This window comes from Erwinia oleae (assembly GCF_000770305.1).
GTDB classification, from domain to species: domain Bacteria; phylum Pseudomonadota; class Gammaproteobacteria; order Enterobacterales; family Enterobacteriaceae; genus Erwinia; species Erwinia oleae.
The window spans coordinates 1-56,985 of record NZ_JNVB01000002.1; the positions used below are offsets into that span (position 1 = coordinate 1).

Genomic DNA, 56,985 nt, shown 5'->3' on the forward strand with positions numbered 1-56,985 from the left:
AGGGACGTTGAAGACGACGACGTTGATAGGCCGGATGTGTAAGCGCAGCGATGCGTTGAGCTGACCGGTACTAATGACCCGAGAGGCTTAACCTTACAACGCCAGAAGCGTTCTGGTGGTAATGAGAGACGAAAAAGAATTTTCAGCGGAGTTCCGGATAACAGAATTTGCCTGGCGGCTTTAGCGCGGTGGTCCCACCTGACCCCATGCCGAACTCAGAAGTGAAACGCCGTAGCGCCGATGGTAGTGTGGGGTCTCCCCATGCGAGAGTAGGGAACTGCCAGGCATCATACAGACGGAAAAGCCTCATGCGAAAGCATGGGGCTTTTTTCGTTTACGGTACGCAGAACGGCTGCACGAAACAAATCATTCAACGGTAACGTTTTCATTTCAGGCGGTAACGGCTGAAAGCGGACGGTTTATACTTCATGATAAAAGATCTTCGGGTAGGTTGATGTTAGCGAATGCCTCAGCGCAACGATCAAAGGACACCGGATGGCCGCCCGCTTGCCTCAGAAACACCATCACTCTGCGCTCTCCGCATGCCAGATAATTAGCGAGATCATCGGCAAGGCTGACATGCATCAGCGCGATGGCTGGGTGATCGCGACCTTCCGCACAGGCCCAAACCGCGCGTGAGTTTCTTTTTTCTTCCCATAATCGGGAAACAACATTAGCAGGTAAAGCGGGCGTATCGCAGGGAGAAAAAAACAGCCATTCAGCGTTGATGCTTTGCATGGCTGTCAGCATACCCGCCAGTGGACCCGGGAAATCCGGTAGCTTATCCATTAAAACAGGTAGACCACTTTGCTGATAACGCGTCAGATTGCGATTAGCGCTGATATAAATACGCGCCACCTGAGGCGTAAGACGCGTGACGACATGTTGATAAAGCGGCTTCCCCTGATAAAGTATCAGGCCCTTATCTTTTCCTCCCATACGGCTTCCTCTACCGCCTGCCAGAACGACGCCGTAAACTGAAGCAATAGTTTGCTGTAAACGCATTGCACAAACACTCTCTTTTAATGTGGTTTTAACCCTGCTACCGTAACAGAATCGTATATAACAGGAGTTATCGTATGAAATGCCATCGTTTAAATGAACTGATTTCACTTTTACAACCGGCCTGGCAGCAGGAGCCCGATCTCAACCTTGTGCAATTCTTACAGAAACTTGCCACGGAAGCGGGTTTTAAAGAGCCGATTGATGCATTAACGGACGACGTCTTGATCTATCATCTCAAAATGCGCGGGTCGGATAAAAATGAAGAAATTCCCGGACTAAAAAAAGACTATGAGGAAGATTTTAAAACCGCTCTTCTACGCGCGCGAGGCGTGATTAAAGATTAAATCTGTCTGGTTCAGACCTTAATGGTATCCTTCATCGCTCTCTTTCCGATTATCTGTGAGTATATCAGATGCATGATCCCGCCTTTAACTTTCAGAATCTTAATCCCGACACCATCCTTGATGCGCTTTGGGATACAGGGATCCGCGTTGAATCAGGCTTAACGGCGCTGAACAGCTATGAAAATCGGGTATATCAGTTTTCTGATGAGAACAGAAAGCGGTACGTGGTGAAATTTTACCGTCCACAGCGGTGGTCGGATGGTCAAATCATCGAAGAACACGATTTCACGCGTGAACTTATGGATGACGAGGTGCCGGTTGCCGCGCCGTTATTGCTACAGGGAAAGACGCTTCATCATTATGAAGGTTATCGTTATGCCATTTTCCCAAGCCTGGGAGGCAGACAGTACGAAACCGATAATTACGATCATCTGGAGTGGGTGGGCCGCTTCCTTGGGCGCATCCATCAAACCGGACGGAAGAAGACGTTTCACCAGCGGCCGGATATTGGATTAAGCGAATATATTGATTTGCCGCTCCAGGTGCTTGAAGCGTGCACCCTGATACCGCGCAGGCTGAAAGAAAATTTAACAGACAGCGTGCGGCTTATCGGCACAACTTTACAAAAATACTGGCATACTCAGTGGCAGCCGCTACGTCTGCATGGCGACTGCCATCCGGGCAACATTTTATGGCGTGACGGCCCGCTATTCGTCGACCTGGATGATGCGCGTAACGGGCCTGCCGTACAGGACTTATGGATGCTGGTTAACGGAGATGCGCAGGAACAGCGCATCCAGTGGGATATTCTGCTGGAAGCCTACGGCGAATTTAGTGAATTCGATACGCGTGAACTTGCGCTAATTGAGCCTCTCCGCGCCATGCGGATGGTCTATTATCTGGCGTGGGTCGTTCGTCGCTGGGACGATCCGGCTTTTCCGGCCAGCTTTACGTGGATGACGGATGAAGATTTCTGGCGCAGGCAGATAACGATTTTTAACGAGCAGGCAAGGTTATTGCAGGATCCGCCTCTGCAACTGATGTCTGCATTTCAGGGCTGATCGCTTTTTCCGATCTGCCTCTTTCGCTGTTAGGAGAAAATTCGGTAATGAAAAAGATTTGGTTTGCGTTGGTTGGTATGGTTCTGGCTTTCAGCGCGTCGGCCGCCCAGTTCACAGAGGGCAAAGAGTTCGTTACGATACCGAAAGCTGCCACCGGCGAGCCGCAGGTGATGGAGTTCTTCTCCTTCTATTGCCCTCACTGTTATGAATTTGAACGTGTGTGGCATGTCAGCGACACCGTGAAAAAAAACCTGCCGGCTGATACTAAAGTCACCAAATATCACGTTGAGTTTCTCGGTGGCGACATGGGTAAAACCGTAACGCAGGCATGGGCCGTAGCGATGGCGCTGGGCGTGGAAGAAAAAGTGACCGCGCCAATCTTTGAAGGTATTCAGAAAACCCAGACGATTACCGATCCGGCCAGCCTGAAAGCGGCTTTTATCAAAGCGGCAGAAATCAAACCGGAAGAATACGATGCGGCCTGGAACAGCTTCGTGGTGAAATCTCTTGTGGCGCAGCAGGAGAAAGCGGCTGCCGATGTCGATCTACGCGGTGTGCCAGCGATGTTTGTTAACGGCAAATATATGGTCAACAACGGTGGTCTCGACACCAGTTCCATGGAAAATTACGTCCAGCAGTATGCGAATGTCGTAAAATTTCTTTTGACTAAAAAATAAACGACTATGCTTATTAACGCCAGCCCGCCGCTGGCGTTATAGCATTGATAAAGCCGCTACGCTTTTAGCGGCATAATTGTTCACGGTTTAGCAAAATTTTTAGGACGAAATTCTGTGAAAGCTTGCTTCATAATAATAAATATCCACATAATACCAATCAAATTCACCGCAGATAAAAACCGATGATTTTTTTATAAAAGATTGTAATTTATAGAATTTTGTTCCCGCGGCGATATCATATCCTGTTTGTAAAATTATCTTAGCAAATTTACGCACAAACTTATCCACAGGTTTTGTTGCGCGCCTCTACGCAAATTTCGCTTGTAAGATAAGTAAATCCCGAGAGTTATTTCATCTTTTATAGCCAGCTGTGGCATCCTTACGCTATTGAAAAAAACACTGAAGAATGTGAAGACCTATGGCTCAAATCGCAGAAAATCCGTTGATCCTTGTAGACGGTTCCTCCTATTTGTATCGCGCTTATCATGCTTTCCCGCCTCTGACCAACAGCGCAGGGGAACCCACTGGCGCGATGTACGGCGTGCTGAATATGCTTCGCAGCCTGCTTTTACAATACAAGCCGACTCACGTGGCGGTGGTTTTCGATGCCAAGGGCAAAACGTTCCGTGATGCGCTTTTTGAACACTACAAATCTCATCGCCCCCCAATGCCGGACGATCTGCGCCAGCAAATTGAGCCGCTGCACAAGATGGTTCAGGCAATGGGCCTGCCCTTGCTGGCAGTATCAGGCGTAGAAGCCGACGACGTTATCGGTACGCTTGCGCAGGAAGCTGAGAAGAGCGGCAGGTCTGTGCTGATCAGTACCGGCGATAAAGACATGGCGCAGTTGGTTACGCCAGATATTACGCTGATCAACACCATGAACAACACTATTCTGGGGCCGGAAGAAGTAGAGGTGAAATACGGCATTCCGCCGTCGCTTATTATTGATTTTTTGGCGCTGATGGGCGATTCATCCGATAACATTCCGGGCGTGCCTGGCGTTGGCGAAAAAACCGCACAGGCGCTGCTTCAGGGGATGGGCGGTCTGAAAGAGATCTATCAGAACCTGGAAAAAGTGGCCGATCTGTCATTCCGCGGCGCAAAAACGATGGCCGCGAAGCTTGAACAAAACAAAGACGTTGCCTTCCTTTCATATCAACTGGCGACGATCAAAACAGACGTTGAGCTTGAGCTCACCTGCGAACAGCTAACGGTCAACGAGCCTGATGTGGAATCTCTGCTTACTCTGTTCCGCCATTATGAATTTAAGCGCTGGCTGTCCGATCTTGAAGAAGGAAAATGGCTTCAGGGGAAAAAGAACAATCCCGCCGCTCAGCAGGCACTGGCGAAAAGCACTGAGACGGAGCCGGCAAGTGAAGCAACCAGCATTCTTTCTTCAGATGGATACGTGACGATCCTTGATGAGAAGACATTTGAAGACTGGCTGGCGAAACTGAAAAAAAGTCCGCTCTTTGCTTTTGATCTTGAAACGGATTCGCTGGATACGCTTAGCGCCAATATTGTTGGAATTTCGTTTGCCATAAAACCCGGCGAAGCGGCCTATCTGCCGGTGGCGCATGATTACCTCGATGCACCTGAGCAGCTCGATCGCGCCAGCGTGCTGTCACGCCTTAAACCGCTGCTGGAAGACGCCGGCCTGTATAAAGTGGGGCAGAATCTCAAATACGATCGCGGCGTGCTGAAAAACTACGATATTGAGCTGGAAGGCATCAAGTACGACACCATGCTTGAATCTTACGCCCTGAATACCGTGGTCGGGCGGCACGATATGGACACGCTCGCCTCACGCTGGCTGAATCACAAAACGGTGTCATTTGAGGAGATTGCCGGCAAAGGTAAAAAACAGCTTACCTTTAATCAAATCGCGATGGAGCAGGCCGCGCATTACGCGGCAGAAGATGCCGACGTTACGCTCCAGCTGCATGAGAAAATGTGGCCGACCCTGGAGAAAGAGCAGGGGCCAAAGCAGGTTTTCGAAAACATTGAAATGCCGCTGGTAAAGGTGATTTCGCGAATTGAACGTAATGGCGTATTGATCGATCAGGGGATTCTGGCAACTCACTCAAAAGAGTTAACATCACGTCTGGCGGAATTAGAACTGAAAGCGCATGAGCTTGCGGGTGAGCCGTTTAATCTCTCGTCCACCAAACAGCTGCAAAATATTCTGTTTGAGAAGCAGGGAATAAAGCCCACCAAAAAAACGCCGGGCGGCGCGCCTTCCACCAGTGAGGAGGTTCTTGCCGAGCTGGCGCTGGATTATCCGTTGCCGAAGGTCATTTTAGAACATCGCGGCTTGTCGAAGTTGAAATCCACCTACACCGACAAGCTGCCGTTGATGATAAATCCAATAACCGGGCGCGTGCATACTTCTTATCATCAGGCCGTTACCGCAACCGGACGCCTTTCTTCAACCGATCCGAACCTGCAAAACATTCCGGTACGTAACGACGAAGGCCGACGTATCCGCCAGGCTTTTGTCGCTTCAAAAGCGTGCAAAATTGTTGCGGCGGACTACTCGCAGATTGAACTGCGCATTATGGCGCATCTGTCACAGGACAAGGGCTTACTGAACGCCTTTGCTGAAGGGCAGGACATCCACCGGGCGACAGCCGCAGAGGTGTTTGGCATGTCGCTTGAGAAAGTGACCGGCGAACAACGCCGCAGTGCTAAGGCGATAAACTTTGGCCTGATATACGGCATGAGCGCATTCGGGCTTTCTCGCCAGCTCAATATCGGCGCTGGCGAAGCAAGAAAATATATGGATCTCTATTTTGAGCGTTATCCGGGCGTATTGCAGTACATGGAAAATACGCGTCAGCAGGCGGCGGAAAAGGGTTATGTCTCTACGCTGGATGGGCGTCGTCTCTATCTGCCCGACATCAACGCCAGCAACGCAATACGTCGAAAAGCCGCCGAGCGCGCCGCAATCAATGCACCGATGCAGGGTACTGCCGCGGACATCATTAAAAAAGCGATGATCGCCGTAGATGGCTGGCTGGAAGGCGAAATGGCATCTGAAGTCAAAATGATTATGCAGGTGCACGATGAACTTGTATTTGAAGTTAAATCATCGGCTGTGGAAGCGGCTTCGGCGAAAATCCGTGAGCTGATGGAATCCAGTATGCAACTGGATGTACCGCTTCATGTCGACGTCGGCGTGGGTAACAACTGGGATGAAGCGCACTGATTGTTGAAAATACGCTATGGAGGCTGGTAACCAGCCTCAAAACGCATTCATAAGTAAATCGTAGGGTTAACCGATTCAGCAGTCTGATGTTATAGCATTTTTCCTAACCGGTTCACCGCAAAGCATTTTTTTTTGTAATTATGCTACAGATAAAGCCGTTTTATGTGACATGCGTGGGATAAAAAGCCTGATTTTGTGAAAACTAACTACAAAAAACCCTTTTGAGCGCCCGTAAAATCATGTAGAGTTTGTCTCGTAGGGTACAGAGGTAAGATGTTCTATCTTTCAGACCGTTTACTTGATGTAATCGGAACTGGCTAAATATTAGCCGCCCCAGTCGTTATGACTGGGGCGTTTTTTATTGGGCTTCATAAAGAACGGAAGGGCTCAGGAGAGGACGTCGGCTTCACTTTCAGCCGGAGGGATTTCGCTAAACCAACTGTCCAGTTTTTGGCTCAATTTCTCAACGCCAATTTTTTTCAGTGAGGAAAACATCTCCACCTGAATATCGCCCGCAAAGGTTTTTGCCATTTCCCGCACCTTATTCAACTGCGTTTTACGCGCGCCGGAGGCAAGCTTGTCCGCCTTGGTCAACAGTACCAGCACCGGGATCGCACTCTGTACGGCCCACTGAATCATCTGCTGATCCAAATCTTTCATGGGATGACGGATATCCATTAATACGACCAGGCCTTTCAGGCACTGTCGCATCTGAAGGTATTCTCCCAATGCGCGCTGCCATTTAAGCTTTATCTCTTCCGGTACTTCCGCATAGCCATAGCCGGGTAAATCGACCACGCGATAGCCTTCGGCAATCTGAAAAAGGTTAATGAGCTGGGTACGGCCAGGGGTTTTACTGGTACGCGCCAGCGATTTCTGGTTAGTCAGCGTATTAAGCGCGCTGGATTTGCCAGCGTTTGAACGTCCGGCAAACGCCACTTCAATTCCGGTATCAGAAGGAAGATGACGGATATCAGGTGCGCTGGTAACAAAATGAGTAACGTGGTAATTCCAGCCAGACAAAATAAAAACTCCAGATAAAAGGGCAACTATGACGAGTATACCCTGTCTGGAATAAAAGCGCGCCACCGACTCTTAAGGCGCCTCTTCCTTGTGAGACATTGACCATTTACAGTGCCAGTAATTTCTGTATTTTATGCTTCATTTTTAAATAAAAATAAATATAAAACAATACCTTAATAAATAGCGCTATTTATAGAATGAAATATTTTTCTCACTTGCCTTGTGAGATTCATTATTTCATCTACATTAGTTGTCAGAACATGGAATGTTTGCTTCAGGATGAAGCGCTCAAGGGCATCAGGACGATGCGGAGCAGGGACGGAGCGGCGTTACGGATAACCCCACCTAAATGGAAGGGATAGCGTTCAGGCATGAACGAAACGGCAAAGGAAAACCGGGATGTTGTGTGCTAAAAGGGATGCTTATTAAGACAGACCCTTCTGTCGAAGGGATGAAAAAAGGCGCCAGGGCAACCTGGCGTCTTTTTTCTTTGTCTGCTTTCTGCTAGATTCCGCCGCAATTCTATACTGAATATACATTCCCTGAGATCAATATCATGAAGCAGCCCGCACGTAAGCCCCTGGATAAAAAACCGGCGGCAAAAGCCAAACGTAAACCATCGCGTGAAGAGATAAATGTCGCCGCGCGTGAGCAGAAACGCGACAAAAAACACCGTGGTCATCCTTCTGGCAGCAGAGCGAACCCGAAAGCGGCGACGCAGAAGGGCGGTAGCGAGGCGAAAGTTGCCGATCCGCGCATTGGCAGCAAAAAACCTGTCGCGCTGGGCCCGATCAGTGCGGAAAGCAAGCCATTAAAGCCTAAGAAAGAGGCAAAACCGGCAAAACCTGTCCTGTCGGCCGAGGAAGAACTGGCGATGCTTGAAAATGACGAGCGGTTGGACACGCTCCTCGATCGCCTTGAAAATGGCGATACGTTGTCGGCAGACGATCAGGCCTGGCTTGATCAATCACTCGATCGCATTGATGTACTGATGGAGCAACTCGGTATTGCGCTTGATGACGACATGGAAGACGAAGAAGCGGAAGAAGATATGTACCGCTTACTGAAAGGCGGCTCTGCCGGGAAGTAAAAGATGCGGCAGCGCAAACGCCGCTTTTTCCCGGGAAAAGGTTTCTCTGCTAATGAATTGGTCTGGATCAATTTTTGCGCGAATTCTGATCCGGAGCCCCGGCGGGCTATTCGTTACACTACGTCGTCTGACGCGACCCTGCCGCGCAGAATGACCGTTCATCCACCAGACGGTCGGTAACCAGACGAGGAGCGACTACCGTGACGCAGACGATTGAATGGGATTTGAGCCTGATCCAGAAATATAATATTTCTGGTCCGCGCTATACCTCTTATCCCACCGCTCTGGAATTCCATCAGGATTACAGCGAACCGGACTTTTTACAGGCGGCACAGCGCTATCCTGACCGTCCGCTCTCGCTCTATATTCACATCCCTTTCTGTCATCGTCTGTGCTACTTCTGCGGATGTAACAAGGTGGTGACCCGACAGCACCACAAAGCGGATGCGTATCTGGACGCCCTGGAAAATGAAATCAAAGCCCGTGCGCCGCTGTTTCGCCATCGCAGCGTCAGCCAGATGCACTGGGGCGGCGGCACGCCAACCTACCTTAGCAAGACGCAAATCGCCCGTTTGATTACGCTGCTGCGGACACAGTTCGATTTTAGCGATCGCGCTGAACTGTCGATTGAGGTTGATCCGCGTGAAATAGAGCTGGACGTGCTCGACCATTTACGTGCGGCGGGTTTTAATCGCCTGAGTATGGGCGTGCAGGATTTCAACAAGGCGGTGCAGGAAAAAGTGAATCGCGTGCAGGACGAGGAGACGATATTTGCCCTTGTACATCGTGCCCGTGCGCTGGGATTTACTTCTACCAATCTGGATTTGATTTACGGCTTGCCGCTGCAAACGCCTGAAAGCTTCGCCTTCACGCTTGAAAAAGTCATTGGGCTCAGGCCGGACCGGCTCAGCGTATTTAACTATGCACACATGCCTGCGCTGTTTGCCGCACAGAGGAAAATCAAAGAAGCTGACCTGCCGAATGCGCAGCAAAAGCTTGATATTCTTCAGCAATCCATTGCCACGCTGACGCACGGCGGCTATCAGTTCATCGGCATGGATCACTTTGCTCATCCGAACGACGAGCTGGCCATCGCCCAGCGCGAAGGCAAACTTCATCGCAACTTCCAGGGCTATACCACGCAGGGCGACAGCGATCTGCTCGGCATGGGTGTATCGGCCATCAGCATGCTGGGCGACAGCTATGCGCAGAATCAGAAAGAGCTGAAGGCCTACTATGCGGATATCGCCGACCATCGCACGGCGCTGTGGCGAGGCGTAAAACTCTCTGAAGACGACTGCCTGCGTCGCGATGTGATAAAGACGCTAATCTGCAATTTTTCGCTCAATTTTGCCGATTTTAGCGTGCCTGAAGGCGGTTTTACTGACTATTTCGCCGACGATCTGGCGCTGCTTGCTCCCCTGATTAGTGACGGGCTGGTGAAACGTGATGACAAAGGGCTTCAGGTTACCCCTAAAGGCCGCCTCCTTATCAGGAATATCTGTATGTGTTTTGACGTCTACCTGCGGCAAAAGGCGCGTCTGCAAAAGTTCTCGCGCGTCATATAAAAAGGCCGGCTTGCGCCGGCCTTAACGATCACTCCATTCCTAACTCTTTCAGCTTGCGGGTCAGCGTGTTGCGCCCCCAGCCAAGCAGGCGCGCGGCCTCCTGCTTGTGCCCCTGCGTGTGCCGAAGCGCCGTAGTTAACAGCGTACGCTCCATTTCCGGCTGCGCTTCCGATAACAGGTTTTGATGACCGGAACGCAGCGCGCGATCGGCCCACTGCGCCAGCAGCGTTGCCCAACTATCCGGTAGCGACTGCACCGGGCTGTCGGGCGTCGCCGTTTCAAACAGCTCTGGCGGCAGATCCTGAATCAGCACCTCCTGCCCGGCGGCCATTACCGTCAGCCAGCGGCAGGTATTTTCCAGCTGGCGAACGTTACCTGACCAGTGCAGACGCGTGAGCGCCTTTTCGGTTTCGGGATGCAGGATTTTTGCTTCCACGCCCAGTTCGCGTGCGGCAACCTGAAGAAAATAGCGCGCCAGGCGCGGGATATCTTCACGGCGTTCGCGCAGCGGAGGCAGGTGAACGCGTATCACGTTCAGACGGTGAAAGAGATCCTCGCGGAATTTACCTTCCTGCACACGCAGTTCCAGATTCTGGTGCGTCGCAGCAATAATACGCACATCCACTTTAACCGGCGCATAGCCGCCAACGCGGTAGAACTGACCGTCAGCCAGCACGCGCAGCAGTCGTGTTTGCACATCGAGCGGCATATCGCCAATTTCATCAAGAAACAGCGTGCCGCCATCGGCCTGCTCAAAGCGACCCTGACGAATTTGATTCGCACCGGTGAACGCGCCTTTTTCATGGCCGAACAGCTCAGATTCAATTAAATCTTTCGGGATCGCGGCCATATTCAGCGCGATAAAGGGCGCCTTACCGCGCGGACTGTGACGATGCAGCGCATGCGCCACCAGCTCCTTACCGGTGCCTGATTCGCCGTTAATCAGCACGCTGATGGAGGAGCGGGAAAGGCGGCCGATGATACGAAATACGTCCTGCATCGCCGGCGCTTCGCCAATAATGTCGGCGGTCGGGCCGCTGACCGGCTGATTACGCGGCTGTTGCTGCTCCTGATAATGGCTGATCGCGCGTTCGACCAGCGCCACCGCTTCGTCAATATCAAAGGGTTTAGGCAGATAATCAAATGCCCCTTGTTGATAGGCGCTGACTGCCGCATCAAGATCGGAGTGCGCGGTCATAATGATGACCGGGAGCATTGGATGCCGCTGCTTGATCTGTTTGAGTAGCGCCAGTCCGTCCATGCCGGGCATACGAATATCTGAAAGTAAAACGTCTGGGGTTTTGGTGGTGAGGGCTTCCAGCACCTCGTTACCGCTGTCAAACGTGACACAGCTTAAACCGGCTCCTGTGAGCGCACGCTCGAGCACCCAGCGAATGGAGCTATCGTCATCGACGATCCAAACTATCCCTCGTTGCATAGAAACCTCTATTTACGAATAGGCAGATAAACCGAAAATTCGGTATGGCCAGGCCAACTGTTAAATTCTATTTTTCCCGAGTGCTGATCGATCAGGCTACGCGCGATCGACAGGCCCAGGCCGGTTCCGCCTTCGCGTCCGCTTACCATTGGATAAAACAACGTATCCTGAAGCTGCGAAGGAATACCCGGCCCGTTGTCTTCAATATCGATGCGGGCAACCAGTCGATAACGCGTGCCGTGCAGCGTGAGCTGAAAAGCGGTGCGGGTGCGCAACGTAATGGTTCCTCCCATTTCCCCGAGCGCCTGAAGCGCATTACGCACCATATTCAGCAGCACCTGCTCAATCTGATCGGGATCGTGCGGCAGTTCGGGAAGGCTGGGATCGTAATCACGAATTAACGTGACGTTATCGGGCAGCTCCATCGAAACCAGATTGACCACGCGCTCGGCGGCCTGATGAATGCTTTGGGTAATATGCATGCCCGGCTGCTGCGGTCCTAACAGGCGATCGACCAGGTTACGCAAGCGGTCGGCCTGTTCAATGATCACTTTGGTGTATTCCGTCAGCGAAGGATCGGGCAGCGCTTTCGCCAGAAGCTGCGCTGCGCCGCGTAAGCCGCCCAGTGGATTTTTAATTTCATGCGCCAGGCCGCGAACCAGATCGCGCGCGGCGACCTGCTGCGCATGCTGAAGCTGCTCCTGACTGAGTCGACGCTGATTATCCATCGGCGCCATCTCCAGCAGAATAAAGCCGTCAGCAACGCGTTGAGCGGTAAGTGACATAATGTGCGCCCGGCTGTCGACCACCAGCGTCACTTCGCTGTCGGTAAAGCCCTGCCCGGCGTTGAGACTTTCGCGCATGACCTCAATGTTCAGCGAAAAGTAGCCCACCAGCTCCGGCAGCGGCGTACCAAACAGCTTGCGTGAGCTTTGTGACAGTAACTGCTGCGCCGCAGGATTGGCAAAGTGAACCACCAGTTCGCTGTCAACCAGCAGCACGCTATTAATCAGAGAGTTGAGGATCTGCCCAGCATCGGGCAGCTTGCCTGTTGCCATACAGCGTTCCCCTGCACTTTTTTAGTGCATTATAGTCCCAAAGTCGTTCCGGGACGGCGGATGCGTGGAGAAAAAAGCCCATCCGAAGATGGGCTGCAATTTCCACGGCAACAATTCCCGGCACGTTGATATCAGAAAGCCGGGTGAGAGCGGTTAAACGCTGTAGTAGAGTTCGAATTCAACCGGATGTGGCGTCATACGCACGCGATCCATCTCAGCCTTACGCAGATCGATATAGGCGTCGATAGCGTCATCGGTGAATACGCCGCCGCGCGTCAGGAATTCACGGTCTTCGTTCAGCGCATTCAATGCTTCTTCCAGCGAACCCGCTACTTTTGGAATTTCTGCTTCTTCTTCCGGCGGCAGGTCATACAGGTTTTTGTCCATCGCATCGCCAGGGTGGATCTTATTGATGATGCCGTCCAGGCCAGCCATCAGCAGGGCAGAGAACGCCAGGTATGGGTTAGCCGCCGGGTCAGGGAAACGCGCTTCAATACGGCGTGCTTTCGGGCTGGCAACCACAGGAATACGGATTGACGCAGAACGGTTACGGGCGGAGTAAGCCAGCATGACCGGGGCTTCGTATCCAGGCACCAGACGCTTGTAGGAGTTAGTGGTTGGGTTAGCCAGCGCGTTGATGGCTTTCGCATGTTTGATCACGCCGCCGATGTAGAACAGCGCCGTTTCTGACAGGCCGCCGTATTTATCGCCTGCGAACAGGTTGTTGCCATCTTTAGAAAGCGACATATGGCAGTGCATGCCGGAGCCGTTATCACCAAAAATAGGTTTTGGCATAAAGGTGGCCGTTTTGCCCCAGGCGTGCGCAACGTTGTGAACAACGTATTTGTAGATCTGAATTTCGTCCGCTTTTTTGGTCATAGTGTTGAAGCGGGTAGCCACTTCGTTCTGACCTGCCGTTGCCACTTCGTGGTGATGCGCTTCAACCACCAGGCCCATCTGTTCCATGATCAGACACATGGCTGAACGGATATCCTGTGAAGAGTCGACCGGTGGTACCGGGAAGTAGCCGCCTTTCAGGCCAGGACGGTGACCTTTGTTGCCGCCTTCATACGTTTTACCGGTGTTCCAGGCTGCTTCGATATCGTCGATAGCCACGTGCGAACCCGACGTCGTTGCGCCGAAGCGGACGTCGTCAAACAGGAAGAATTCAGGCTCTGGTCCAAAAAGAACGGTATCTGCAATGCCTGATGAGCGCAGGAAATCTTCTGCACGCTTGGCGATTGAGCGCGGATCGCGGTCATAACCCTGCATGGTGCCAGGCTCAAGGATGTCGCAGCGAATGATAAGCGTAGCGTCTTCGAAGAACGGATCGATAACCGCAGTGGACGCATCAGGCATCAGAACCATGTCTGATTCGTTAATGCCTTTCCAGCCGCCAATTGAGGAGCCGTCAAACATTTTGCCTTCTTCGAAGAAGTCAGCGTTAACCTGGTGTGCAGGAATGGTCACATGCTGCTCTTTACCTTTAGTGTCGGTAAAACGCAGGTCAACAAACTTGACTTCATGCTCGTTCATCATCGACAGAACGTGTTCAGCGGACATACTTAACTCTCCTGGATTTTGTCAGTGTCGTGTTGCTCAGAGAGCCTCATGGCGGAGATCTCTGCTACGTCATCAACCGTTGTAGAAACTTGCATTTCTGGCTTAAGAATATAAAAGCGAAATCTATGCCAACTTTCTCATTTGCCCGGAAAAGCGCTATGATGCCCGCTCTTGTTAAAGAAGAGCTGCACCACGATGGATGGCGCGCACCATTATGGTGCTTTGCGGTAGGGTGTTGGCACCATGATGGTGCAAATTATCATTAAGGTGCATTTTTTGCACCGTTATTGGCATAAAAAGCAACCCTGAGAGTTATCTTTAATTGAAATCTGTGATCCTGTTCAGTCCTTCGATTAATCCGTGTACAATAGCGCGCTATTTCTAATGCCTGAGGCAAAGCTGTGATCGAAAATTTGCGTAACATCGCCATTATTGCCCACGTTGACCATGGTAAAACCACCCTGGTTGATAAGTTGCTGCAACAGTCCGGCACGTTTGATGCCCGCGCTGAAGCAACCGAACGCGTAATGGACTCCAACGATTTGGAGAAAGAGCGTGGGATTACCATCCTCGCAAAAAACACCGCCATTAATTGGAAAGACTACCGCATCAATATCGTGGATACCCCCGGACACGCCGACTTCGGCGGCGAGGTGGAGCGCGTGATGTCGATGGTTGACTCGGTGCTGCTGGTTGTGGATGCAATGGATGGCCCTATGCCGCAAACCCGTTTCGTGACCAAAAAAGCGTTCGCTAATGGTCTGAAGCCGATCGTGGTAATTAACAAAGTCGACCGTCCTGGCGCACGTCCGGACTGGGTTGTCGATCAGGTATTCGACCTGTTTGTAAACCTTGATGCGACCGACGAGCAGCTCGACTTTCCGGTAATCTATGCCTCTGCCCTGAACGGTATCGCGGGTCTGGATCATAATGATATGGCCGATGATATGACCCCGCTGTATGAGGCGATCATTGAGCACGTTTCACCGCCGCAGGTTGAAATGGATGCGCCATTCCAGATGCAGATTTCCCAGCTTGATTACAACAACTACGTTGGCGTAATCGGCATTGGTCGCATCAAGCGCGGCAAAGTTAAGCCTAATCAGCAGGTTACTGTTGTAGACAGCGAAGGCAAAACCCGTAATGGTAAAGTCGGTAAAGTGCTGACTCACCTTGGCCTGGAGCGCATTGACGCCACCGAAGCCGAAGCGGGCGATATCATCGCTATCACCGGTCTGGGCGAACTGAACATCTCCGATACGATCTGTGATCCACAGAACGTTGAGGCGCTGCCAGCGCTGAGCGTTGATGAGCCTACCGTCACCATGTTCTTTAACGTCAACACCTCACCTTTCTGTGGTAAAGAAGGCAAGTACGTGACGTCGCGTCAGATCCTTGACCGTCTGAACAAAGAGCTGGTGCATAACGTGGCGCTGCGCGTGGAAGAAACGTCAGATGCTGACGCGTTCCGCGTATCAGGTCGTGGCGAGCTGCACCTGTCGGTGCTGATCGAAAACATGCGCCGTGAAGGTTTCGAACTGGCCGTATCGCGTCCGAAAGTTATCTTCCGTGAATTCGAAGGCCGCAAGCAGGAACCGTTCGAAAACGTTACGCTGGATATCGAAGAGCAGCATCAGGGTTCCGTGATGCAGGCGATGGGCGAGCGTAAAGCCGACATGAAAAACATGGATCCGGATGGTAAAGGTCGCGTACGTCTCGACTACGTTATCCCGAGCCGTGGTCTGATTGGCTTCCGTAACGAGTTCATGACCATGACCTCCGGTACGGGCCTGCTGTACTCTACCTTCAGCCATTATGACGACGTTCGTCAGGGCGAAGTGGGCCAGCGTCAGAACGGCGTGTTGATCTCCAACGGCCAGGGTAAAGCAGTCGCCTTCGCCCTGTACAGCCTTCAGGATCGCGGCAAACTGTTCCTGGGACACGGCGCGGAAGTGTATGAAGGCCAGATCATCGGTATTCACTCACGCTCCAACGATCTGACCGTGAACTGTCTGACCGGTAAGAAACTGACCAACATGCGTGCTTCCGGTACTGACGAAGCCACCACGCTGGTTCCGGCCATCAAAATGACGCTTGAGCAGGCTATCGAGTTCATCGATGATGACGAACTGGTCGAAGTGACGCCGCAGTCCGTACGTATTCGTAAACGTCACCTGACGGAAAACGATCGTAAACGCGCAAGCCGCGGACCAAAAGAGGCGTAATTCTCTTTTTGCGCTGCTCTTTTCCAGGCCGGTGTTCTTCCGGCCTGGAAGCTTCCTCGCAGTTTTCAAATCCCTCACCTGTTCAGTCTCCTCTTTTAACGCTAGAGTGAATAGCTCACCGGCACAAAAGGAGATGACCATGCTGTATATCTTTGATTTAGGTAACGTCATTGTTGATATTGATTTCAACCGGGTTCTCGGCGTCTGGAGCGATCTGGGTCGTGTGCCGCTCGCCACGCTTACCGCGCGTTTTACCATGGATGAAAACTTTCATCGTCATGAGCGCGGCGAAATCAGTGACGAAGCGTTTGCGGCCACTATGTGTGAATCGCTCGATCTGGCGCTGAGCTTTGAACAGTTTTCCGCAGGCTGGCAGGCGGTTTTCGTCGGCGTGCGTCCCGACGTGATTACGCTGATGAACAATCTGCGCAACCGCGGCGAGCGTGTGGTGATCCTCTCTAATACTAACCGTTTGCACTGCGGTTTCTGGCCTTCACAATATCCGGAAGTGCAGCGCGCGGCGGATAAAGTGTATCTTTCGCAGGAGATGGGCATGCGCAAGCCGGAAACGCGTATTTACCAGCAGGTTTTAAATGAAGAGGGCGTGACGGCGGATCAGGCCATTTTCTTTGATGATAACCTTGAGAATATTGAAGGCGCTCGCGCGGTCGGTATTCACAGCGTCCATGTAACCAGTGCCGACACGGTTCCCGCGTTTTTTGCCGCTCGTTCCTGATTATGCGTGCCATCAACCATTATCGGCATCGCTGCCGCGCCATTTGGGGGTGGATAAAACTCCTCTGGCAACGCATTGACGAAGACGGCATGACCACGCTCGCCGGTAATCTCGCCTATGTCTCTCTGCTTTCGCTGGTGCCGCTGGTGGCGGTAGTCTTTGCGCTGTTTGCGGCTTTCCCGGTGTTTTCAGACGTCAGCGTTCAGCTTAAGCGCTTCGTCTTCAACAACTTTGTGCCGTCGTCCGGGACGATTATTCAGAGCTACCTGGAGCAGTTCGTCGCGAACGTTAACAAAATGACGGCGGTGGGCGCCTGTGGGCTGGTGATCACCGCGCTGCTGCTGATGTACGCCATTGACTCTGCGCTGAACACCATCCTGCGCAGCCAGCGTAAACGCCCGCTGGTCTACTCCTTTGCCGTTTACTGGATGATCCTCACACTGGGGCCGCTGCTGGCAGGGGCCAGCCTGGCGATAAGCTCTTATCTGCTTTCGTTACGCTGGGCGTCGGTAACCGGCGTCAGCTGGCTGATTGAATACGGGTTGCGCGTCTTTCCGCTATTGCTCTCGTGGCTCTCTTTCTGGCTGCTTTACAGCATCGTGCCGACAAGGCAGGTGCCGATGAAAGATGCGCTGATCGGTGCACTGGTGGCCGGGTTGCTGTTTGAGTTAGGAAAAAAGGGGTTTGCACTCTATGTTACGATGTTTCCGTCGTATCAGTTAATTTACGGTGTGCTGGCGGTGATCCCGATTCTGTTTCTCTGGGTCTACTGGACCTGGTGTATCGTGCTGTTGGGCGCAGAAATTGCGGCGACGCTGGGCGATTATCGCCTGTTAAAGCAACAAGAGCAGGAAAAGGAAGACGCAGAACGATGATTGCCTTAATTCAACGCGCACTGAACGCGAGCGTAACGGTTGCCGGAGAAACAATAGGGGAAATCGGCCCCGGTTTACTGATTTTGTTAGGGGTGGAAAAAGGCGACGATGCGCAAAAAGCGCAGCGTTTGTGCGATCGGGTATTGGGCTACCGTATTTTCAGCGACGAAAACGGCAAAATGAATCTTAACGTTCAGCAGACCGGAGGCAGCGTGCTGGTGGTATCGCAGTTCACCCTTGCCGCCGACACGCAAAAAGGGATGCGGCCTGGCTTTTCCGGCGGTGCCGAGCCCGGCGAAGCGGCGCGTTTATATGACTATTTTGTTGGCTGCTGTCGTGAAAAAGGGATAACCACAGAAACCGGACGCTTCGCTGCCGATATGCAGGTTGCGCTGGTTAACGACGGGCCGGTAACCTTCTGGCTTCAGCTTTAGAGCTGCGGCTTCAGTAAGAGAGAACGCGTTTATGTATCATCTTCGAGTGCCTGAAACAGCGGAAGAGCTGGATACCTACTATCAGTTTCGCTGGGAAATGCTGCGAAAGCCGCTTCATCAGCCGATGGGCTCTGAGCGAGACGCCTGGGATGCGCTGGCGCATCATCAGATGGTGGTGGACGAGCGTGGCGATCCTGTTGCGGCCGGGCGTTTGTATATCAACGCGGACAATGAAGCAGCCATTCGCTTTCTGGCGGTGCATCCTTCGGTGCAGGGCAAGGGGCTTGGCACGCTGGTGGCGATGACGCTGGAATCCGTCGCCCGGCAGGAAGGGGCCAAGCGCGTGGTGTGCAGCGCCCGCGAGGACGCCGTCAATTTTTTTAGTAAGCTCGGTTACATCAACGAGGGTGAAATCACCGCGCCGCAGACCACGCCGGTACGGCATTTTCTGATGATTAAACCAGTGATGACGCTGGATGACATCCTCCATCGCGCCGACTGGTGCGGACAGCTTCAGCAGGCCTGGTATAACCATATTCCGCTCAGCGAGAAGATGGGCGTGCGTATCCTGCAATACACAGGCAAAAAGTTCATCACCACCATGCCGGAGACGGGAAATCAGAATCCTAACCACACGCTGTTTGCCGGCAGCCTTTTCTCGCTGGCCACGCTGACCGGCTGGGGGCTGATATGGCTACTGCTTCGTGAACAGCACCTTGGCGGCACTATTATTCTTGCGGACGCGCATATTCGCTACAGTCATCCCATTTCAGGCAAGCCGGGCGCGGTTGCTGACCTGGGGTCATTGAGCGGCGATCTGGCTCGGCTGGCGCGTGGGCGCAAAGCGCGGGTGCAGCTTGAGGTGGAGCTTTTTGGCAATGAAGTGTGCGGCGCGGTGTTTGAAGGCGTCTATATAGTGCTGCCAGCCGACCCGGACGGCCCGCTGGAGCTGGGCGGATCGGGCTGACGAGCCGTGTCGCCAGCGCTTAGCGCCCTTTTTTGCGGCGTCCGGGCTGGTTAAAGCGCTGGCGGGCGCCGCCAGCTTTATCCGCTGCTTTAGGCGCAGGCGCGCTCGGTTTCTTTGCTGTTGCAGGCTTTGCTTTGGGTTTTTTCACCGTTTTCTCATCGGAGGAGGAGTTCTCGGTAAGCCTGAATAATTCAATCAATTCATCGTCGGTTAAATCACGCCATTCACCCAGCGGCAGGCCTTTCAGGTTCACGTTCATGATGCGGGTGCGTTCAAGTTTGGTGACTTCATAATCGAAGTGCTTACACATGCGGCGGATCTGGCGGTTAAGCCCCTGAACCAGCGTAATGCGGAAGGCGAACGGCGCTTCTTTTCTCACTTTGCATTTTTTTGTCACCGTACCCAGCATCGGCACGCCCGCGCCCAGCCCGTGAATAAATTCATCGGTTACCGGTTTATTCACCGTTACCACGTACTCTTTCTCGTGGTTATTACCGGCGCGCAGAATTTTGTTAACCAAATCACCGTGGTTGGTCAGGAAGATCAGCCCCTGCGACTCTTTATCCAGACGGCCAATAGGGAAAACGCGCTTGCTATGATTAACAAAATCGACAATGTTGTTCTGCTCGTTTTCTTCAGTAGTACAGATCACACCAACCGGTTTATTCAGCGCAATGAGCACCAGGTCTTCTTCGTTACGCGGCTCAATAAGCTGACCATTAACCTTTACCACGTCGCCGGCAAATACCTGATCGCCCACCGAGGCGCGTTTGCCGTTAATAAAAACATTTCCCTGTTCGACATAGCGATCGGCATCGCGCCGTGAGCAGATACCGCTTTCGCTAATGTATTTATTAAGACGCGTGGATAGCATGAGACCTCCGTAAAAAAAACGGACTATACCTTACCGCCACGTTGCTTAAAACAGGAGATTACCGCGTGCCGACAACCTGGCCCGCCTGCATGGTTTGCTGGAGCGATTTCTCGCCGGCGGTCACCGAAAGCGTGCCGTTTACCGTTGGCCTCAGCGCCGTCTCAGCGGCCAGACTGGCATTGATTTTGAGTTGCATATCGCCATTTCCCTCCAGCGGTAAGGCTGGCCAGCCCCAGTTTTGCAACAGGTTAACCGGCACCTGGCGGCCGTTGAGCGAGAGGGTCAGCGCCCGCTGCGGCTGCTGAGACAGCGTTGCCACGCCCTCAATCATGCCCTGGCGGGTAAACGCGCTCATTTCCGTGACGTTGATGGCGTTCGCCTCTGCATTGAGCGTAATGGAAGGATGACGGACATCAACGCCATTCCACGTCGCCTGTGCGGCGTTCAGGCTGAGCCTGCCCGCTCCCATTCCCCACTGATGATTGTGTGCCAGCAGCAGGTTGCTGCCGCTGCCTTCCAGCGAGGTCATCTGGAACGGAAAGTCCGGATTGATATCAATAATTAGATTACGGTTCGCTTCGAACCTGGTCACTTCCACGCCGGAAAGCCAGTCCGGCAGTCGCGCCATCCAGCGTTCTCGCCACTGGCGGGGCAGCGTATACTCCAGCCCGGCTATCGCCAGTTCGTCCAGCGTCAGCTTTTTATCATTGCGCGTCCACTTTCCGGTGGTGCGCACCAGACCATCCGCGAAGCGTGAACTGAACTGCGTCAGCGCCACGCCGTCGCGCGAAAAGGTCATATTGGCGATGGGATCGTTGAGCTGGAAGTCGCCGTTCACAAAGCCGTTGGCATTCATTGACAGCGAACCGTCGTCGCTCTCCCAGTCGCCATCGCGCAGGGTGATATTTTTGAGCACCATATCAAAATCGGTAATCGCCCAGTCTGCGCCCTCAAGGCGAGCATCGGTGACGTCCACGCGATCGAAATGCACGGCGGGCAGGGTGAAAACCGGCGTCAGAAATGCGGAAAGCGATTTCTCGCTTTGCAGACGAATGCTGTTCAGACGCAGAGTCGAAACCTGCCACTGACCCTGCGCGTCACGGCTTGCGCTGCCGGTGACAGAGCCCAGCGCCAGGTCCGCACCCAGATTGCTGATGACTAACTGCTGCTGAGTTTTGCTGCCCTGAATCAGCACGTTCGCGGCCGGAATGCCGTTGATGTCCAGCGAGCCTGCGCTCATCTGAAAACGCGCTCTGTTACCGATAAAATCGCCCCGGGCTGGTTTCCAGTCGAGGATGCCGCCGTCAACGCGCTGCGCGGTGAAGGGCAGTTCGCCGTGCGTGTTATTTACCGCCATCTGGTTAAGCTGAAGCCGGTCGGCCTCCAGCGGCAGGCCCGCGCTGTTGTTATCGATATTCAGCGTGCCTTTTTCCAGCAGGATGCTGCCGAAACGCTGCGGCGCGGTAAACTGAGCGGCGCGCACGCCTAAATCAACGCGCCGGGCGGTAACCGTTGCGGCCTTGCCCTCACGGCCAAATGAGACGTTATTGAAGATCAGATGCGCAGGATCGGAAAAGTTATGCTCCAGCTTACTAAAGGTAAGCTGATAGGGCGTATGCTTGCTGACGGCACGGCTTATCCAGCCCGCGCCCCACTGCGTTTGCAGCAGGAAATAGAAAATCACGATCGCCAGCAGGATTAACAGCAGCAGCGAGAGCAGAATTTTTCCGAGTAATTTCATTGCACCTTTCCCTATGAGCGTTCGTCAGTGTGTTGTTATGCCTGATTTAATGACGAAGCTCAACCGCCAGTCAGCGCGGACGCTTCGAAAAACGCCCGACGCAGATTGACAGGATGACACAGGAAGCGTTTATTTTTCCTGCGGAAAGAGCAGGTTCAGAATGATGGCGGTGATGCCGCCAGCCGCAATGCCGGAGGAGAGCAGCGTTTTCAGCCAGTCAGGGGCAAACTGCAAAATCAGCGGCTGTTGAGACACGCCAAGCCCTACCGCCAGCGAAAGGGCGATAATCATAATAGCCCGACGATTGAGCGGCTCGCGCGACACAATACGTACGCCGGAAGCGGCGATGGTGCCGAACATCACAATTGTCGCGCCGCCCAGCACGGGTTCAGGAATATGCTGAACGAATCCGCTGACCGCCGGAAACAGACCCAGCACGATCAGCATCAGCGCCACTACGAAACCAACGTAGCGGCTGGCAACGCCGGTGAGCTGGATCACGCCATTGTTTTGTCCGAAACAGGAGTTGGGGAAGGTGTTAAACAGCGCAGAGACACATGAGTTCAGGCCATTAGCCAGCACGCCGCCCTTCAGTCGCGCCATATAAAGCGGGCCGCTGACCGGTTGTTCAGACACATCGGAGGTGGCGGTAATGTCGCCAATGGTTTCCAGTGAGGTCACCATAAATACCAGCATCAGCGGGATCAGCAGATTCCAGTCAATGCCGAGCCCGTAATAGAAGGGCGTCGGAAGAGTTATCAGTGACTGGTTCATGGCTGTGATATTTTCCGGCAGCATATTCAGCGCCCAGGCCAGCAGATAGCCCACCGCCATCGCAATTACCAGCGAAGCCACGCGCAGCCAGGGATTGCGCTGACGGTTAAGCAGAATAATGACCAGCAGCACTGCGCCCGCCAGCAGCAGATTTTTCGGCGCGCCGAAGGTGTGATCGTTCATTGCGGCAAAACCGCCGCCGATAGAGGTCAGCCCGACCTGAATCAGCGACAGGCCAATGATCATCACCACGATACCTGACACCAGCGGCGTAATGACGCGCCGCGCCAGGTGAAGCACGCGTGAGAGCAGCATTTCGGTGCAGGAGGCCAGCATCAGCGTGCCGAACAGCGCCGCCATCATGGTCGGCACATCTGCGCCGCCGTTTTTCAACGCCATCCCACCCATGATCAGTGGCGTAACAAAGTTAAAGCTGGTGCCCTGAATCGACAGGAGTCCGGAGCCTATCGGTCCCCACGTCTTGATCTGCAAAATGGACGCCACGCCGGAAGCAAACAGCGACATACTGATAATGTGCTGCGTATCCTCCGCGGGCAGGCCGAGCGCCTGGCAAATCAGCAGCGCTGGCGTAATGACCGCAACAAACATCGCCAGCAGGTGCTGGCAGGCGGCGAAAAGGGTTTGCGGCAGCGGCGGGCGGTCTTCCAGACGATAGATCAATTCGCTTTGGGTGGGGCGGCGTTGCAGCCCGGCGTCGGGGTTATTCACGGACATTTTCACGGTTCCCTGGTGAACAAAGTGGGGATTCTAATCGCGCAGGCGCAAAAAGCAATCGTTTGCTCACCTGAATATTTCTCAGGCTTCGCGCGGCGCATTTAGCGGGGTATAGTATTTAACTGACCAGTACAAAAGGAGTAACAATATGGATCACCTTGCAGAGGTTGTCGCTCGCGTTGATGAATCAATCGTGAAGAACGTTATTCCGCAGATGAATACGCTACTGTGTGAGTTGAGCGAGGACAAAGCGCTGTCGCGCGAAGATCGCTACGCGCAGCAACAGCGCCTGCGCGTTGCCGTATTTAAGCACAGCACGGAAAAGGAAGAGTTAGCCGAGCAGCGCAGGCGGTGGCTGACGCAGGGCGGAATCATCACCTGAGATCAGGCATTGGTATAGCGTTCGGTTTCCGGTAGCCAGCGCTCAATTAGCGCCTGCGCCTGCTCAGGGTAGCGCTGGTGAATATGACGCGCCACGCGCTGCACTTCAGGGATCATCGCCGCATCGCGCAGCAGATCGGCCACGCGAAAAGCGGCGCTACCGGTCTGACGCGTGCCCAACAGCTCGCCGGGGCCGCGGATTTCCAAATCGCATTGCGCGATAACAAATCCGTCGTTACTGTCGCGGAGCACCTGAAGACGTTTTTGCGCGGTTTTGCTCAACGGCGCCTTATACAGCAATACGCAATGCGATGCGACGGAACCACGCCCCACGCGGCCTCGTAGCTGATGGAGCTGCGCCAGTCCAAGGCGCTCCGGGTTCTCAATAATCATCAGGCTGGCGTTTGGGACATCAACACCCACTTCAATCACCGTGGTTGCCACCAGCAGATGCATTTCACCTGCCTTAAAGGCCTGCATGACCGCCTGTTTCTCGGCAGGTTTCATGCGGCCGTGCACTAATCCAACCTGAAGTTCAGGGAGCGCGAGCTTAAGCTCTTCCCGGGTGGCTTCTGCGGCCTGCGCCTCAAGCTGTTCAGACTCTTCAATCAGCGTACAAACCCAATAGGCCTGGCGGCCTGCGCCACAGGCGCTTTTCACCCGATCGATAATTTCTCCCCGCCGCGTATCGGGAATGGCCACGGTGGTCACCGGCGTGCGGCCCGGCGGCAGTTCGTCAATGGTTGACGTATCCAGATCGGCATAGGCGGTCATTGCCAGCGTGCGAGGGATAGGCGTGGCGGTCATGATCAACTGGTGCGGATGAAAACCCTGCTCTTCACCTTTCTCCCACAGCGCCAGACGCTGATGCACGCCAAAGCGGTGCTGTTCATCAATTATCACCAGCGCCAGGCCGTTAAACTGCACCTGTTCCTGAAAAATGGCATGGGTGCCAACGATCATCGACACCCGCCCTGATGCGATCGCCTCCTGCTGTGCCTGTCGCGCCTTACCTTTCTGCTTACCGGCAAGCCAGCCCACCTCAAGTCCTAACGGCGCAAACCACTGGCGGAAGTTATTGGCATGCTGTTCCGCCAGCAGTTCGGTGGGCGCCATCAGCGCCACCTGCTTACCCCAGGCAATGACTTTCAGGGCGGCCAGGGCCGCAACCAGCGTCTTGCCTGAACCCACATCACCCTGAACCAGACGCATCATTGGATAGTCATGGGCTAAATCCTCTTCGATTTCACGTACCACGCGGGACTGCGCGCCGGTGGGGCGGAAAGGAAGGGAAGCTAATAGTTTGTCGCTCAGATCGTTGCGCGCACTCATCGGCAGCGCGTGATAACGCTGCGCGCCAGCGCGAACGGCAAGCATACTGAGGTTATGCGCAAGTAGCTCTTCCATAATCAGCCGTCGCTGTGCGGGATGTTTTCCGCCTTCGAGATCGGGCAGCGCGATATCCGGCGGCGGACGATGAAGCGTACGCAGCGCCTCCGGCAGGCTTATCATGCCGCGACTCATCTCAGGCGGCAGCAGTTCGGCAATGGCGCAGGTTTCTAACAGCACAAGCGCCTGATCGGTAAGATTACGCAGCGTCGCCTGCCGAATGCCTTCCGTGGTGGGATAGACGGGCGTCAGCGTCTCCTGTAGTTCAGGCGTGCTGTTGTCATCCTGCACGCGATATTCAGGATGGATAATTTCAGCACCGCGCTGGCCGCGCTTGATTTCACCCCAGGCGATGACGCGGCGGCCCGGAGAGAGGCTGTTTTTCATTCCCGCATTGAAATTGAAAAAGCGTAACGTCAGAATGCCGCTGCCGTCACTTATCTGACAGGTCAGCATGCGGCGGCGACCAAAAGAGATATCGCTGTGCAGCACTTCACCTTCAACGGTGGCATAAACGTCAGGCAGCAAATCGTTGATGGTGTAGAGGCGGGTGCGATCTTCATAGCGCAGCGGCAGGTGTAATAACAGATCCTGAACGGTGGCCAGCCCCAGCTTCGCCAGCTTTGCTGCCTGACTTGCGCCAACGCCGGAAAGCGACGTCAGCGGCACGGCATCCAGCAGGCGGCCGTTCATTTTTTTCGCACCGACGACTGCATTGTCGCCCACCAGTCAGCGTCGGCGATGACTTCGCCTGTATCGCTGATTTCTGGTCGTGGTAGCCCTTTGTGTTTGGCCACGCGCGCCAGAACCGGATAGCCTCCCTCAAATAGCAGGCGCTGCTGCTCATCGCGCGGCAGCGTGCTGGTCTGGCGTTGATACATGCCTGCATTTTGCCGTTGGCGCTGGGCTTCGTACAAAATCAGCGCGCAGGCCACGGAGACGTTAAGGGACTGCACCATGCCCACCATGGGGATCACAATTTCACGATCGGCCAGCTCAAGCGCCCGAGGAGTAATACCAAATTTTTCCTGACCAAGAAGGATGCAGGTAGGGCGGGTATAATCAATTTCGCGAAAATCGACGGCTTTATCAGAGAGATGCGTTGCCAGAATCTGCATGTTTTGGTTTTTAAAAAAACCGGCGGCATCTTCAATGCAGCGGTGCGTTTTGACCTCTACCCAGCTGTTGCTGCCCGCCGCCGAGGAAGCCCGCGTGCGCATTCGGCTTCCGGGCCAGACCGCGTGCACCTGATGAACGCCAACGGCATCCGCCGTACGAATAACGGCGGAAACATTGTGAGGTTTGTGCACCTGCTCCATGCAGACGGTGAGGTCATGCTGGCGGGCGGCCAGCATTTCAAGGATGCGCGCAAAGCGTTGGGCGTTCATGCGCTAATTACGATTACGATGAACTTTTATCACATCCGGCATTACGCGAATTTTGCGCATAATATTCGCCAGATGGACGCGATCGCGGGCGGTCAGACGGATGAAGGCGCTGTAAACGCGGCCGTCTTTCTCTTCCGTATTCAGGCTCTGAATATTAGAGCCCGCAGTGTTAATTGCCGCCGTCAGGTTAGCCAGCGCACCCTGATGGTTAAACATGTCCACCTTGATCTCCGCCACGAACTCCTGTTCGGTCACTTTATCCCATTCGACGGCCATAAACTTCTCTGGCTCTTTTTGATAGCCACGAATGTTACGGCAGGATTCGTGATGCACCACCAGCCCCTTACCAGGACTGACATGAGCGACAATCGGGTCGCCGGGGATGGGACGACAGCATTTGGCAAAGGTGATCAGCACGCCGTCGGCGCCTTTTATCGGCAGCTTGCTGCGGGACGACGACGGTGAAAGCTGCGCCTCTACGTCGCTCTGTTGCAGATTTTTCGCAATAACGACGCTCATCGCGTTGCCGAGGCCGATCTCTGCCAGCAGATCGTCCAGCGTCGCCAGCTTCATGCGCGCCAGCTCGTGCTGAATATTTTCCGGTGGAATTTCTGCCAGCTTGCGGCTGCCGCCAAGCGCATGGTTGAGCAGACGGCGCCCCAGACTAACCGAGTCGTCGCGCTTAAGGTTTTTCAACAGCTGGCGAATTTTGGCGCGCGCTTTCGAACTGACCACGAAGTTGAGCCATGCCGCGTTGGGGCGCGCGCCCGGCGCGGTGATCACTTCAATGGTTTGCCCGCTGGTTAACGGCTGCGAGAGCGGGTAAGGTTGGCGATCGACGCGTGCGCCGACGCAGGCATGCCCGATATCGGTGTGCACCGCGTAGGCAAAGTCCACCGGCGTGGCGCCGGCAGGCAGCTCGACGATGCGGCCTTCGGGGGTGAAAACGTAAATCTCATCCGGAAACAGATCGGATTTAACGCTCTCAATAAATTCAAAGGAGCTTCCGGCGCTTTGCTGAAGTTCCAGCAGGCTTTGCAGCCAGCGCTGAGCCCGGATCTGCGCGGTAGTGCCGCTCTCGCCCTGCTCTTTATAAGCCCAGTGCGCCGCCACGCCCATTTCCGCCATCTGATCCATATCTTCCGTGCGGATCTGAACTTCAACCGGTACGCCGTGGGGGCCAATCATTGATGTATGGAGCGACTGATAGCCGTTGGCTTTGGGAATGGCAATATAGTCTTTAACGCGGCCCGGACGCGGCTTATAAAGGCTGTGCATCTGACCCAGCACGCGATAGCAGGTATCCACATCGCTTACGATGACCCGAAAAGCGTAAATATCCATAATTGAATGAAAGCGCTGCTCTTTCAGGTGCATTTTGCAGTAGATAGAGTAGAGATGTTTCTCCCTACCGCTAACGCGACAGGGGATCCCCGCCTCCTGCAAACGGCCGTCGATTTCAGAGAGGATTTTTTGGATCATCTCTTTACGGTTGCCGCGCGCGGCTTTCACCACTTCTTTAATAACGCGGTAACGATTGGGATAAAGCGCTTCAAAACCCAGCTCTTCCAGCTCGGTCTTGAGGTGATGAATACCCAGACGATGGGCCAGCGGGCTGTAAATCTCCAGCGTTTCTAACGCGATACGACGGCGCTTGTCCGGTCGCAACGCGCCAAGCGTACGCATATTGTGCGTCCGATCCGCCAGCTTGATAAGGATGACACGGATATCCTGCACCATCGCCATAATCATCTTGCGGAAGTTTTCCGCCTGCGCTTCTTTTTTGTCGCGAAACTTCAGTTTATCGAGCTTAGAAACGCCTTCGACCAGTTCGGCAACGCTTTTACCAAAAAGCTGTTCCATGTCCTGATAGGTAGCAGGGGTATCTTCAATCACATCATGCAGAAGCGCGGCCATGAGCGTTTCACAGTCGAGCTTCATTTCCGCAAGGATACTGGCGACGGCAACCGGATGGGTGATATAAGGCTCACCGCTGGAGCGCGTCTGCCCCTCGTGGGCATCACGTGCGACAAGGTAGGCCTGCTTGAGGCGCTTTATCTGCTCCTCAGGCAAGTATTTTTCAATCAGCTGATTAAGGCTTTCAAACAGATACAAGGGCGCGCCTTCGTGCTAAGGATTAACGGCGGCCTTCAGCGATAGCGGTAACGGCCTGAATTTCAGCGGCTTCCTGCTCTTGCTGTTCCTGACGGTCGCGTACGTCCAGAATCTGGTTAGTGATCAAACCTTCTTCGATTTCGCGCAGCGCGATAACGGTTGATTTGTCGTTTTCTTCGGGAACCAGCGCATCTTTCCCACCCACCTGCATCTGACGCGCACGGCGAGCAGCTACCAGAACGAGGTCAAAACGGTTACCAATTTTTTCTACTGCGTCCTGTACGGTTACGCGTGCCATAATTGTGATACTCCACGGGTGAAGAAATGACTGGGCATCATACTGAGTTGTTTTCAGTCTGCCAATAGTTTGCCGATCAGCGCATCATGCCGGGATTTTTGACGTCCCATACGCAGGCGCTCGGCTCGAATGATGGTTTTTAAATCTGACAGCGCCAGATCAAAATCATCATTCACAATAAGGTAATCATATTCTGCAAAGTGGCTCATCTCCGCCACGGCCTGCGCCATGCGGCGGCGAATAACCTCTTCGCTGTCCTGACCGCGGCCACGCAGGCGACGGTCTAATTCATCCTTTGACGGCGGCAAAACAAAAATACTGCGTGCCTGCGGCATTTTTGAACGGATCTGCTGAGCGCCCTGCCAGTCGATATCAAGAAACACATCCACGCCGGTGGACAGAACCTGCTCAATGGCGCGACGTGAGGTGCCGTAATAGTTGCCAAACACTTCGGCATGTTCAAGAAAGGCTTCTTCCTGAATCATATCGCGAAATTCATCATGAGTGACGAAGTAGTAGTGTTCGCTATGCCGTTCACCGGGCCGCATTTCCCGTGTGGTGTGGGAAATAGAAACCTGTGTGTCATACAGCGGCTGCGTTTTCAGCAGCGCCTGAATCAGGCTGGATTTACCTGCACCGCTCGGTGCAGAAACAATAAAAAGCGTGCCTTGAGCCATTTTTTCTTGATATGCCAATCGAAGTCTGTTTCCTGCACAGTATACACGGCTGGCGCGGCGGGTGCAGCGTTTCAAGCATGCTGATGCTTTTTTTATCAGATGTTGCGAAGTGGCTCGCGGCAGCCATGTTGCTTTTCATGGTAAACGCACTTTCCTTGCGTAACGCCTTCCGGTTTTTCATTTTTGCTTTCGCGTTCCAGCGCGTACTACGTTTTAATCATCTCAAGTGAATAAAAGAGGCCGCAGGGATGCGAAGTTTAATGCTGTTTTTCATACTGTTTTGTCCTTATCTGAAAGCACAATGCCCGGTGTGGACGCCCGCGCGTGCAGAAAAGGAGATGGCTGCCTTAGAACAACAGTTACACGCGTGGGATGAGGCTTATTACCAGAAGGGCGAAAGCGAGACTGAGGACGAAAAATATGACGCGCTTCAGCAGACCTTTCAGGGGTGGCAGCGCTGTTTCCATCCTGAAAATCCCTTGCGCCAGCCCGCATTGTCGGGAGAGGGAAAGGTGCTTCACCCGGTGGCGCACGTCGGCGTGCGTAAGCTCGCCGATCGCGCGGCAGTGGCACAGTGGATGGAGGGAAAACGCGATCTGTGGATTCAGCCTAAAATCGACGGCGTGGCGGTCACGCTCCATTACCACTCCGGGAAACTGGTAAAGCTCATCAGCCGCGGCGACGGCGCGCATGGCGAAAACTGGACTAACAAAGTCGCATATATTTCTGCTATTCCCCGGCAAATCCCTCTGCGCGAGCCCACCCTGATACTACAGGGCGAACTCTTCCTCCGGCGGACCGACCACCGTCAGGCCATACAGGGCGGCATCAATGCGCGAGGAATTATTGCAGGCGCAATGCGGCGTAGTGAACCTGCCAAAGTGCTAAACGATGTGGGGCTATTTGTCTGGGCCTGGCCGGATGGCCCGGCGAATATGCGTGAGCGAATCAATAAATTGAGTGAAGCAGGCTTTACGCTGGCAGCCGACTGGACAAAATCGGTACAGACGATTGAAGCGGTAGCTGACTGGCGTGAGCGCTGGTTTAACGAACCGCTGCCTTTTGTTACTGACGGTGTGGTAATACACAGCTCGCCGCCCGCAGGACGTTACTGGCAGCCAGGCGGCGGTGACTGGGCGGTTGCCTGGAAATACACGCCGCGAAGCGCCAGTACGGTCGTCCGCTCGGTTGAATTTTCTACAGGTCGCACAGGCAAAATCAGCGTGGTGCTCAACCTGGAGCCAATATTGCTGGATGATAAGCTGGTGGGCCGGGTGAGCGTTGGTTCTGTGCAACGTTGGAAAACTCGAGACATTGCGCCCGGGGATCAGGTTACGCTCAGTCTGGCAGGGCAGGGAATTCCGCGTCTGGATGACGTGATCTGGCGCGTGACGCACCGCGAGGTCGTTGATCTGCCGGATACCACGCGCTTTCATCCATTAAGTTGTCTGAGATATACGCCAGCATGCCGCGAGCAGTTTCTCGCCAGGCTGGTTTGGTTGAGCAGCCAAAACGTTCTTAATTTGCATGGTATTAATCGCAGCTTCTGGATGCGTCTGATTCAGGCGGGTCAGATTGACCATCTTTTCTCATGGTTGCTGCTGACGCCTGAGCGACTGCAAATTGATACAGGAATCACTCCCTCTCGTGCGTTGCAGGTCTATCACCAGTTTTCTCTGAGCAGGCAGATGTCTTTCCAACGATGGGTGAAGGCGCTGGGCGTACCGATTCCGGAAGTAGCACTTAAGGCCATGGGTGACGACAGCTGGTCGACTTTGCTGAGCCGCAGCGAGCAGGCGTGGCAGGCCTTTCCGGGCGTCGGGCGTAAAAGATCGCAGCAGATCCGCAGCTTTACAGACAACCCGGAAATACGGCTGTTGATCGAATTCTTGCAGGAGAATCTGATTAACCCTCATTAGTGATCCGCATGAGGATAATTGAAAACTGGCAGACCGAGCCTGAACCGCAGCGCTATCAGACGCGCGAACAGGCCAAACAGAAGGGTAATAGTGACGATGACTTCATGAGAAAAAGGCGTTTTAAGCAGCAGAATATAGAGCCACCCGGAGGCAAACGCGATACCAGCGTAAAGCTCTTTTTGGAATACAAGAGGAATACGATTACAGAACATATCACGCAGCACGCCGCCAAACACGCCGGTGATGACCGCACTGATGGCGGCAATAAGTGGGGCGTGCCCCATTTCCAGGGCGACATTGGCGCCGATAACAGAAAACACCACCAGCCCGAGCGCGTCCAACACCAGAAATACTTTGCGTAAATGGGGCATCAGTGGCGCAAGCCAGGTAGTAACAACTGCCGCAGCGGCAACGATCATGATGTATTCGGGGTTTTTCACCCAGCCGAGAGGGTAGTGACCAAGGAGAATATCTCGGACTGAACCGCCGCCAATAGCGGTAACGGAAGCGATGATAATCACGCCGAACATGTCCATTTTACGACGGCCGGCGGCCAGCGCGCCGGTCATGGCCTCTGCTGTAATACCGATAATATAAAGTACAGTCAGTAACATAGGCCCTTCCTGCTGAAAGCCGTTAGCAAGCCTGATTAGATAAGAAATAAAACGCCGCCTTGCGGCGGCGTTCACTAGCTGCGGACAAGCCAGAAATCAGTTTTTTTTCACAAACTCTGATTTAAGCTTCATTGGGCCAAAGCCGTCGATTTTACAGTCGATATTGTGATCGCCTTCAACCAGACGAATGCTTTTAACTTTAGTGCCAATCTTAAGTGGGGTGGAGCTACCTTTAACCTTAAGGTCTTTGATCACCGTAACGCTGTCGCCATCCGCGAGCAGGTTGCCGTTGGCGTCTTTAACGATTAGCGCCTCTTCCGACGCGGCATCAGTCTCTTCTGACCAGACGTGTCCGCACTCCGGGCAGTTAAACATGGCACCATCCTGCCAGGTATATTCAGACTGGCATTTTGGGCAGGGAGGAAGGGTTTGCATAGTAAGCCTCAGCGTAATCCATAATAAAATAGCGGGCATTTTAGCCTGGCGGCTGCGGCAAACCTATAAAAAATTCCCCGCGCCATAAGCAAAGTTCACGGTTGCGACAACCGGCAGAGATCGGGCGAAGCAGGTAAAAATCAGGTAATCTTGCCTGACGGGTGGATCACCGATGTGATGGGCATGGATAAAAAAATCATTAATACACTGAAACAGCACTGCGGTAAGGCAAATCGCGGCGCAGGGCCGCTTTACCAGCGCCTGGAAAATGGTTTTCGGGAAATGGTGAAAAGCGGTGAGTTAAAAGCAGGTTATGCCATTCCCAGCGAACGCGAACTGTCAGAACAGTTGGGTCTGTCGCGCGTTACCGTTCGGCGCGCGCTGAGTGAACTGGCGCAGGCGCAGATTATTGTGCAGCGGCGCGGCGCGCGAAGCACGGTAGCCGGAAGAGTTGAAAAACCACTCTCATCGTTGACCAGCTTCAGTGAAGATATGATGTCGCGTGGCTATCAGCCTGGTGCAACCTGGCTGGAAAAAGAGTTAGTTCAGGCTTCGCCGTCGGAAATCATTGCGCTCAGTTTATCGCCCGGCGCGCTGGTATGGCGGTTAAAAAGGCTGCGCACGGTTGACGAGCGGCCAATGGCCGTTGAGATTGCCGTGATTCCCCAGCAGTTTATCCCTTCGCCGGCGGCCATTACTCACTCATTGTATGCCGTGTTTCAGCAGCAGGGCACCCTGCCGGTGCGTGCACTGCAACGTATTCGCGCCGAGCCTCTTTCGCGTGAGCACAGCCAGCTTCTGGAACTGCCGTTACAAAGTCCTGCATTACACGTCGAGCGTCACTGCTATCTGGAAGATGGTCGACCAATTGAATACACACATACCTGGTATCGCGGAGACAGCTACGACTTTTTGGTGGAGCTTCAGCGCGACGTCACGCCGTCGGAGTAAACGCTTACCGCCGCGCCGCCCAGTCAGCCACGCCGATTAACCCCGTATCGGCCCCACCTGCGGCAGACGTTACCGGCAGGTTAAACAGCGGCGGAAAGGCATTCAGCGCCTGCTGAATACGCAACAGCATACCGTCCGCCATGCCCACGCTGCCGCCAATGACCACCTCTTCAATATCCACCAGCATTAGCGTATCGGCGATAGCCTGCGCCACTGCCCGCGCTGCATTCAATAAAATGGCCTCTGCCTGCGGATGGCTGGCCGCCAGCGCGAAAAGCTGGCGGCTGTCAAGCGGTTGCTGTAACAGCGCCGTTGCCTGGCGTGCCAGAGCCGTACCGGAAGCCACATGCTCAAGGCAGCCCTGCCGCCCGCAGCCGCAGCGGCTCTCTGTTTCATCGAGCGGTGAGACGTTGACGGTTGCATGGCCTATGTGCCCCGCCAGGCCGTGCGGGCCGGAACGCAATTCTCCGTCGCAAATCAGGCCGCCACCCACACCGGTGGAGAGCGTAATGAACAGCAGATTGCGGATGCGCGAACGGCGGGGAAGGTATTCTCCCCACGCCGCCGCCTGCGCATCGTTAAGCATAATTACCGGACAGTTGAACCGCTGGGTCAGTACGTCAGCAAGCGGGAAGCCTTTCCAGAAAGGGATAGTATTCAAATTCACCGACCACACGCGTCCGTCGCGCAGATAGCCGGTAGTGGCGACCGCCACCTTTTCGACCGGGTAGTCGGAACGCGTCAGTTTTTGTAGCGCCGTCAAAAACGCCGCCTCGCTGTACTGCATAGCTATCTGACGGCGCGCCACGCAGTGGCCATCTTCAATCCATGCCGCAGAAAGCTTGGTGCCGCCAATATCCAGGGCCAGGATCATCGGTGTTATCCTCTTTTCGCCGCGTCATCCAGCGCGCTTCGATACCACTCGGTAATATGCTCTATGCGGGTAATGGCCGAGCCGACGGTGACAGCGAATGCGCCAGCCTGCAATGCTGCTGCCGCCTGAGCCGGTTCGCGAATACGTCCTTCAGCCATGACGCGACAGCCGCGTTTTGCCAGCGCGCCGATCAGTTCCAGATCCGGACGATGCATCGGCTGATCGACCGTTTCCGCAGTGTAACCAGAAAGCGTTGAGCCGATAAAATCGCAGCCGAGCGCCGCCGCGTTGATGCCGTCGTCTAACGTGGCGCAGTCCGCCATAACCCGCAACCCTAACCGGCGAGCGTGCTGATAAAGTTCTTCCACCGATACCGGACGGGCACGCCGGGTAGCATCGAAAGCCACAATGTCAGCGCCCGCCCCGGCCAGCGCGGTAATATCAGCAATAAATGGCGTAATACGCACAGGAAAATCATCCAGATCGCGTTTCACAATGCCAATGATGGGTATATGCAAATTCTTTGCCACCTGTCGAACGTTCTCAACGCCTTCGATGCGTACCGCGCTGGCACCTGCCGCCTCAGCGCTTTTTGCCATCGCCACCACGATATCAACATGATCCATCGGCCCGTCTGTCACGGGCTGACAGGAGACGACAAGCCGGTTTTTCAGCTGGTTTATGTCAATCACTGTTCTGATCTTCCTTAGGTTAACCGCCACGACAGACACATAACCATAATAATACCAGATTTGTAAATTGGTATTTTAAAATTATATGTATGCACAGTGATGGTGCTCGTATTTTCTTCAGTTGCACTAAAATTATACTGGACAAGCGTTCCTGACGAGACGTATAACAGGCTGAAATCAGGTGGGTATGCGCCTGTTCAGGGTAAGTTGCTTAAATTTAAGCCGTTTCTTTTCTGGTATCTATCTGGATTTATTCTGGCATGGTAATTGAATAACTGTCTGCTATCAGACGCTGAGTCAACGTCACGATGCGATTTAATCAATCAGGCACAGAGGAAGATGAGATGAAAGAGGGCGTTATCAAGGTCGGCGTCGCAGGCGCAGGCTTTATGGGGGCGATGCATGCCCGGGTCTGGCAGCAGATGTACGGCGTCGAGGTTGTTGGCGTTGCCGATCCTGACAGGGCGCGAGGTGAAGCGCTTAAGGCCTGGATACCCGATCTGCACTGCTATGAAGATTTTAACGACATGCTGGCGCGGGAAGATCTTGATATCGTCAGCATTTGCACAAAAGATGACCTGCATCTTGCGCCTGCGCTGGCTGCGGCGAAGGCAGGGAAGCACATTTTCCTTGAAAAACCCATTGCGGCAACGCTGGAAGACGGCAAGGCAATTGTTCGGGCAGCCAGGGATGCCGGCGTAAAACTGGGTATCGGCTTTTTGCTGCGGTTCGATCCGCGCTACTCCCGTGCCAGAGAAATCATTGCTTCCGGCGAGGCTGGCGAGATTAGTCACATTGCCGCGCGTCGTAACAGTCCGGCCATTGAAGGCCCGGCACGCTATGGGGGCAGTTTACCGCTGCCTTTGCACGTCACGGTGCATGATGTCGATATGGTGCTGTGGCTGTTGGAGAACACCAAACCGGTCAGCGTTTACGCGCAAACCACCAATAAGCGACTGGGCCATCTGGGCACGGAAGACGCGGTATTCGCCATTATCCGCTTCGCCGACGGCAGCGTGGTGAATCTTGAAAGTGCCTGGGCGCTTCCGGCCGGTTCACGCACGCTGCTTGATGCCAAAATGTCGATCCTCACCACACAGGGTTTACTGGAAGTAGAGTGCGGCGAATCCGGCCTTTACCACGCCAGTGAAAGTATGAACCGCTATATCGACACACAGCACTGGCCGCTCAGCCAGGGCGAAATCAAAGGCGATCTGCGCGAAGAGCTGATGGCGTTTGCCAGCGATGTGCGTAACGGCACCACGACTGTTGCAACCGGCGAAGAGGCGAACGAAGCGCTGCGCATTACGCTGGCGATCATGGAATCTGCCCGCACCGGCGAGATCGTTCGGGTCTGACCTTTTGCTGTTATAACCAGGGGATGTGATGAACATGAAAACGATTCGAATCGCCGCCGCGCTTGGCGCATTGTTACTGACAGGCCCGGCCACCGCGCAGGAAACGCTTCGCGTGCTGCTGGAAGGGCACAGCACCAGTGATTCTCTTAAGGCGCTGCTGCCAGAGTTTGAAAAACAAACCGGCATCCACGTGCAGGCGGAAATTGTGCCCTACAGCGATCTCACCTCAAAAGCGCTGCTGGCGTTCTCTTCCCGCAGCGGTCGATACGACGTGGTCATGGATGACTGGGTTCACGCGGTGGGTTACGCCTCGGCAGGCTATATCACGCCGGTGGATAAGTGGATGAAAGCCGACACGGCGCTTTTCGACGCTGGCGATTTCGTTAAAAGCTATGCCGATACGCTGCGCTATAAAGAGCACTATTACGGGCTGCCGGTTTACGGTGAAAGCACCTTCCTGATGTATCGCAAAGATCTCTTCCAGCAGTATGGCATTGCCGTACCGAAAACCTTCGACGAGTTGGCGGCCGCCGCGAAAACCATCAAGGAGAAAAGCGGCGGCAACGTGGCCGGTATCACGCTGCGCGGTGCGCAAGGCATTCAGAACACCTTTGCCTGGGCGGCGTTCCTTTGGGGATATGGCGGCCAGTGGATAAAAGACGGGAAGTCGGCGGTGGCTTCACCGCAGGCGACAGAAGCGACCAATGCCTTTGTTAATATTCTGAAAAATTATGGCCCAATCGGCGCGGCCAACTTTGGCTGGCAGGAAAACCGCCTGGTTTTTCAGCAGGGCAAAGCGGCGATGACCATCGACTCCACGGTAAATGGCGGCTTTAACGAAGATCCGAAGGAGTCTTCGGTGGTCGGTAAAGTGGGCTATGCGCCGGTTCCGGCCCAGCCTGGAAACCATGCGGGCAACAGCGGCGCGCTCCAGGTTCATGGGCTTTATATTGCCAGCGCCAGTAAGCATCAGGATGCGGCGTGGAAATTTGTCAGCTGGGCGACCAGCCAGCAGACGCAGATGAAGTCCGTTGAGTTGAATCCCAATGCGGGCGTCAGTTCGCTTGGCGCGATAAACAGCGAAGCCTTTACCCAACGCTATGGCGCCTTCAAAGACGGCATGCTGGACGCGTTGAAAAATGGCAATGCGGCCTATCTGCCTACCGTGCCGCAGGCCACGCAGATTATCAACAATACCGGCATTGCGCTGTCGCAGGCGCTGGCAGGAACGAAGTCGATTGAGAGCGCTCTTCAGGAAGCCAACAGCCGCAACGACAAGGCGCTGTCCCGTTAACCTGATTCGCCGGGGCGTTTCCCCGGCGCCCACTATCTCGCCGGGAAAGCTATGAAAGTAAAACTGACGCAGCAGGCTTTTACGCTTCCGCTGTTGATACTGTTGCTGGCCGTGTCGCTCTATACGCTGGGTTATGCCATTTACCTGGCCATTTTCGATATCGATCTGATGTCGCCGCCGCCCTTCGATTTTGTCGGCCTGGCCAATTTCATTGACGTTATCCAGCAGCCCAGGTTGTGGTATTCCCTCTGGCACACGCTGGTTTACGTCGCGGGTTCGATTGCGGTAGAGCTGGTGCTGGGCTGCGCCATCGCGCTATTTATCAGCCGCGATTTTTTTGGCCGCAGGCTGGTGAGAGCATTGCTGCTGTTGCCGATGATCGTCACGCCGATCGTGGGTGGCCTGATATGGCGTATTTTTTACGATCCTAATGCCGGCTTGTTTAACTGGCTGATTGGCCTGGTGGGCCTGGCGCCCGTTGACTGGCTGGGCAGCCCGCAAACCGCCATGGCATCGCTGATCCTGGCCGATGTCTGGCAGTGGACGCCTTTTATCATTCTGCTGGTGTCCGCCGGGCTGGACGCGCTACCGACTGAGCCGCTGGAGGCGGCGGAGCTGGATGGCGCGCGCGGCTGGCGGCTGCTGGCGTTTATCAAGCTGCCAATGATGAAATCCATCATCATGATCGCGCTCTTTCTGCGCATGATCGACGCCTTTAAATCCTTTGACCTGATTTACGTTATGACCCGCGGCGGGCCGGCGCTGGCGACGGAAACCACCAATATGTTTGCGTATCTGACTGGTTTTCAGGATTTCCGCATCAGCGAAGCGGTGGTCATCGCTATTTTGAATACGCTGATGGTGATTGTGGTGCTTTCGTTTGCCAGCAAACGCATCATGAAGGAGGCGTAAAATGATTAAACGGATCGGTTTTTATCTGCTGCTGGCGGTGATCCTCGCGTTCTTTCTGCTGCCCATTTACTGGCTGGTGACGCTTTCATTAAAAACCTATATTGACGCGTTCGCCATGCCGCCAAAGCTGTGGTTTACGCCCATTCTTGACAACTATCGGCAGGTATTGAGCAACGGCGATTTTCTTCGCGCCTTTGGCAACAGCCTGTTTATCTCGTTTGTTTCAACGCTGCTCTGCCTGTTGTTCGGCGCGCTGTTTGCCTATGGGCTGGTGTTTTTTATCGAGCGGAAAGGACGCGCGAAGCGTTTCATCATGAGCCTGCGTTTTGCGCCGGTCATCATGCTGGTGCTGCCGGCCTATTACCTCATCACCTCGCTGGGCATGACGGACAGCTATCTGGTGCTGATTGTGGTCTACACCGTGGCAAACGTGCCCTTTACCATTCTGATGGTGACGACCTTTTTTGAAGATATTCCTCCCGAGCTGCGCGAAGCGGCGCTGGTGGATGGCGCCAGCGAGTGGCGGATCTTTCGCAGCGTGATGCTGCCGCTTGCCCGTACGGGCCTGGCGGCCTCTGGCGTACTGACGCTGTTCTTTATCTGGAACGAATTCCAGATTGTCCTGACGCTTTCCGGCGACGCAACGCAGACGCTGCCGGTTGCCATCACGTCGTTCCTGACCTTCCAGGGAACGGAGTGGGGCCCGCTGACGGCGGCGGGAACGCTGGTGATGTTACCAATGCTGATTCTGGGGCTGCTGGTGCAAAAGCATCTGGTACGCGGCCTGACCATGGGCGGCGTGAAATAGCGCACGCGAGGAAAAAAAGATGTCCACCATTCGTCTGAAAAATGTCTTTAAGCGCTTTCACGATACGCAGGTCATTAATAACGTCGATCTTGAAATTCAACACGGCGAATTTTGCGTGTTTATCGGGCCGTCAGGCTGCGGAAAATCAACGCTGATGCGAATGATTGCCGGTCTTGAAACCATCAGCGCCGGGGAGATTTCAATCGGCGGAACCGTGGTTAATACGCTGCCGCCCGCCGGGCGCGGGGTGGCAATGGTTTTTCAGAGCTACGCGCTCTATCCGCACATGACGATTTACGAAAACATGGCGTTCAACCTGAAACTGGCGAAAAAAGAGAAAGCAGAGATTGAACAGCGCGTGATGAATGCTGCAAAAATCCTGCAACTGGAGCCACTGTTGCAGCGCCTGCCCAAGGCGCTCTCCGGCGGTCAGCGCCAGCGTGTGGCGATAGGTCGCGCAATCGTCCGCGATCCTGAAGTGTTTTTGTTCGATGAGCCGCTCTCCAACCTGGATGCTTCACTGCGCGTCGCCACACGCGTGGAGATAGCCCGGCTGCACCACCGGCTGGGAAACACAATGATCTATGTGACGCACGACCAGGTGGAAGCCATGACTCTGGCGGACAAAATTGTCTTGCTGAACAGCGGCCCGGCGATGTTAACAAAAGGTTCTGTGGCGCAGGTTGGCCATCCGCTCGATCTTTATCATCATCCGGTGAATGAATTTGTGGCGGGCTTTATTGGTTCACCCAAAATGAATTTTCTGCCTGGTGAACTGATAACGGGTGATACGGAGGCCGCCAGCGTGCGGTTGATTAACGGTAAGGCGATCAGCGTGCAGGTGAATGCCGCTGCGGCAAACGTGGGCGACGCGGTCAATGTTGGTATTCGCCCCGAGCACGTGCAGCTTTGTGCGCCTGAGCATGCGCATTTATCCGGCAGTGTGCAGCACATTGAACACCTGGGCGAAGCGGCCTATTTTTATGTCGACGTGGCGGGCAGTGATCCAGTGGTTATTCGTTACTCAGGCGAACGGCAGCCGTTGCTGGGCGACGAAGTCGGGCTGACCATTCCTGCGTTCCATACGCATCTGTTTGACAGTAACGGCGAGGCGTTTCAGCGCACCTCGGAAAAGGTTCGAAAAACGGCGGTTTCAGCCTGATTTAAGGGGTAAATCGAAGAAAAGACGCCCACCGAAAGGTGGGCGGAAAGGGTGTTACTCAATATTCTGAATCTGCTCGCGCATCTGCTCAATTAACACCTTCAACTCAATAGCGGAGGTGGTTACCTCGGCGTTGATCGATTTAGAGGCCAGCGTGTTCGACTCGCGGTTAAATTCCTGCATCATAAAGTCGAGGCGGCGTCCCACTGCCTCTTTCTTTTTCAAAATGTTATAGGTTTCTTTAACATGCGCCTCAAGTCGGTCCAACTCTTCAGCCACGTCTACGCGCTGCGCCAGCATAATCAGCTCCTGCTCAACACGGTTGTTATCCAACTGTACCTGCGCTTCCTCAAGCTTGCTGACCAGACGATCCCGCTGCCACTTCAGCACTTCAGGCATTTGCGCGCGCACTTTTGTCACCTCTGTGCTGACGCCTTCCAGTCGCTGTTCAATAAGTGATTTCAGTGCCGCGCCTTCGCTCTCGCGAGCAATGATGAACTCGTCCAGCGCCGTATCCAGCGCAACCAGCAGTTTGGCGGAGATGGCGTCAAGATCCTGCTCGCCAGCCGACATTACGCCGGGCCAACGCAAAATATCGACAGGGTTAATTTCACCCTCATCGCTTTGCATTTTGACCCAGTTAGCCGCCTGAACAAGCTGGATAGCCAGTTTTTCATTCAGGACTAACGATGTTTGTGCGCCAGGGTCGGCATCGTAACGCAGGTTGCATTCAATTTTTCCGCGCGTCAGTCGATTGCGTATACGCTCACGAATGACCGGTTCCAGACCCCGAAACTGCTCGGGTAAACGGATGTAAGTTTCCAAATAGCGTTGATTAACGGAGCGAAGCTCCCAGGCGGCACTGCCCCAGCTTCCTTTAGTTTCGCGTCGGGCGTAAGCGGTCATGCTGCGGATCATTTTGCATACCTGTAGTCAGAAAAAGATAAGGGGATTATAGCGATGGAGGCGGCACCTTGACAGACGTTCTGTCAACCTTTGGAAAATGAGTTTAGAAATGTGTTACTTAACGCAGAGGCGCGCAAAATAATATTATTATTATGAAAGTCATTGATGTGATGAAATGGTCTTCAGGAAGAGAAATTATACAATTTAATCTTGTGGTCAGTTTTTATTCCCCCTGCTTTCTGAGTGGTCGGGTTTAAAAGCATATTTCGTGATAAAACGAATTCCTGGAGTGAAACAGCTATATTTTTCTAAAACGTACGACATATAATTGGCGTAAACTAATGATAAAAATTCCAGATTTAAGTCATAATACTGTATTTTTATCATAAATTTCTTGCTTTGTATTATACTCAAGGGATAGAGTTTACCATAAAGTAAATGCATAATTTATATGCATCGCACATGGACGTTCAGGCTTTAATAATTGGATTTTAAAGGTTACTATGGACAGTATTGAACGAATTATCATGGAGTTTTTTCCAAATAAATCCATTCCATCTTTGTTAAAGAAGTTTATCAAGTGGATAGTGGGGGAGGATAAGTTAGCCTCTGCACTAGAAAGCATCGCTGATAAAAGAGGCATTGAATGGACGGAAGACGTTGCGGATCAGCTGGGTTTACGTGCAGAAACGCACTTTAGTGATTATGATAATATTCCTGCTCAGGGACCGACAATCGTTTTTTCCAATCATCCTACCGTTCTTGATGGCTTGATGGTGATTAATACCGTTTCTCAGGTAAGGAAAGATATAAAGATTGTCGCGAATCATGTTCTGACGCTGTTATTTCCACAGGTGAAAGACATCGCCATCGGCATAAGAAATATGCAGGGAAAGATGAGTCATAAACAGCTTAAGGAGATGAACGATCACCTTGCGCAGAATGGCGTGTTAATTATATTCCCTGCGGGTAAACTTGCCGGTCTTACGTTATTTGGCCTGCGTGAGGCGCCGTGGCAGGAGGGATTTCTTCGCCTTGCAGTAAAATATAATGCGGCTCTGGTTCCGGTTCATATTCAGGGGAGAAACAGTTTTTTTTATTATCTGGCTGCGGCCATCTGGCGTCCACTCTCTAATCTCATGCTTTGCCGTGAATGCCTGAAGCATAAAGGAAAAACGCGAAGAATAAAAATATCCAGGCAGATAAACATTTCCGGAATGGATAAAAACACATATAAAGCAGTCGTTGATGACTGCAAAAAACATCTGATTAACGTCGGTCCAGGCAAGCCAGGTGTTCTTCCCCAATCTCCACCCATCGCCAGGCCTGAAGAGAGGTCTTTGTTGCATAACGCGCTAAACAAGTGCGAGATTTTACGAACAAATAGCGATGGGAAAGTGCTCTTTCTTTATCACTATCGAGGCGAAATTTATTCACCGATACTTAATGAGCTGGGGCGATTAAGAGAAATATGTTTTCGGGCTATTGGGGCGGGAACCGGTGAAAAGCGTGATAATGATATCTATGACAGAGAATATTATCATGTCATTTTGTGGGATCCTCATCATCTGGAAATTGCGGGCGCTTACCGTTTGATCCCTGCCGGAAAGCAGATTGACAGGCGTGGTGTGGAAGGACTTTACAGTCATCATCTATTTCATTACAACGAGATGTGTTTGCCACAAATTCGTCAAAGCGTTGAGATTGGCCGGGGATTTATCCAGCGACAGTATCAACGAACTAACGCGCTGGATATATTGTGGAAAGGGATTTTTTATTTCATTAATACCCAGACTGATTGTAAGTATCTGCTGGGCGTATTAACTATTCCGGGTAACTACCCCCGAAAAGCGCAACAGCTGATCGTGGGATTTTATCAGCTTTATTTCTCTGTAGACAAAGACGCGTGCTGTTTAACTCAGCCCTATCTCGTATCGGACATTACTGTTAGCGATTATTTTGCAGGCGAAGATTTCGAAAAAGACTGGAAGAAACTGCTCAGCCACTTAAAAGAACTGAATTGTGAGCTGCCGTGGCCTTATAAACAAGCGGCGAAGTGGTATAAACCAGGTGGATCAAAACTATATTGTTTTGTTGAAGACAAAAGCTTTAATTCCATTGCCGGACTGAATTGTTGTGAAGTAGAGAAGCTTAAAAATATGTATCACATGCATTATTTAAGCAGGCCGCAGACCGATGTTGAGAAGTGATAATTTAAAGCTGAGGGTAACCTGCTTTCTGAAACAGCAGGCCGATGCCTGACGAACATGTCTTCCGGGTTTGGTTCATTTGGATCTTTTAATGAAATTTATCGGTAAAAAAATTTTCCTCTTTGTTGGTGCTCTGCATCTGATGAGCTGTAATGATCCTGAGTCGCAATATCTTTCAGGGTATTCCCACGCCGATTTTATCTATCTGTCCCATGCTGCTTCCGAAAAGGTGGAAGCGCTACTGGTCAGTAAGGGCGAACGGGTAGAAAAGGGCCAGCCGTTGGTAAAGATGGAAGGTTACACTTCACAAAATGCGTTGCGCATTGCGGAAAAGAATTATCAGGCTGAAAAGGCGCTGTTAACTAATCTGGAATCGGGAGAACGTCCCGATGAGTTAAGTATTATTTATGCGCAACTCGAACGTGCGCGTTCTGCTGCAAGGCTGGCAAAAAACCACCTTGAGCGCTATCAAAAGCTTTACGCCACTAAGGTGATTTCAGCCGCTGAACTGGAAAACGCACAAGAAGATCTGACGCAGAAAAAATCTCACGTTGATGAGCTGTCCAGGCAGTTAAAGGTTAAGCAGCTTCCCTCCCGACAGTCACAAATTGATAATCAGTCAGCGCGTGTTGAGTCCGCCAGATTGCAATGGGACAAAGCCGTTTGGGATAGTGAGCAAAGCATGATTGTTGCGCCCGTTGGCGCGCGCGTGCATGACATTATCTATCGCCAGGGTGAACGTGCCGCCGCCGGACAGCCTGTTATCAGTTTGCTGCCGCCTGAAAATATTAAAATACGCATTTATATTCCTGAAAAGAGGCTGGCCACTGTTCAGGTGGGAATGAAGGTGAGAATCTGGCTTGACGGCAGAGAAGAACCGGTGTCAGGACACATTAATTATATTAACCCTCAGGCCGAGTACTCTCCGCCGGTTATTTACAGCACGCATCGACGCGAAAAATTGATATTTATGGCTGAAGCCGTTCCTGACAAAGCGCAGGCGCAATACATAAATATTGGTCAGCCGGCGAGGGTGGAGATTGTTTCCAATGAGTGAGTTATGCATTGACGTAAACAATCTCAATAAATATTTCGGAAAAAATCACGTCGTAAAAGATTTTTCGCTGCAAGTGGCTAAAGGGGAAATATATGGTTTCCTTGGCCCCAACGGCAGCGGTAAAACCACCTCAATACGCATGATGTGCGGCCTGATTACGCCTGACTCGGGTGAAGGGCGATGCCTGGGCATGGACATTTTTACGCAGCGAGAGAGAATTAAAAGGCGTATTGGTTATATGACCCAGCACTTTTCAATGTGGGGCAATCTTACCATACGCGAAAATCTGATGTTTATGGCCCGTCTGCATGGTCTGGAAGCGCGTAAGCAATGTGTGGAGCAGACGCTTGACGAGATGGGGCTGGCTTCCCGTCAGCACCAGCAGGCCAACATGCTCTCTGGTGGCTGGAAACAGAGGATGGCGCTGGCTGCCTGTATGCTGCATAAGCCTTCGCTGCTGTTTCTGGATGAGCCAACCGCGGGCGTCGATCCAAAGGCGCGAAGAGAGTTCTGGCAAACGTTGCATCACCTGTCTGCCGAGGGAATGTCCATTCTGGTTAGTACGCACTATATGGATGAAGCCGAGCGATGTCATAAATTGGCTTATCTCTCTTACGGCAATTTGTTAGCCAGCGGTACGATTTCGTCGATTATTAAGGCGCAAAACCTCACCACCATACAAATACGCGGCCGTTTCCTGACGGCCATCGAAAACAGATTGCAGAAAATTCCGGGCGTTGAGCAGACCGTTATATTTGGCAACTCGCTTTATGCAACGTCTGGTGAAAGAGAGAAATTAAAGGAAATCATCGCGCAGATTGTCTCTGCTGAATACGAGGTAAGTGAAGTAGATACCAACCTGGAAGATGCCTTTACCTGGCTAATGAAAAATAATGGTGATTAAAGGGATGTTTAATTTTTCGTTTATGCGCTGGCTGGGCGTGGTGATTAAGGAAATGCACGAACTACGCCGCGACAAAGTCAGTGTGGCAATGGTTTTCCTGACACCGCTTTTTCAGCTGGTCATTCTGGGTTACGCGGTAAATATGGATGCACGAAATATCCCCACCGCTTTGCTGAATTATGACTCCGGCCATCTGAGCCAGGTTTTTGTCGCCGCGGCGCAAAATACAGACTATTTTTCTATGCGTCCGGTCGCCAGTGAAGCGGAAGCACGAGAACTTTTTGTTAAGGGCGACGTGATATTCACCGTGACGATACCGGCAGGCTTTACCCGAAAAATCCTGCGGGGAGAGAAGCCTCAGCTGCTGGTTGAGGGGGATGCCATCGATCCGATGACCATTGGAAACGCGCTGAGCGCCATTGCTCAATCTTCGAAAACCATGCTTAACGGCGATCTCCCTCCCGCTTTAAAAGGTGCGGCGGGGAAAGATGTTTTCGATCTGATTATTCACCGTAAATTCAATCCGGAAGGGATTACGCAATACAATACTATCCCGGGTATTATCGGTTCGATACTGAGCACCACCCTGATTTTGATGACGGCACTGGCTATTACGCGTGAACGTGAAAATGGCGCGATGGAAAACTTACTGATTTCACCGGTAACGGGTTTTGAAGTCATAGTGGGTAAAATTACGCCGTTTGTGCTTATCGGGCTTTTTCAATCCCTGCTGATCCTTTTCTGTTCCGTGGTCATGTTTGGCATTCCCTTAGCGGGCAGCGTTTTCTTGCTGTTGACCATCCTGATTATTTACATCTTTCTTTGTCTGTCCATTGGCATCAGTATTTCAAGCGTTGCGCAAAATCAGCTTCAGGCGTTGCAGATGTCCTCGTTCTACTTTATTCCTTCTGTCATGCTTTCCGGTTTTATCAGCCCCTTTATCAGCATGCCCGCCTGGGCACAAATAATAGGGTCGTGCCTGCCGCTCACCTATTTTATCCGGCTGATTAAAGGCGTTATGTTGAAAGGCTATACGCTGGCGGAACTTCTTCCCGACCTTTTGCCGATGTGTGCTATCGCGGTGGTGGTGATATTTATTGGTTTAAAAACCTATCGCAAGACGCTTGACTGAGTTACTGCCTGCAACGCAATCCTGTGCCAGACTTCAATCACCAGGGCTGGCATAGGCATTCGACGACGAAATCCGTATAATGCGCAGCCAATCATGATTTGCTAGCCGGAGAGAAACCATGCGTCCAGCAGGCCGAAGCGCGCAACAGGTGCGTCCCGTTAAACTGACTCGTCACTACACTAAACACGCCGAAGGCGCCGTTCTGGTTGAATTTGGCGATACTAAAGTGCTGTGTACCGCCACCATCGAAGAGGGCGTTCCGCGTTTTCTGAAAGGGCAGGGCCAGGGATGGGTGACCGCAGAATACGGCATGCTGCCGCGCGCCACACACAGCCGCAACGCGCGTGAAGCCGCTAAAGGCAAGCAGGGCGGCAGAACGCTGGAAATTCAGCGTCTGATTGCCCGTTCCCTGCGTGCGGCCCTCGATCTCAAGGCGTTGGGCGAATTTACGATTACGCTCGATTGCGACGTGCTTCAGGCCGACGGCGGCACCCGTACCGCGTCTATCACCGGTGCCTGCGTTGCGCTGGCAGATGCGCTTAATCATCTGGTTTCTGTCGGTAAACTTAAAGCCAGTCCGATGAAAGGCATGGTGGCGGCGGTTTCCGTTGGCATCGTTAACGGTGAAGCGCTCTGCGATCTTGAGTACGTTGAGGATTCCGCCGCCGAAACAGATATGAACGTCGTGATGACCGAAGACGGGCGAATGATTGAAGTGCAGGGAACGGCCGAGGGCGAGCCGTTCAGCCATGATGAGCTGCTTAACCTGCTGTCCCTCGCGCGAGGCGGTATTGATACGCTGATCGCGGCGCAGAAGGCCGCATTGCAAAACTGATGTTACCAGGCGACTTATGAGTCGCCTTTTTTATGAATGTGAGGAGCGAGAGATGAAAGCCTGGCAGCGCCAATTTATTGAATTCGCCATTAACAAGCAGGTGCTGAAGTTTGGTGAGTTCACGTTGAAATCAGGGCGTAAAAGCCCCTATTTTTTCAATGCGGGCCTGTTTAACACCGGTCGCGATCTGGCTTTGCTGGGGCGTTTTTACGCGCAGGCGCTGGTTGATTCCGGCATTGACTTCGATTTGATCTTTGGGCCTGCTTATAAAGGCATTCCTATTGCCACCACCACGGCCGTGGCGTTGGCCGATCATCACGACCGCGATGTCCCTTACTGTTTTAACCGTAAAGAGGCAAAAACACATGGTGAAGGCGGTACGCTGGTTGGCAGCACGCTCAGGGGACGCATCATGCTGGTTGATGATGTGATTACCGCGGGCACCGCGATCCGCGAGTCAATGGAAATTATTACGGCGAACAATGCCTCGCTGGCCGGCGTGCTGATTTCGTTAGATCGCCAGGAGCGTGGGCGTGGCGAGATGTCCGCTATTCAGGAAGTCGAACGTGATTATCACTGTAAGGTGATCTCGATCATTACCCTCAATGAGCTGATTGCCTATCTGGAGGAGAAGCCTGAACTGGCAGATCATCTGGCTTCGGTGCGCCATTATCGTCAAACGTATGGCATCTGATTATCAGGCGGGCCGGCCACTGCTGGCCCGTAACGCGTTATACCAACTGTGAAGCGAGTAGCGGCCAGCGGGTATCGAAGTCTACCGTTGGCCGGTAGCGAAATCCTGAACGTACAAAGCGGGAAAGCATACCTTCACAGAAAGCCAATAGCTGGCTCGCCAGCAGCGTTTCGTCAGTGGTAAAGCCTTCGCCTTCGCGCATGACTTTTTCACGAAGTACCTGGCGTAGCTGCACTTCAATACGCTCAAACAGCTGATTGATGCGGCTTTGCAGGCGGTCCTGTTCAAACATCAGCGCGTGGCCGGTCAGAATACGGGTCAGGCCTGGATTACGTTCGCCAAATCCAAGAATGAGTTGAATAATTAAACGCAGCCGCGGCAACGTCTCTTTTTCATCCTTTAAGATCAGATTGATGCGGGTAATCAGGCTGTCTTCGATAAATTCGATCAGGCTGTCAAACATCCGCGTTTTGCTGGGAAAGTGTCGATACAGTGCTGCTTCAGAGACGCCCACGCTGGCTGCAAGCTTGGCTGTGGTAATACGCTGGCTTCCATCGCTGGATTCCAGCATCTGCGCCAGCGCTTGCAGTATTTCTTCGCGACGATTCCTTTTCGCACTCTTTTTTTCTGCCATGTCCTGTAAAACCCCTGAAATATCACCTTGAACGGCAAATAGCCATGCAACATCCGCGAGCAGAGCGCTCACGGCGGAAAAAAGACAAGTTAATTGCTACAGGCGCGGAAAATAAACGGCTACTGGCGTCCTGAATGCCCGAAACCGCCTTCACCGCGAACGCTGGTATCAAAGGTCTCAACCACGTTGAAGTCAGCCTGTACAACCGGGACAAACACCATCTGCGCGATGCGCTCGCCCGGTTCGATAGTAAAGGCGTCCTGACTCCGGTTCCAGACCGAAACCATCAGCTGGCCCTGATAGTCAGAGTCAATCAATCCAACCAGATTACCCAGAACCACACCGTGCTTATGACCTAAACCGGAACGCGGTAAAATGACCGCTGCTAACTGCGGATCGCCGATATGTATCGCCAGCCCTGTAGGAATAAGCGTGGTCGCACCCGCTGCCAGAGAAACAGCCTCATCAAGGCATGCACGCAGATCGAGGCCCGCAGAACCGGTGGTGGCATAGGTTGGTAGCGGGAAGTCTTTCCCCACACGCGGATCTAAAATCTTAACGTCGATTTTTGTCGTCATAACGGCTGATTATCTCGTTCAGTAAAGTTTGGCCAAGGAGCGACTTGTCGCTGAGCGGCAAGGCTTTGTCTCCATTCTGCCAAAAAAGATGCAGGGCATTGGTATCACTGTTGAACCCCTGCCCGGCTTTTGAAACATCGTTAGCGCAAATTAAATCCAGATTTTTTCGTAGTCGTTTTTGTTGCGCGTATTCTTCCACATTCTGGGTTTCGGCGGCAAATCCGACCACATAGGGCCGTCCTTCCGTTTTAGTTGCCACACCGGCAACGATATCCGGGTTTTTTACCATCTTAAGGGTGATTTCATCACCCTGTTTTTTAATTTTTTCCGACGCAATCTCTTCCGCGCGGTAATCCGCTACCGCTGCCGTACCAATAAAAATCTGCTGTTGAGCGACGTCCGACATGACTGCTGACTGCATTTCCAGCGCGGTGGTGACGTCAACGCGTTTAACTCCCGGCGGCGTGCTCAAGGTTACCGGCCCACTCACCAGCGTGACGTTGGCGCCCCGCTTTGCGGCGGCGGCGGCAATAGCGAAACCCATCTTGCCTGAGCTGTGATTGCTGATGAAACGCACCGGGTCGAGCGCTTCGCGCGTTGGCCCGGCGGTGATCATAATATTCAGATGTTGCAGATCGGTTACGGGGGAAGACCACTTAACCGCCTCGTCGACAATGGCCAGCGGATCCAGCATACGGCCTGGCCCGACGTCGCCGCAGGCCTGGCTGCCGCTATCGGGCCCCCAGATAAGTACGCCGCGGTCAGCCAGCACCTGTAAATTGTGCTGCGTTGGCCGTGCGCGATACATTTGTTGATTCATGGCCGGGACAACGGCAATGGGCGCGGGCGTTGCCAGGCAGACGGTGGTCAGCAGGTCATTCGCCATGCCGACTGCGACCCGCGCGATCACATCAGCGGTGGCGGGAGCGAGAATGACTAAATCAGCCCATTTGCCCAGTTCAATGTGGCCCATAGCGGCTTCGGCCGCCGGGTCGAGCAGATCGTCAGAAACCGGATAGCCCGAGACCGCCTGAAGGCTGAGCGGCGTAATAAACGCTTTCGCCGCCTCGGTCACCACAACGCGAACGTCCGCGCCGCGATCGCGCAATCGTCTGACCAGTTCAGGTGTTTTATAGGCCGCAATGCCGCCGCTTACACCTAAAACGATGTGTTTACCGGTTAATCCCATCATGCTGTTTCCGCCCGTGAAGTCCGCCTGACGCGGCGACTTTCGCTCTGAAAAAAACTATTTTACCACACTCCTGAGCCTGCCTTTTAGCACGAGGTTGTCTTTGCGAGCCAGCTCGACATGCAGTAATGTATCTCTTGATGACTACTGTATATAATGCCATGATTTTTACCTTCCAGGAAGGAGCGATGAAAATGGATAAACAGTGGTTGGGCACACCGCCTCGTGAGAAGTTATTGCAGGGCGGCGCGGGCGCGTTAACCGATGCGGAATTGCTGGCTATTTTTTTGCGCACGGGCTGCAAAGGCGTGCATGTGATGACGCTGGCAGAGCAGCTTATTGCTGAGTTTGGCTCGCTGTATCAGTTGATGACCGCAGAAAAAAAAGCGTTTTCCCGCATCGACGGCGTGGGGACGGCCAAATATGCTCAGCTCAATGCCGTTGCTGAGCTGGCACGGCGCTTCTTTACCTGTAGTGAAGCGTTAGAAAAATCGGTAATTGGCACCCCAACGGACATGCTTAATTACCTTTACAGCGCGTTGGCGCATCGGGAGCGCGAAATATTCATGGTTATCTTCTTCGATAATCAGCATCGGGTTATTGAGGCGAGCGAAATGTTTTCCGGCACGCTGAACAGCGTTGAAGTTCATCCGCGAGAGATTGTCCGGCAGGCGCTGAAGCGCAACGCGGCGGCGCTGGCGCTGGCTCACAACCATCCTTCCGGCATTGCGCAGCCCAGCAGAGCGGATCGTGATGTGACTCAGCAGGTTATTCTCGCCTGTCAGCTACTGAATATTCGGGTGCTGGACCATATTGTCATTGGGCGCGGTGAATATGTTTCTTTCGCTGAAAGAGGCTGGCTATCATGAACGTATAAGCGTCAGCGGGCTGATTTAACCACCAGATGCAGTAATTTTGCACGATCCGCAGGGATCTTTATCTGTTCGGGACTTGAGCACCAGCGCCGCAGGGCGTATACTACGCCACCTTTGAGAATCTCGGGTTTGGCATTGGGCCTGCTCAGCGGGTTCACATTGAACTCGCCTGGATGGGCTCCGAGCCTGACGAGGCGGCCAAGACCTTATTTTTAAAGCTCGAGCTGATTTGATTTTTGGAGAATAGACATGTCACGAGTTTGCCAGGTAACTGGAAAGCGCCCGGTGACCGGTAATAACCGTTCCCACGCAATGAACGCGACGAAACGCCGTTTCCTGCCTAACCTGCACTCTCACCGTTTTTGGGTTGAGAGCGAAAAGCGCTTCGTAACACTGCGCGTATCTGCCAAAGGCATGCGCGTAATTGATAAGAAGGGTATCGATACGGTTTTGGCCGATCTGCGTACCCGCGGTGAGAAGTACTAAGGTAAGGAACTGAATCATGGCTAAAGGTATTCGTGAGAAGATCAAGCTGGTTTCTTCTGCTGGTACAGGTCACTTCTATACCACCACGAAGAACAAACGTACTAAGCCGGAAAAACTGGAACTGAAGAAATTCGATCCTGTTGTCCGCCAGCACGTGATCTACAAAGAAGCTAAAATCAAGTAATTGATGTTAGTGGATTAGAAAAACCTCGCTTCGGCGGGGTTTTTTCATTTATATCACCGCAGCAAGGGAGATGAGGTAATGCCGGAACTACCGGAGGTTGAAACCAGTCGGCGTGGAATTGAGCCGCATCTCGTCGGCGCCACGATCCTTCATGCCATCGTGCGTAACGGGCGCCTGCGCTGGCCGGTTTCTCAGGAAATTCACGCGCTGGCCGACCAGCCCGTTATGAGCGTGCAGCGCAGAGCGAAGTATCTGTTGCTGGAGCTGCCTCACGGCTGGATTATTATCCATCTGGGCATGTCAGGCAGCCTGCGCGTGTTGCCTGAAGCGCTTCCCGCCGCCAAACACGATCACGTTGACCTGGTGATGAGCAATGGCAAAGTGCTGCGCTATACCGATCCGCGTCGATTTGGCGCCTGGCTGTGGAGTAGCGATTTGGCCGCCAGCAACGTGTTGGCGCACCTTGGCCCGGAACCCCTCAGCGACGCGTTTTCTGCGGAGTATCTGTATGAAAAATCGCGCGGCAGGCGCACGCCTGTGAAACCCTGGCTGATGGATAACAAACTGGTGGTAGGCGTCGGTAACATCTATGCCAGCGAGTCACTGTTTGCCGCCGGGATCCATCCCGATCGTCCTGCTATGGCGATCGGTGTCGATGAGGCGGCGCTGCTGGTGAATACCATCAAAGCCGTGCTGCTGCGTTCGATTGAGCAGGGCGGCACCACCCTGCGCGATTTCCTGCAAAGTGATGGCAAACCCGGCTATTTCGCGCAGGAATTGCAGGTTTATGGTCGGGCTGAGGAACCGTGCCGCCTGTGCGGCACGCCGATTGAAAGCGCGAAACACGCGCAGCGCAGCACCTTCTTTTGCCCGCACTGCCAGCAGTAGAAAGCGTACTCAGAGCTTCGCCAACAGCGCCTTCAGCACAGGTTCAGGCAAGAAGGCGCTGACGTCGCCGCCGTGACGCGCAACTTCTTTCACCAGAGAAGAAGAGATAAAAGAGTATTTTTCTGACGGCATCAGAAAAACGCTCTCAAGCGTAGGTAAAAGATGGCGATTCATGTTCGCTAACTGCATCTCATATTCAAAATCGGAAACGGCGCGCAGACCGCGGATCAGCACATTTGCCTGCTGGTCGCGGGCAAAATTCGCCATCAGATCGCTAAAACCTACCACTTTTACATTGGGCAGATGGGCCACCACCTGCTCTGCCAGCGCGACGCGTTCATCCAGAGAAAACATCGGTTTCTTACCGGGGCTGGCGGCGATAGCCAGCACAAGCCGGTCAAACATCAGCGCTGCGCGCGTAACGATATCCAGATGGCCATTAGTCATCGGATCGAAGGTTCCGGGGTAAATCGCTTTCATATTCACAGGCCTCCCTTACCGGCATGAGAAGAGTGATTGAGCGCCCACAACGCCGCGTACTTATTGAAGGTGTACTGCGCGTTGACGACGGCCAGCAGCCAGCCCTGCTTCCCGTCCAGAAAACCGGCGCGAAGCACCAGCGTTTTCAGAAAGGCGCCCAGCGTATGGGCAAACACCGCCATAATGCCGCAGCGCTTGCCCTGATGATGGCGCTGCTTCGCCCAGGCCTCAGCGTAGGCAAACTGTTTCCACTGAAAGGCGGAGAAGTCACGGCAGGTGAGATGCAGCAGGTCGCCTTTAAGCGGCGTCACCGACGCGCCCTGAACATCCAGCGATTCATGCACCTGGTGATCGTTGTAGTGATAGTGGGCGGGATAGAGCCGGATAACGCGATCGGGATACCAGCCGCTGTGCCGCATAAAGCGACCTAAGAACAGGTTACGTCTTCCCAGGCTGTAGATGGCGGCAGGCTGCGTTAACGCATGTTGAATAGCGGCGCGTAGTTCAGGCGTCACGCGCTCATCCGTATCGATCATTAATATCATCTGATGGCTGGCGTAGCTTTGCGCCAGCTGGCGCTGTTTGCCGTAGCCATGCCACGATTGCGAATGAAAAACCTTCGCGCCATGTCTCGCGGCGATGTCAGGCGTGCCGTCGCTGCTACCGGAATCCAGCACAATAATTTCATCCGCCCAGCTCACGGACTCCAGACACTCTGGCAGCAGGTCGGCAGCGTCTTTAGCAATCATCACCACGGAAAGAGGCTGTGAAGACATTTAATGGTTCCGCTGTGGCAGATAGGGTTCGAGTAACTGTAGCAGACGCTGAAGCGCGCCCTGATTTTGATGCAGCACGTCCACCGCATGACGCCCGTAGTACAAACGATAGTCTTCATCGGTCAGCAGCGTACTGATTTCCTTATCCAGCGACGCGGCGTCGGTGACGGTGATCAGCCCGTCCGCGCGCTGGAGTCTGGCGCAAATGTCTTTGAAATTAAAGGTGTGCGGCCCCATCAGTACGGGCAGGGCATGCGCGGCCGCTTCAAGCGGATTATGGCCGCCGCGCTCCACCAGGCTTCCGCCAACGAAAGCCAGATCGGCAATGCCGTACAACAGCATCAGTTCGCCCATGGTATCGCCAATAACCACCTGTGTGCTGCCGGAAGGGATCTCCCCGCTGCTGCGCAGGATAAAACTCAGTCCCGCTTTTTGTGTCATTTCGCGCGCGGTGGAGAAGCGTTCAGGGTGACGCGGCACCAGGATCAGCAGCAGATCAGGAAAGCGTTCCAGTAGCCGGCGGTGCGCATCCAGAACGATATTTTCTTCACCCTCGTGCGTGCTGGTCGCTATCCAGACCGGCCTGCGCGGCGCCCACTGCCGACGCAACGTTATTGCGCGGGCGGCCAGTTCCGGCGTAACGGAGATGTCAAACTTCAGGCTGCCGGTAACGGTGAGCTGCGACCGCTTCAGCCCCAGGCTGATGAACCGTTCGCCGTCTTCCTCATTTTGCGCCGCAATCAGGGTGATGCGTTGCAGGAGATCCCGCATAAACTTGCCCAGCTTTTTGTAGCCTTTCGCCGAGCGTTCGGAGAGCCGGGCATTGGCGATAACCAGCGGGATTTTGCGTGCCTGAAGCAGCGCGATCATATTTGGCCACAGCTCGGTTTCCATAATAATGACCAGCCGTGGATTAACGTTATCCAGAAAACGATTCATTGCGCCGGGCAGGTCATAGGGCAGATAAACGTGATGCACGTCTTTACCAAACGCCGAGGCGGCGCGCTCTGAACCGGTTGGCGTCATGGTGGTGACCGTAATGGGCATTGAAGGATAGCGATGGCGCAGGGCTCTGACCAGCGGAACGGCGGCCAGCGTTTCACCCACGGAAACGGAGTGCAGCAGAATGCCGTCCGGTTTAACTTTGCCCGCGCAATAGCCGTAGCGCTCCGCCCAGCGTTTACGATAGGCAGGGGCTTTGCGGCCTCGCAGCCAGAGCCGGAGCCAGATGAAGGGCTGAATAAGATACAGCAGGACGGTGTAAAGTGTTGTCATCACAATATTTAGCGCGAGAAGCTCACGAGATCGTGCCGGAAACAATACGGCATGTTATCAGATAACTCTTCTCCGCTCACACAACTTCATCAGGGCCGCTGCAACACCTGTTGATACAGCGCATGAAGTTGCGTCGCCAGCCGCTGTGGCGAGCAGGAGAGCACGCGTGCGCGCGCCGCATCGCCCATTTCGCTGTGTTCATCTCTTCGTGGAATCGCGTTCGCCGCTGCGGTTAACGCGGGCACGTCCAGCGCGTCGCAAACAAAACCCTGCTGGCCGTTAGTGATGAACTCGGCGCCGCCGCAGGTGAAACTGGTGATCACCGGTAATCCGCACGCCATGGCTTCGAGGATCACGTTTGGAAAGGGATCGTAAAGGGTGGGCAGCATCAGCCCGTCGGCCGCGTGATAAAAAGGGATGACGTCATGCTGCACGCCCGCGAAGTGGATACGCTGCTGGCAGCCCAACTTCTGCGCGAGGTTGTTGTAAAGTGACTGCTGCTTGTCCTGTCCGACCACCAGTAAATGCGCATCGGTGGCAGCCAGCGCTTCAATGCACGCCTTCAGCCCTTTGCGCTCGAAGCCGGAACCGACATAGATAAAAACGTTGGCTTTGCCAGGCAACCCGAGTTTTTCACGCGATGCGTTACGCTCTGCTGCGCTGGCGGGGGTGAAGCGCTGCGCGTCGATCGCATTATAAATCACCGCGAACTTCTCTTCCGGCACCTGAAAGCAGCGCATGATGTCGTTTTTTACCATCAGCGAATTGCAGATGATTTTTTTCAATGACGGATCGCGGAACATCGCCTCTTCCGCCGCCATCACGTAGCGATGATAGCCGCTGAGTGAGGTCAATATGCGCTGCACCGGCGACACAATGCGCGCACGCTGCTCAAGCCAGACGCGGTGCACGCCGTCGCCGGCGCGGAAAATATCGCAGCCGGCAATGCGTTCGTGACTCTGTACGATATCAAATTTTTCACGCTGCCAGCAGGCGCGCGCTGCTTCGGCAAAGCCGCGCTCGCGCGAAATACGTCCCCACTTTTTGGGATTGCAGATGTGCAAATGCCAGTCCGGTTTGGGTTCGCCCTGCCAGCTACGGGTAATGATGTTCAGTTCAAGGCGCTCATCGTCCAGCGCCTCAAGCGCGCGCGCGATAAAACGTTCTGCGCCGCCGTCGGGGCGGTACTTTTGACGGACTATCGCCAGCCGGACTT

At 53.6% G+C, this 56,985-nt stretch carries 56 protein-coding genes and 2 rRNA genes (2 of these 58 cut by a window edge); 32 read left to right on the forward strand and 26 right to left on the reverse strand.

The window, feature by feature from the left end:
• Together GS12_RS00685 and rrf are read left to right on the forward strand one after the other, a co-directional pair.
• Positions 1-95: ribosomal RNA gene (locus tag GS12_RS00685) — 23S ribosomal RNA — on the forward strand; the annotation flags it as partial.
• Between the two features lie 75 nt (positions 96-170).
• A 5S ribosomal RNA gene (gene rrf, locus GS12_RS00690) occupies positions 171-286 on the forward strand.
• Positions 287-426: 140 nt separating this feature from the next.
• Here the strand turns inward: rrf and mobA are convergent.
• Positions 427-1,005 carry a molybdenum cofactor guanylyltransferase MobA gene (gene mobA / locus GS12_RS00695; protein ID WP_034943100.1) on the reverse strand — a complete coding sequence of 193 codons (579 nt, stop codon included), beginning with the start codon at positions 1,003-1,005 and terminating at the stop codon, positions 427-429.
• 74 nt (positions 1,006-1,079) lie between these two features.
• On the opposite strand from mobA, the gene GS12_RS00700 reads away from it, so the two are divergent.
• From GS12_RS00700 to GS12_RS25370, 5 genes are all read left to right on the forward strand, one after another.
• A complete protein-coding gene (locus GS12_RS00700; protein ID WP_034918288.1) occupies positions 1,080-1,349 on the forward strand; it encodes a YihD family protein in 270 nt (89 codons plus the stop codon).
• Positions 1,350-1,417: 68 nt separating this feature from the next.
• On the forward strand, positions 1,418-2,410 hold the full coding sequence (locus tag GS12_RS00705) for a serine/threonine protein kinase (RefSeq protein ID WP_034943101.1): 993 nt from the start codon (positions 1,418-1,420) through the stop codon (positions 2,408-2,410).
• A 47-nt stretch (positions 2,411-2,457) separates the two neighbouring features.
• A complete protein-coding gene (gene dsbA / locus GS12_RS00710) occupies positions 2,458-3,087 on the forward strand; it encodes a thiol:disulfide interchange protein DsbA (protein WP_034943102.1) in 630 nt (209 codons plus the stop codon).
• 418 nt (positions 3,088-3,505) lie between these two features.
• The gene (gene polA, locus GS12_RS00720) at positions 3,506-6,298 is read left to right on the forward strand and encodes a DNA polymerase I (RefSeq protein ID WP_034943104.1); all 2,793 of its coding nucleotides are present in this window, start codon (positions 3,506-3,508) and stop codon (positions 6,296-6,298) included.
• A gap of 273 nt (positions 6,299-6,571) precedes the next feature.
• Complete coding sequence (locus GS12_RS25370; RefSeq protein WP_456072985.1) at positions 6,572-6,619, forward strand: hypothetical protein; 48 nt, start codon at positions 6,572-6,574, stop codon at positions 6,617-6,619.
• 66 nt (positions 6,620-6,685) lie between these two features.
• Here the strand turns inward: GS12_RS25370 and yihA are convergent, their stop codons facing one another.
• Complete coding sequence (gene yihA, locus GS12_RS00725) at positions 6,686-7,321, reverse strand: ribosome biogenesis GTP-binding protein YihA/YsxC (RefSeq protein ID WP_034943105.1); 636 nt, start codon at positions 7,319-7,321, stop codon at positions 6,686-6,688.
• 556 nt (positions 7,322-7,877) lie between these two features.
• Here yihA and yihI point away from each other — a divergent pair.
• The gene (gene yihI / locus GS12_RS00730) at positions 7,878-8,411 is read left to right on the forward strand and encodes a Der GTPase-activating protein YihI (RefSeq protein WP_034943106.1); all 534 of its coding nucleotides are present in this window, start codon (positions 7,878-7,880) and stop codon (positions 8,409-8,411) included.
• A gap of 200 nt (positions 8,412-8,611) precedes the next feature.
• On the forward strand, positions 8,612-9,979 hold the full coding sequence (gene hemN / locus GS12_RS00735; RefSeq protein WP_034943107.1) for an oxygen-independent coproporphyrinogen III oxidase: 1,368 nt from the start codon (positions 8,612-8,614) through the stop codon (positions 9,977-9,979).
• A 28-nt stretch (positions 9,980-10,007) separates the two neighbouring features.
• Here hemN and glnG read toward each other — a convergent pair whose 3' ends face one another.
• From glnG to glnA, 3 genes are all read right to left on the reverse strand, one after another.
• Positions 10,008-11,417: a nitrogen regulation protein NR(I) gene (gene glnG, locus GS12_RS00740; protein WP_034943108.1), complete on the reverse strand. Its 1,410-nt coding sequence runs from the start codon at positions 11,415-11,417 to the stop codon at positions 10,008-10,010.
• Between the two features lie 8 nt (positions 11,418-11,425).
• On the reverse strand, positions 11,426-12,475 hold the full coding sequence (gene glnL, locus GS12_RS00745) for a nitrogen regulation protein NR(II) (protein ID WP_034943109.1): 1,050 nt from the start codon (positions 12,473-12,475) through the stop codon (positions 11,426-11,428).
• A gap of 153 nt (positions 12,476-12,628) precedes the next feature.
• Positions 12,629-14,038 (reverse strand): glutamate--ammonia ligase, encoded by a 1,410-nt coding sequence (gene glnA, locus GS12_RS00750; protein ID WP_034918301.1) that lies wholly within the window; start codon positions 14,036-14,038, stop codon positions 12,629-12,631.
• A gap of 401 nt (positions 14,039-14,439) precedes the next feature.
• On the opposite strand from glnA, the gene typA reads away from it, so the two are divergent.
• From typA to fabY, 5 genes are all read left to right on the forward strand, one after another.
• The gene (gene typA / locus GS12_RS00755) at positions 14,440-16,263 is read left to right on the forward strand and encodes a ribosome-dependent GTPase TypA (protein WP_034943110.1); all 1,824 of its coding nucleotides are present in this window, start codon (positions 14,440-14,442) and stop codon (positions 16,261-16,263) included.
• A 139-nt stretch (positions 16,264-16,402) separates the two neighbouring features.
• Positions 16,403-16,999, forward strand: coding sequence for a glucose-1-phosphatase (gene yihX, locus GS12_RS00760; protein WP_034943111.1), 597 nt, complete (start codon positions 16,403-16,405; stop codon positions 16,997-16,999).
• 2 nt (positions 17,000-17,001) lie between these two features.
• Positions 17,002-17,874, forward strand: coding sequence for a virulence factor BrkB family protein (locus GS12_RS00765; RefSeq protein WP_034943112.1), 873 nt, complete (start codon positions 17,002-17,004; stop codon positions 17,872-17,874).
• Positions 17,871-18,308: a D-aminoacyl-tRNA deacylase gene (gene dtd / locus GS12_RS00770; RefSeq protein WP_034943113.1), complete on the forward strand. Its 438-nt coding sequence runs from the start codon at positions 17,871-17,873 to the stop codon at positions 18,306-18,308. Before GS12_RS00765 ends, dtd begins: the two co-directional genes overlap by 4 nt.
• A 31-nt stretch (positions 18,309-18,339) precedes the next feature.
• Complete coding sequence (gene fabY, locus GS12_RS00775) at positions 18,340-19,275, forward strand: fatty acid biosynthesis protein FabY (RefSeq protein ID WP_034943114.1); 936 nt, start codon at positions 18,340-18,342, stop codon at positions 19,273-19,275.
• A 19-nt stretch (positions 19,276-19,294) separates the two neighbouring features.
• On the opposite strand, the gene rluF is transcribed toward fabY, so the two are convergent.
• The 3 genes from rluF to GS12_RS00790 form a co-directional block, all read right to left on the reverse strand.
• The gene (gene rluF, locus GS12_RS00780; RefSeq protein WP_034943116.1) at positions 19,295-20,149 is read right to left on the reverse strand and encodes a 23S rRNA pseudouridine(2604) synthase RluF; all 855 of its coding nucleotides are present in this window, start codon (positions 20,147-20,149) and stop codon (positions 19,295-19,297) included.
• A 58-nt stretch (positions 20,150-20,207) separates the two neighbouring features.
• On the reverse strand, positions 20,208-21,890 hold the full coding sequence (locus tag GS12_RS00785) for an AsmA family protein (protein ID WP_034943117.1): 1,683 nt from the start codon (positions 21,888-21,890) through the stop codon (positions 20,208-20,210).
• A 129-nt stretch (positions 21,891-22,019) separates the two neighbouring features.
• Positions 22,020-23,399: a nucleobase:cation symporter-2 family protein gene (locus GS12_RS00790; protein ID WP_034943119.1), complete on the reverse strand. Its 1,380-nt coding sequence runs from the start codon at positions 23,397-23,399 to the stop codon at positions 22,020-22,022.
• 148 nt (positions 23,400-23,547) lie between these two features.
• On the opposite strand from GS12_RS00790, the gene GS12_RS00795 reads away from it, so the two are divergent.
• Positions 23,548-23,781, forward strand: a complete 234-nt coding sequence (locus GS12_RS00795; RefSeq protein WP_034918323.1) for a DUF2526 family protein — start codon at positions 23,548-23,550, stop codon at positions 23,779-23,781.
• Positions 23,782-23,783: 2 nt separating this feature from the next.
• Here GS12_RS00795 and recG read toward each other — a convergent pair whose 3' ends face one another.
• The 5 genes from recG to gmk are packed head-to-tail and all read right to left on the reverse strand — an operon-like array spanning position 23,784 to position 29,647.
• Positions 23,784-25,862, reverse strand: a complete 2,079-nt coding sequence (recG, locus tag GS12_RS00800) for an ATP-dependent DNA helicase RecG (RefSeq protein ID WP_034943262.1) — start codon at positions 25,860-25,862, stop codon at positions 23,784-23,786.
• On the reverse strand, positions 25,859-26,557 hold the full coding sequence (gene trmH / locus GS12_RS00805) for a tRNA (guanosine(18)-2'-O)-methyltransferase TrmH (protein WP_034918325.1): 699 nt from the start codon (positions 26,555-26,557) through the stop codon (positions 25,859-25,861). Before trmH ends, recG begins: the two co-directional genes overlap by 4 nt.
• Positions 26,558-26,560: 3 nt before the next feature.
• Positions 26,561-28,672 carry a bifunctional GTP diphosphokinase/guanosine-3',5'-bis pyrophosphate 3'-pyrophosphohydrolase gene (gene spoT, locus GS12_RS00810; RefSeq protein ID WP_034943132.1) on the reverse strand — a complete coding sequence of 704 codons (2,112 nt, stop codon included), beginning with the start codon at positions 28,670-28,672 and terminating at the stop codon, positions 26,561-26,563.
• A 22-nt stretch (positions 28,673-28,694) separates the two neighbouring features.
• Positions 28,695-28,970 (reverse strand): DNA-directed RNA polymerase subunit omega, encoded by a 276-nt coding sequence (gene rpoZ / locus GS12_RS00815; RefSeq protein ID WP_034918331.1) that lies wholly within the window; start codon positions 28,968-28,970, stop codon positions 28,695-28,697.
• Positions 28,971-29,023: 53 nt separating this feature from the next.
• The gene (gmk, locus tag GS12_RS00820) at positions 29,024-29,647 is read right to left on the reverse strand and encodes a guanylate kinase (protein WP_034918334.1); all 624 of its coding nucleotides are present in this window, start codon (positions 29,645-29,647) and stop codon (positions 29,024-29,026) included.
• Between the two features lie 260 nt (positions 29,648-29,907).
• On the opposite strand from gmk, the gene ligB reads away from it, so the two are divergent.
• Positions 29,908-31,566 (forward strand): NAD-dependent DNA ligase LigB, encoded by a 1,659-nt coding sequence (gene ligB, locus GS12_RS00830; protein ID WP_326929844.1) that lies wholly within the window; start codon positions 29,908-29,910, stop codon positions 31,564-31,566.
• Here ligB and GS12_RS00835 read toward each other — a convergent pair.
• Positions 31,563-32,180 (reverse strand): trimeric intracellular cation channel family protein, encoded by a 618-nt coding sequence (locus GS12_RS00835; protein ID WP_034918340.1) that lies wholly within the window; start codon positions 32,178-32,180, stop codon positions 31,563-31,565. The genes ligB and GS12_RS00835 overlap by 4 nt on opposite strands.
• Positions 32,181-32,276: 96 nt before the next feature.
• Positions 32,277-32,615 carry a zinc ribbon domain-containing protein YjdM gene (locus GS12_RS00840; RefSeq protein ID WP_034918342.1) on the reverse strand — a complete coding sequence of 113 codons (339 nt, stop codon included), beginning with the start codon at positions 32,613-32,615 and terminating at the stop codon, positions 32,277-32,279.
• Positions 32,616-32,792: 177 nt separating this feature from the next.
• On the opposite strand from GS12_RS00840, the gene GS12_RS00845 reads away from it, so the two are divergent.
• Positions 32,793-33,566, forward strand: coding sequence for a GntR family transcriptional regulator (locus GS12_RS00845; RefSeq protein WP_034943138.1), 774 nt, complete (start codon positions 32,793-32,795; stop codon positions 33,564-33,566).
• A gap of 4 nt (positions 33,567-33,570) precedes the next feature.
• On the opposite strand, the gene GS12_RS00850 is transcribed toward GS12_RS00845, so the two are convergent.
• Entirely contained in the window at positions 33,571-34,440 is an 870-nt protein-coding gene (locus tag GS12_RS00850) for an ROK family protein (protein WP_034943140.1), read from the reverse strand.
• Positions 34,441-34,445: 5 nt separating this feature from the next.
• Positions 34,446-35,141, reverse strand: coding sequence for an N-acetylmannosamine-6-phosphate 2-epimerase (locus tag GS12_RS00855; RefSeq protein ID WP_052118314.1), 696 nt, complete (start codon positions 35,139-35,141; stop codon positions 34,446-34,448).
• A gap of 335 nt (positions 35,142-35,476) precedes the next feature.
• Here GS12_RS00855 and GS12_RS00860 point away from each other — a divergent pair, with 335 nt between their 5' ends.
• The 5 genes from GS12_RS00860 to GS12_RS00880 are packed head-to-tail and all read left to right on the forward strand — an operon-like array spanning position 35,477 to position 40,666.
• A complete protein-coding gene (locus tag GS12_RS00860; protein ID WP_034943143.1) occupies positions 35,477-36,490 on the forward strand; it encodes a Gfo/Idh/MocA family protein in 1,014 nt (337 codons plus the stop codon).
• 28 nt (positions 36,491-36,518) lie between these two features.
• A complete protein-coding gene (locus GS12_RS00865) occupies positions 36,519-37,784 on the forward strand; it encodes an ABC transporter substrate-binding protein (RefSeq protein ID WP_034943145.1) in 1,266 nt (421 codons plus the stop codon).
• A gap of 51 nt (positions 37,785-37,835) precedes the next feature.
• The gene (locus GS12_RS00870; protein ID WP_034943146.1) at positions 37,836-38,696 is read left to right on the forward strand and encodes a carbohydrate ABC transporter permease; all 861 of its coding nucleotides are present in this window, start codon (positions 37,836-37,838) and stop codon (positions 38,694-38,696) included.
• A 1-nt stretch (position 38,697) separates the two neighbouring features.
• Positions 38,698-39,504, forward strand: coding sequence for a carbohydrate ABC transporter permease (locus tag GS12_RS00875; RefSeq protein WP_034943148.1), 807 nt, complete (start codon positions 38,698-38,700; stop codon positions 39,502-39,504).
• Positions 39,505-39,523: 19 nt separating this feature from the next.
• Positions 39,524-40,666 (forward strand): ABC transporter ATP-binding protein, encoded by a 1,143-nt coding sequence (locus GS12_RS00880; RefSeq protein ID WP_034943150.1) that lies wholly within the window; start codon positions 39,524-39,526, stop codon positions 40,664-40,666.
• Positions 40,667-40,720: 54 nt separating this feature from the next.
• Here GS12_RS00880 and GS12_RS00885 read toward each other — a convergent pair whose 3' ends face one another.
• Entirely contained in the window at positions 40,721-41,584 is an 864-nt protein-coding gene (locus GS12_RS00885; protein WP_034943152.1) for a YicC/YloC family endoribonuclease, read from the reverse strand.
• 491 nt (positions 41,585-42,075) lie between these two features.
• Between GS12_RS00885 and GS12_RS00890 the strand changes: the two genes are divergently transcribed.
• The 6 genes from GS12_RS00890 (at position 42,076) to pyrE (ending at position 48,404) form a co-directional block, all read left to right on the forward strand.
• Positions 42,076-43,782 carry a lysophospholipid acyltransferase family protein gene (locus GS12_RS00890; protein ID WP_034943154.1) on the forward strand — a complete coding sequence of 569 codons (1,707 nt, stop codon included), beginning with the start codon at positions 42,076-42,078 and terminating at the stop codon, positions 43,780-43,782.
• Positions 43,783-43,873: 91 nt separating this feature from the next.
• Positions 43,874-44,839: an HlyD family secretion protein gene (locus GS12_RS00895; RefSeq protein ID WP_152601328.1), complete on the forward strand. Its 966-nt coding sequence runs from the start codon at positions 43,874-43,876 to the stop codon at positions 44,837-44,839.
• Positions 44,832-45,743, forward strand: coding sequence for an ABC transporter ATP-binding protein (locus tag GS12_RS00900; RefSeq protein ID WP_034943156.1), 912 nt, complete (start codon positions 44,832-44,834; stop codon positions 45,741-45,743). The genes GS12_RS00895 and GS12_RS00900 overlap by 8 nt, the downstream gene beginning before the upstream one ends.
• Positions 45,744-45,747: 4 nt before the next feature.
• Entirely contained in the window at positions 45,748-46,875 is a 1,128-nt protein-coding gene (locus GS12_RS00905; protein WP_034919584.1) for an ABC transporter permease, read from the forward strand.
• Between the two features lie 118 nt (positions 46,876-46,993).
• Positions 46,994-47,710: a ribonuclease PH gene (gene rph / locus GS12_RS00910; RefSeq protein WP_034918388.1), complete on the forward strand. Its 717-nt coding sequence runs from the start codon at positions 46,994-46,996 to the stop codon at positions 47,708-47,710.
• Positions 47,711-47,762: 52 nt separating this feature from the next.
• Positions 47,763-48,404, forward strand: coding sequence for an orotate phosphoribosyltransferase (gene pyrE, locus GS12_RS00915; protein ID WP_034918390.1), 642 nt, complete (start codon positions 47,763-47,765; stop codon positions 48,402-48,404).
• Positions 48,405-48,441: 37 nt separating this feature from the next.
• Here the strand turns inward: pyrE and slmA are convergent, their stop codons facing one another.
• The 3 genes from slmA to coaBC form a co-directional block, all read right to left on the reverse strand.
• Positions 48,442-49,038, reverse strand: a complete 597-nt coding sequence (slmA, locus tag GS12_RS00920; RefSeq protein ID WP_034918392.1) for a nucleoid occlusion factor SlmA — start codon at positions 49,036-49,038, stop codon at positions 48,442-48,444.
• 119 nt (positions 49,039-49,157) lie between these two features.
• Positions 49,158-49,616 (reverse strand): dUTP diphosphatase, encoded by a 459-nt coding sequence (gene dut, locus GS12_RS00925; RefSeq protein WP_034943159.1) that lies wholly within the window; start codon positions 49,614-49,616, stop codon positions 49,158-49,160.
• Positions 49,594-50,805, reverse strand: a complete 1,212-nt coding sequence (coaBC, locus tag GS12_RS00930) for a bifunctional phosphopantothenoylcysteine decarboxylase/phosphopantothenate--cysteine ligase CoaBC (protein ID WP_152601329.1) — start codon at positions 50,803-50,805, stop codon at positions 49,594-49,596. Before coaBC ends, dut begins: the two co-directional genes overlap by 23 nt.
• Before the next feature lie 194 nt (positions 50,806-50,999).
• On the opposite strand from coaBC, the gene radC reads away from it, so the two are divergent.
• From radC to mutM, 4 genes are all read left to right on the forward strand, one after another.
• Complete coding sequence (gene radC, locus GS12_RS00935) at positions 51,000-51,674, forward strand: RadC family protein (RefSeq protein ID WP_034943267.1); 675 nt, start codon at positions 51,000-51,002, stop codon at positions 51,672-51,674.
• A 255-nt stretch (positions 51,675-51,929) separates the two neighbouring features.
• Positions 51,930-52,166, forward strand: a complete 237-nt coding sequence (gene rpmB / locus GS12_RS00940) for a 50S ribosomal protein L28 (RefSeq protein ID WP_034918399.1) — start codon at positions 51,930-51,932, stop codon at positions 52,164-52,166.
• A gap of 16 nt (positions 52,167-52,182) precedes the next feature.
• Positions 52,183-52,350, forward strand: coding sequence for a 50S ribosomal protein L33 (rpmG, locus tag GS12_RS00945; RefSeq protein WP_001051798.1), 168 nt, complete (start codon positions 52,183-52,185; stop codon positions 52,348-52,350).
• Between the two features lie 78 nt (positions 52,351-52,428).
• Positions 52,429-53,238, forward strand: a complete 810-nt coding sequence (gene mutM, locus GS12_RS00950; RefSeq protein WP_034943162.1) for a bifunctional DNA-formamidopyrimidine glycosylase/DNA-(apurinic or apyrimidinic site) lyase — start codon at positions 52,429-52,431, stop codon at positions 53,236-53,238.
• 9 nt (positions 53,239-53,247) lie between these two features.
• Here mutM and coaD read toward each other — a convergent pair whose 3' ends face one another.
• Positions 53,248-53,724, reverse strand: coding sequence for a pantetheine-phosphate adenylyltransferase (gene coaD, locus GS12_RS00955; RefSeq protein WP_034943164.1), 477 nt, complete (start codon positions 53,722-53,724; stop codon positions 53,248-53,250).
• Complete coding sequence (locus GS12_RS00960; protein ID WP_034943166.1) at positions 53,721-54,494, reverse strand: glycosyltransferase family 2 protein; 774 nt, start codon at positions 54,492-54,494, stop codon at positions 53,721-53,723. Before GS12_RS00960 ends, coaD begins: the two co-directional genes overlap by 4 nt.
• Positions 54,495-55,769, reverse strand: a complete 1,275-nt coding sequence (gene waaA / locus GS12_RS00965; protein ID WP_034943168.1) for a lipid IV(A) 3-deoxy-D-manno-octulosonic acid transferase — start codon at positions 55,767-55,769, stop codon at positions 54,495-54,497.
• Between the two features lie 89 nt (positions 55,770-55,858).
• A protein-coding gene (locus tag GS12_RS00970) for a glycosyltransferase family 4 protein (RefSeq protein ID WP_034943169.1) crosses the window boundary here: on the reverse strand, positions 55,859-56,985 show its 3' portion. It continues 7 nt past the right edge of the window; 1,127 of the gene's 1,134 nt are visible here — the last part of the coding sequence; its start codon lies beyond the right edge, outside the window; the stop codon is at positions 55,859-55,861.
• Position 56,985, reverse strand: partial view of a putative lipopolysaccharide heptosyltransferase III gene (gene rfaQ / locus GS12_RS00975; protein WP_034943171.1) — a 1-nt sliver only. It continues 1,085 nt past the right edge of the window; just 1 of its 1,086 coding nucleotides falls inside the window; the start codon falls outside the window, past its right edge; only part of the stop codon is in view: it crosses the right edge, with 1 base visible at position 56,985. Before rfaQ ends, GS12_RS00970 begins: the two co-directional genes overlap by 8 nt.

Excerpts from the sequence above, each read along its gene's own strand:
- mobA (WP_034943100.1), bottom strand. The coding sequence starts at position 1,005 with ATGCGTTTACAGCAAACTATTGCTTCAGTTTACGGCGTCGTTCTGGCA.
- GS12_RS00700 (WP_034918288.1), top strand. The coding sequence starts at position 1,080 with ATGAAATGCCATCGTTTAAATGAACTGATTTCACTTTTACAACCGGCC.
- GS12_RS00705 (WP_034943101.1), top strand. The coding sequence starts at position 1,418 with ATGCATGATCCCGCCTTTAACTTTCAGAATCTTAATCCCGACACCATC.
- dsbA (WP_034943102.1), top strand. The coding sequence starts at position 2,458 with ATGAAAAAGATTTGGTTTGCGTTGGTTGGTATGGTTCTGGCTTTCAGC.
- polA (WP_034943104.1), top strand. The coding sequence starts at position 3,506 with ATGGCTCAAATCGCAGAAAATCCGTTGATCCTTGTAGACGGTTCCTCC.
- yihI (WP_034943106.1), top strand. The coding sequence starts at position 7,878 with ATGAAGCAGCCCGCACGTAAGCCCCTGGATAAAAAACCGGCGGCAAAA.
- glnG (WP_034943108.1), bottom strand. The coding sequence starts at position 11,417 with ATGCAACGAGGGATAGTTTGGATCGTCGATGACGATAGCTCCATTCGC.
- glnL (WP_034943109.1), bottom strand. The coding sequence starts at position 12,475 with ATGGCAACAGGCAAGCTGCCCGATGCTGGGCAGATCCTCAACTCTCTG.
- glnA (WP_034918301.1), bottom strand. The coding sequence starts at position 14,038 with ATGTCCGCTGAACACGTTCTGTCGATGATGAACGAGCATGAAGTCAAG.
- yihX (WP_034943111.1), top strand. The coding sequence starts at position 16,403 with ATGCTGTATATCTTTGATTTAGGTAACGTCATTGTTGATATTGATTTC.
- GS12_RS00765 (WP_034943112.1), top strand. The coding sequence starts at position 17,002 with ATGCGTGCCATCAACCATTATCGGCATCGCTGCCGCGCCATTTGGGGG.
- dtd (WP_034943113.1), top strand. The coding sequence starts at position 17,871 with ATGATTGCCTTAATTCAACGCGCACTGAACGCGAGCGTAACGGTTGCC.
- fabY (WP_034943114.1), top strand. The coding sequence starts at position 18,340 with ATGTATCATCTTCGAGTGCCTGAAACAGCGGAAGAGCTGGATACCTAC.
- rluF (WP_034943116.1), bottom strand. The coding sequence starts at position 20,149 with ATGCTATCCACGCGTCTTAATAAATACATTAGCGAAAGCGGTATCTGC.
- GS12_RS00785 (WP_034943117.1), bottom strand. The coding sequence starts at position 21,890 with ATGAAATTACTCGGAAAAATTCTGCTCTCGCTGCTGCTGTTAATCCTG.
- GS12_RS00790 (WP_034943119.1), bottom strand. The coding sequence starts at position 23,399 with ATGTCCGTGAATAACCCCGACGCCGGGCTGCAACGCCGCCCCACCCAA.
- GS12_RS00795 (WP_034918323.1), top strand. The coding sequence starts at position 23,548 with ATGGATCACCTTGCAGAGGTTGTCGCTCGCGTTGATGAATCAATCGTG.
- recG (WP_034943262.1), bottom strand. The coding sequence starts at position 25,862 with ATGAACGGCCGCCTGCTGGATGCCGTGCCGCTGACGTCGCTTTCCGGC.
- trmH (WP_034918325.1), bottom strand. The coding sequence starts at position 26,557 with ATGAACGCCCAACGCTTTGCGCGCATCCTTGAAATGCTGGCCGCCCGC.
- rpoZ (WP_034918331.1), bottom strand. The coding sequence starts at position 28,970 with ATGGCACGCGTAACCGTACAGGACGCAGTAGAAAAAATTGGTAACCGT.
- gmk (WP_034918334.1), bottom strand. The coding sequence starts at position 29,647 with ATGGCTCAAGGCACGCTTTTTATTGTTTCTGCACCGAGCGGTGCAGGT.
- ligB (WP_326929844.1), top strand. The coding sequence starts at position 29,908 with ATGCTGTTTTTCATACTGTTTTGTCCTTATCTGAAAGCACAATGCCCG.
- GS12_RS00835 (WP_034918340.1), bottom strand. The coding sequence starts at position 32,180 with ATGTTACTGACTGTACTTTATATTATCGGTATTACAGCAGAGGCCATG.
- GS12_RS00840 (WP_034918342.1), bottom strand. The coding sequence starts at position 32,615 with ATGCAAACCCTTCCTCCCTGCCCAAAATGCCAGTCTGAATATACCTGG.
- GS12_RS00845 (WP_034943138.1), top strand. The coding sequence starts at position 32,793 with ATGGGCATGGATAAAAAAATCATTAATACACTGAAACAGCACTGCGGT.
- GS12_RS00850 (WP_034943140.1), bottom strand. The coding sequence starts at position 34,440 with ATGATCCTGGCCCTGGATATTGGCGGCACCAAGCTTTCTGCGGCATGG.
- GS12_RS00860 (WP_034943143.1), top strand. The coding sequence starts at position 35,477 with ATGAAAGAGGGCGTTATCAAGGTCGGCGTCGCAGGCGCAGGCTTTATG.
- GS12_RS00865 (WP_034943145.1), top strand. The coding sequence starts at position 36,519 with ATGAACATGAAAACGATTCGAATCGCCGCCGCGCTTGGCGCATTGTTA.
- GS12_RS00870 (WP_034943146.1), top strand. The coding sequence starts at position 37,836 with ATGAAAGTAAAACTGACGCAGCAGGCTTTTACGCTTCCGCTGTTGATA.
- GS12_RS00875 (WP_034943148.1), top strand. The coding sequence starts at position 38,698 with ATGATTAAACGGATCGGTTTTTATCTGCTGCTGGCGGTGATCCTCGCG.
- GS12_RS00880 (WP_034943150.1), top strand. The coding sequence starts at position 39,524 with ATGTCCACCATTCGTCTGAAAAATGTCTTTAAGCGCTTTCACGATACG.
- GS12_RS00885 (WP_034943152.1), bottom strand. The coding sequence starts at position 41,584 with ATGATCCGCAGCATGACCGCTTACGCCCGACGCGAAACTAAAGGAAGC.
- GS12_RS00890 (WP_034943154.1), top strand. The coding sequence starts at position 42,076 with ATGGACAGTATTGAACGAATTATCATGGAGTTTTTTCCAAATAAATCC.
- GS12_RS00895 (WP_152601328.1), top strand. The coding sequence starts at position 43,874 with ATGAAATTTATCGGTAAAAAAATTTTCCTCTTTGTTGGTGCTCTGCAT.
- GS12_RS00900 (WP_034943156.1), top strand. The coding sequence starts at position 44,832 with ATGAGTGAGTTATGCATTGACGTAAACAATCTCAATAAATATTTCGGA.
- GS12_RS00905 (WP_034919584.1), top strand. The coding sequence starts at position 45,748 with ATGTTTAATTTTTCGTTTATGCGCTGGCTGGGCGTGGTGATTAAGGAA.
- rph (WP_034918388.1), top strand. The coding sequence starts at position 46,994 with ATGCGTCCAGCAGGCCGAAGCGCGCAACAGGTGCGTCCCGTTAAACTG.
- pyrE (WP_034918390.1), top strand. The coding sequence starts at position 47,763 with ATGAAAGCCTGGCAGCGCCAATTTATTGAATTCGCCATTAACAAGCAG.
- slmA (WP_034918392.1), bottom strand. The coding sequence starts at position 49,038 with ATGGCAGAAAAAAAGAGTGCGAAAAGGAATCGTCGCGAAGAAATACTG.
- dut (WP_034943159.1), bottom strand. The coding sequence starts at position 49,616 with ATGACGACAAAAATCGACGTTAAGATTTTAGATCCGCGTGTGGGGAAA.
- coaBC (WP_152601329.1), bottom strand. The coding sequence starts at position 50,805 with ATGGGATTAACCGGTAAACACATCGTTTTAGGTGTAAGCGGCGGCATT.
- radC (WP_034943267.1), top strand. The coding sequence starts at position 51,000 with ATGGATAAACAGTGGTTGGGCACACCGCCTCGTGAGAAGTTATTGCAG.
- rpmB (WP_034918399.1), top strand. The coding sequence starts at position 51,930 with ATGTCACGAGTTTGCCAGGTAACTGGAAAGCGCCCGGTGACCGGTAAT.
- rpmG (WP_001051798.1), top strand. The coding sequence starts at position 52,183 with ATGGCTAAAGGTATTCGTGAGAAGATCAAGCTGGTTTCTTCTGCTGGT.
- mutM (WP_034943162.1), top strand. The coding sequence starts at position 52,429 with ATGCCGGAACTACCGGAGGTTGAAACCAGTCGGCGTGGAATTGAGCCG.
- GS12_RS00960 (WP_034943166.1), bottom strand. The coding sequence starts at position 54,494 with ATGTCTTCACAGCCTCTTTCCGTGGTGATGATTGCTAAAGACGCTGCC.
- waaA (WP_034943168.1), bottom strand. The coding sequence starts at position 55,769 with ATGACAACACTTTACACCGTCCTGCTGTATCTTATTCAGCCCTTCATC.